The following is a 57,671-nucleotide window of genomic DNA, read 5'->3' on the forward strand; positions in this document are numbered from 1 at the left end:
TAATCATGTCATCGTAAGGTGTATACATGCTAGAAGGCGTTTTCTTTTTGAAAATCATCCTGTAGCCAATCAAACCGATAATGCCAACTACAATAATAGTAAATAGATACGAAACCATACAAGCACCTCCATAAAATTGAACTTATCTATGCAGTATTTAAGATAAGTATGTAATTACCATATTATAACATATGATAAAGGGCCAATTTTACTCTATACCTTTTATTGCATGAACAGATAAGGAGCAGTGGAATTACGGATTACAAAGAAGGACTCGTTTTTAATTTATAACAGTTCGGACATAATATACTTGGAGGTGAAGGAAATGAGTAAAAAGACAGGAAGAGGTCGCATCGCACCAAGTGTTAACCCGCAGGGACATGGAAAAGATGTGGAATTCTCCACTGAGCCAAAAAGCGAGCTTGAAAACAAGGCAAAAAAGTCCAATACAAAATAAGCGCATTGGGAAAAAATATGGTCATACTTCGTAATGAATGCCCTTCTTTTAATCGAGAGGGGCTTTTATATTCTATAAAAAGGCTCAATCTGCAGAGAATTTTAAAAATATCCAAAACTAAGCCCACGATTTTGTCGATGAATCATACGTTTTTGGAGCAGAGAAATGTGAAAGAATAGCAGAATGGAGCTACCGTTAAAAAAATACCAAATACATTTGTCGCTATGCTAATATGAAAGACTGAGCTTAATAAAATGGAGAGGAGTTACATATGAAAATAAATCAATTAATAGCGAACAATATAAACCATTTAGATGCAGCACTGTTAGATGATCAATCATTAGGAATTGCTGGATTATCCGGTTCTGGGAAGACGACTTTTTGCCAAACCATTGGGGAAGAATCCAAGAAGCGTCTCGTTTCCTTATTGCCCAAGTCTGAATATCAGTATTTATTTCCTAATATTATGGAAACCAACTTCAGCGCCATCAAGATGGAAGAAATGCCGTTGGTCCTTTTTCTCGGCAAATCATCGATTTCCGCCAATCCCCGTTCAACCATTGGCACACATACTGGTGTGTTTAAAGAGATTCGTGTTTGTCTTGCTGAAAAATTCAATCTTTCTCCAGAAGTTTTTTCCTTTAATAATGCCTTAGGCTGGTGCCCCACTTGTAAAGGACGCGGTACGACGAAAAATGTCGAATGTCCAAAGTGTGAGGGGAAGCGCTACAATCAAGAAGTCGAGCAATATACGATTGATTTATTAGATCGCCCGCATACTATTTCCGATATAAACAACTTAAGCATCGAAACGATCCTTTCACTTGCAGAGACATTACATATTAGTGAAGCTAAACAGCATATTCTCCAAAATATAATCAATATGAATATTGGATATTTAGGCTTAAATCGTATTATGGGGACAGTATCAGGGGGAGAATTAACACGGCTTTATTTGGCCGAATTCATGGCAACAAGTGAAAATACCGTGATCATCATCGATGAAATATCCGTCGGTCTTGATCATCAAACCCTTTTGAAAATTTTGGAACAGATTAAGCAATTAGGTTATAAAAATCAAATTTGGCTCATTGATCACTCAGACACGGTGTTAGATAGCACAGATGAACAATTGTTCTTTGGACCTGGCAGCGGGAAATATGGCGGGAAAATCGTTGAGGAATCACCGCGGCCTAAACCAATCAACTGGGAACGAAATGAAGCAGCGCCAACGGAATACTATCAATTTCAGGATCTTTACTGCCGTAATATTCAAATGAAGGAAATCCGGATTCCCAAGAATAGGCTCGTTACCTTTACGGGTGAGTCAGGCTGCGGTAAATCTACACTTGTCAATGAATGTATCTCCAAGGATTTTCAGAAGCGATATCCAAAGGATAAGCTTGTAATGGTCGGGCAGGACCGAAACAAATCGATTACAAGTCGATCAACCGTTGCGACGTTTCTTGATATTAAAAAGAAACTCACCAAATACAGTGCTGAAATTGATGATATTTTTCAGCGTTCAATCGAAGATATCATCGAGGAATTGCCATCAGAAGACATCGCACATAAACGCTTGAGTTTATTGATCAAACTTGGGCTTGGTTATTTGACGTTGGAAAGAAAAACACAAACACTATCGACGGGTGAATTTCAATGTGTCCACTTAGTTTCCGAGCTTTTTGCGAAGACAAGAAACCCGCACACGCTGTTCATTTTTGACGAGCCATCAAAAGGGTTATCGCAAAATATTTTAAACCAATTCATCGATAGTGTCAGGGTCATCCTGGAGGATGAATCGGTCTCCATCATCATGATTGAACATAATGGCTATATGCTGGATAGCTCGGATTATATCGTGGATTTTGGTAAAAGACAGCTTGAACCTGTCCAACATCTTGATGTTGTCAGTCATGATGATCATTATCGTCACAAAGACAGTGGAAATCGAGTGGAGCCATTGCAAATCACTTCCACACTTCGGTCAAAAAATGGCATCAATTACTTACAAGAAAATCATCTGGACTATTTTAAAAACGCAGAGAACGTCTATAAGGGCGGCATTTTAAAAAGCTTATCACCAATCGCTCGCGTGATTTATGGGGAGTACGAGTCCGACACGATTGCACCTGTGATCGCCATCGATCTTGAACGGCATTTGTATAGTCAATATACGTTTCTTTATGAATTGGGCGGAATGATTAATCATCTAGTGGCTGCACATCCGACCAATAAGGATACAAGAAGCTTCGATTTCTATTCTGCAGAAAATCATTGTCCAAGCTGTTCGGGACGCCGGGTCATTGAAAAATTCGATTTCGATGTCGTCATACAAGACAAAAACGTGCCATTCTGGGATGGTTTATTACATCCTGACGTGATGGAAGTATTAAAATATTATCAGCATCCAAAACTGCAATTCCTGTTTGATGAGATCAAGAATGAACTCGGCCACGACATTAGTAAAAGCTATAATGAGATGACAGATGCCGAAAAGCATACCTTCTTATATGGGTACTGGGAAAAGTCCTTTTATGATAAAGCAGGCAAGGCATCAAGAACATGGGAAGGATTCAATTTCATCATTGGCCGTTATATCTTCGTATCGAAATCAATCATTAAAGAGCAGATGAAAGAAACAAAAGAAATGATCGACTGTCCAGTCTGTCAAGGAACGGTTCTCAAACATCATAAAAAGCTGATGTTTGGTGATACGGACATTCGCGAGATCATCCAACAGCCAATTGATCAAGTCATCAAAATTGCAGGGAAGCTGCCAGAACTGGAAAAACTAAAAGCAATTGTGGGCGGCGATATCGCACTCACTGATGATGTCTCATTCCTTCCACGTGAAACAAAAGCGGCATTGAAAATGCTAGAGCTCGAACTAGCAAGCTTTGTCGGCTATGAAGTGGTTCTTCAAAATACCCAACCATTCTGGGACAGCATTAAAGGCAATATCGAAGCAATCAGCAGCAAAAACCAGGTCACCATCTGTGACTTTGCCAATATTAACGAAACAAGAGAAACCATTATTGATAAATATTTCACCAATGGCAAATACAAAAAATTAACCTATGTCTATGAAGCATTTGGCTACAAAAAAATCGTTACCCAAATCAATAAAATTAAAGCAAGTCATAAATGTCCATTCTGTAATGGGAAGAAAGTCATTTCAGAAGATAACATCCATGACGGTGTGTATAAATTAACGATACCCTGTGTGAGCTGTCATGCCAGTGGCATCGATGATGAAGGGCGCAAAGCAATCGTCGAGGGCATCGACGTGCAAACCTGGCTGACAGGGAAAGTAAGCGATGCCGTGGCTGAAAGTGAACGTACCGAGGCCGTTGCCGATATCCCCATTTTCGCCCGAATTCGTGAATTGAACAAACGAGATATGATGGCGGTTTATCAATGCCTTGAACAGAAAAAATGAATTTGAATTAAGAGCACTCTATTATAAAAAAGTCCGCCGAAATGGCGGACTTCCTTTTGTATACAAAAGGGGTTCTCCTAGAAATGGTCGAGTCCTCTAGCCTTCCAGTAGCCACTTAGGTCATATTATCTTTGTTTTTGGAAGGGGAAAAAACGCCAAGGTTTTTTTAACGTAGGAAAATTGAACGAAGATTCATAGATTAGTTACATAAAAATATTTTTGGTATAAGAACATTTTACTAGAATGGTTTGTTATACTATTAATGGATAATTTCGGAATGATAATAGCGCTTTTAGGGTTGCTTGGACTAGCCAAAGGCCAATTGAGTTTAAGGTGAGAAGTCTAAGAGAACAATCTATATGGATGCAGAGAAATTCTTGAAAGACAATTACGACCGGTTAAATTTAAATAAAAAAATATTTTAATTACCACAGAGGATAGAAGAAGAGGGAAGTGCAAAAATGTTCTGGAAAGTTTATTTTTGGGCAGTGATAGCTATATCAGTAGCTTCAATGTTTGTAGAAACGGTTAATGGTCCAGTGTTAGAAACTACGGATACGGTTATTAGCATTATCTCCACAATTGGATTATACGGTTATGTATATAAGAAGCAGTTATTATCAAAGTCATTCTGGAAATTCATATTTATAATTACTGTAATTGAAATGCCAGTATATATAATGTTGGAGGTACTTAATGATCCAGAACTTGGAGTAGGAGAAATAATTTTTGTTACAGCTTTCACACTTGCCATAATGTATCCTTTCCTTTTAGGTTTATATAGATATGGCTTCCGTAAGCAAAATTTAGTTTAGTGAATATTAACATAAACTAAAAACACCCCAATAAGCTAACATGAGGGTGACAACCGCAAGAGTGGTTGGTCAATCTAATAACTCTTAATCAGAAGAATAAGAAGAGGAACCATTGCCATCTTGGAGGGATGAGTGGTTCTTTTTCCGTTTCTAGGCGAACGCAGACAGGATAAGACTGGTGCTACAGCAACAACAATCTCTTTACCCATATCTCTAATTAAATTCAACAATATTATCGAGTTTGTCTACAAATTAAAAGTCCGCCGTAAATGGCGGACTTTTTTATATGAGGCGTGATTCTTCATTTATTTTGCAGAATAACCTTCTTGATAAACGGGAAGTGTTACTGAAATCGTCGTCCCTTTATTCAAAAGGCTATTTATATGAAGTGTTCCATTCATCGTTTGGATGGTCTTAACAGCTACCATTGATCCTAACCCTGTTCCTTTTTCTTTGGAGCTGTAATAAGGTTCGCCAAAACGATTTATTTGTTCCTTGTTCATTCCGACTCCATTGTCACTTATTTCGATAATGATGTCGAAATTATTTACATAGGAAACAATACTAAGTTCCCCGCCGTTTGGCATTGCCTCTATACCATTTTTAATTAGGTTTAGGAAGCATTGCTTGAAATGCTGAATATTCCCCCGGGTAATGCCTGGAGTCAACTGTTCAGAAATAGTAATTAAATTCATGCTAGCCAATGGTTTTATCATTTCAATTACATATCCTATTTCACGGTTAATTGAAATATTATCCACTTTTTCGATTGCAGGTTTTGCAAATGCTAAGTATTCACAAATAATGGATTCTGCACTATTAAGCTCTCTAACAACATGCTGTATATATTCTTCTTTTACTTCTTGAGTTAGATCAGGAGCCTTTAACAGTTGAACAAATCCTTTCACAACTGTTAAAGGATTTCTAACTTCATGTGAAATACTTGCAGCAAGCTGACTGACTACCTCCATTTTTTCAAGCCTTATCATTTGTGTTCGGATTAAAATCGCATCTTTTAAAACTTCCATGATATACACAGCCAAACCGATAATGAAAGGAGGGAGGATAATAAAGTAAAATACATACGCCTCCGTTATTTGAAAAAAGTCAGACATAACGAGTGAAATAAGGCTGGTTAGAATTCCTAGAAACAAAATTAATAGAATGGAGCTATTTAGCTTATTTTTTCTATTAAAAGTATTGAATTTTGAAGAAAATAGAGCCGTTATTATAAATATAACCAAATAAACAATTAACGTAAGGGAATTGAAACCATAAAAAGCAAACCTAAGAGTTAATATTATGACTAACAGGGCAGCCCCTACAGGCCAACCACCATAAAGTGTCCCAATTATAAAAGGAATTTGCCGGAGATCATGGACACAGTATTCATCTATATAAATAGGAAACTTCATACATAATATAATAGGAATGCTCATGCATGCAGTGATAAGGGTCTTGGGGTACTGACTTAACTTTTTGACATGATCTAATAAAGTATAATAAATCAAAATACTTACTAAAATATAAAAGAGATTATCTAATATGTTTTGATTAATAAAATTCATTGGATTCTCCCGAAAATTAACAGTTTGGTCTATTATACAAGAATAACACTAAAAAGGAGCATTTTAATAAAGTAATTTATTTACAGAAGGACATTTAAATTCAAAAAAGTTGTTTAAAGCGCCTCTAGGTATTTACCGATTTTTCAGTTGTAATTTTGGTTTTACATAATAAAGGTAGAGGTGACTTTCATTGAAAAAATGGACAAGAGACATAGAAATTAACGCTCCAATTGAACAGGTTTGGAAGTTTCTTGATGGTTCTTTAGAAAATATGCAAAAAATCATGCCTCAGTAGTTGAACACAAGCCAGTTAAAATAATGGAAGAAGTGGTTGGAAGCGTATATCGCCAAAAATATAGAGAAGGAAAACGATGTCGATCAAGTCATCGCTGAACGTGGTACGGTGGATGTTCTAGTAAATAACGCAGGACTGCAATTCATCTCACCAGTGGAAGACTTCCCTGTAGAAAAAAGGGGCCTTGTAAATGGCGTAATTCTAAAAGGAGCATTCTTATTGACCAAGCATGCACTGCCAGCCACGCAAACATAAAGGACGCATCATAATATTTCGTCTGAACACGGCAGAATCCTGGATACATACAAATCCTCCTATTGTACCGCAAAATTTGGCTTTACGAAAGTAATCGCAAAATTAATAATTCAACCAAGGGATGGTTAAAAATAAATAAAAGCATACGTTGATGATTTATACCATCGTATGCTTTAAATTTCATTCACTTTTAGTTAATCAAGGCATTCTAATTTTAATTATTAATATTCGTTAAAAAATTGCTGAATTTCTTTTGGATCATCTGTTTTTGTTAATGCAAGCATCGTCAAAATGCGTGCCTTTTGAGGATTAAGTGAGTCCGCTGTAACAAAATTATTTTCATTGTCAATCTTTTCTCTCGTAACAATACCATTTCCTACACGGCTAGAGCGAGTAATAATCACGCCTTTTTTGACAGCGTCTTTAGCACCCTCAAAAGCAGTATCAGAAGTTAAACCGTTTCCTTCACCTGCAATTATGATCCCTTTRGCTCCTGCTTTCACAGATGCATCGTAAAAATATCTACTATCATTTTGATAGCTATAAATAATGTCCACTTGAGGAAGTTTATCTAGTTTTGATACATCAAACACCGATTTGGTTGTATGTTTACGAGTGGGTTCATTGTAGAAAAATATTTTATCACCTGAGATTGCTCCTAAATAGCCTTGTTCCTCAGATTGGAATGTATCTGTCATGGTTGTATTGGTTTTTGTTATATAACGTGCAGAGCCTATCCGGTCATTTAATGAGATTAAAACACCTTTGTTCTTAGCATCCTTACTAGCAGCAATTTTTACAGCATTATATAAGTTTAAAGGTCCATCTGCACTAATAGCTGTAGCCGGTCTCATCGATCCAACAACCACGACAGGTTTGTTGCTTTTTACGACCAGATTCAGAAAGTAAGCAGTTTCTTCTAAGGTATCTGTTCCGTGCGTTACGACAATTCCATCAACGTCTTTAGATTTTAATAACTCATTAATTCGTTTTGCCAACTTTAATAAAGTTTTATTATCCATATTGTTACTGCCAATATTGGCGATTTGTTCACCACTCACATTTGCTACTTGTTTTAGTTCAGGAACAGCTTTAATTAGTGTTTCCACACCAAGTGCACCTGCTTTATAACCAGTTGTGTCAGTATTGGACGTAGCAGAACCTGCAATCGTTCCGCCAGTAGCCAAAATTTTCACATTGTTTAACTTGGGATTTGTTGAAGTTGCTTCTACTTTCTCTTCTTTTGACTTACTATTTGCTGAGCTATGGATAGTGGCGATAGATCCAGAGAATAATAGTGTAACTGATAGAAACGTGATTCCTAGATATTTTTTTATGTTCATGTCTAGCTAGCTCCTTCATTATTAAAATATGTACAATATGTGAAAATACTATCATATTTAGATATTCCTTACAATACATTATATGTCAGATTATCTTACATGATTTTTATTCTGTTGAAAAAAATTTACTAACCTGCACAACAGAAGAACTTGCATTGATGGTCAGTATCGCTGGATATCATTACAGCGTCTCAAAGTGTTTTAGACGTATGTTAAAGTTGATTTCGTTTAGTAAAAAGCCCCTTCAATTCTTGAATAAATATAGAAACTCTTCTAAAATATATTTAGTCCATAATTTTACAGTGAATAAAAACATTACATAGAAATGAATAAGAAAAGAAGTTGAAAGGACTTTCCATTATGTCGATGATTTACGAATCTCAAACACTAGTTCAGGCCATAGAAACGCGTGCCGGACAATATAAGGACCTAAAAGAACAGCTCACGGAATTGAAAAAAGGATTTGAGAGTATCGTTCATTTGGATGATGAGCTGCAGGGTCAAGGAGCAGAGGCCATTAAAGGGTTTTACAAAGCACAGATCGATGTCGTGGATTCTTGGCTGCGTCTGATCAATCGGCATATTGCCTTTTTAAGCGGAATTCAAGGAGATACAATCGAAGCGAACCTTAGTGAAACCGTGGTTACGGTCCCTTTTTTAGAGGAAGAGCTGACAAATGCGACTCGAAATTCAAAGGAAATGGTCACAGCTCAGAAAAATGATTTGAAAAAAATATTCTCCGGAATTGATGATATCATTCAGTTAGAGCCCTTTTCCGATGATGCGTTCTTTGAAAATATCGAGAAAGCTGAAACAAAACGAACCGAAACGATAGACAAAGTAAACGAAATCGATCATAAGTGGACGGCTGAATATGCCAAATCCGAAGCGGACCAAGCGGCAGTGGCGGCACTTATGGAGCAATTGAAAGCATCCAGTACAAGAGGAGGAGTAGTATCCCCGCTCTATTTTAATGCGACAGCTTATAAAAATAGTGAAGCCTATAAAAACCTAGAAGTAAGGAAGAAAGAGAACGCAGAATATCTGAAGGTTAAACAAGAGGAAGCGGAGAATCGCCGGATCAAAGACTTGAAGGCACAACTCGACCATGTAACAGATCCGGATGAATTCCTCAAAATCGCCAAGCAGATCGGATACGAAAACTTAGCGCCCACCCAGCAGCAATATGTTATGCAGCTAGAAGCGGCTAAGCAAACCGCAGACATTACAAAAGGAATCGGCGTAGGCCTTTATGATGTAGGTAAAGACTTTGTGACAGAAGTTTGGGACTTTGTCACAGATCCCGGGGAAACGGTCGAAGGCGTGGTAAATTCGATTATGCACCCGATAAAAACCTATAAATATATTTCCAAGTCCATCTCCGACTCATATGAACGGGATATGGTAAATGGCGATGCCTACTCGCGAGCTCACTGGGTATCCTATGCCCTCGGAACAGTCGTCACATCAGTAGTCGGATCAAAAGGCGCAGGAGCCGTAGCGAAGACAGGGGCAGTTACTACAAAAGCCGCTGCAGTAAAAGGCGTTACGAAGGCAAAAGAACTAGTCTCCATTCCTAACCTATTGCCATACAATCCAAAAAACCAACTGTCGTTGGCAGGGGCAGTACCTTATAATGTGGTTAATGGTGTTGGGTTGAAGGATCAGTTAATTTCTATGGCGAGAGTGGAGTCTGAGATTAGTGGAAACGGTGGAAACAAGTTTACTTTAGATACTATGAGACATGTTTATCATGGTGAGATTAATCGACGTGGAAAGGCTGTTGGTTATCATCACGAGAGTATGATGGGTGGTAAAATAGTTCCAGGTACAGAAACAAGGCCTGATAGAAATGGAGTATATAGAGCTAAGGTGGTAATAGATGGAGTAGAAAAGAGAGCAAAATCAAGTTTTTTCCCAAAAGAATGGGACCGGGTACAAGTATTAAAAGCTATTGATGAGGCTTTTAAAAACAAAACGCAAATTGGTGAAAATAAATATTCCGGTTTAACATCTTCTGGATTACAAATAGATATGTATCTTAAAACAGACGGATCAGTTGCCACTGCTTATCCAATTTATGAAGGAGGTTGAGAATGAAATATTTATACGAGTTTTTTAGAGACCCTTTTGGGACATTGAGAATAAAATTATCGGATGAAATAAAATTATTCGCTGATTTTATTGAAGACATCCCTACAGAGGAAGAAGCAGATGAATATATTGAGATAGTTGATAATGTATTAAATGGTTTAAACGAAAAGTTTGAAATTCAACTTAATGCCACAAGTGTGCTAATAAAAAAAGATATGACAGTACTTGAACATTTTTTTAGATATGAAGAGCCTTATGAAAACGAAATGGAGACTGAAGAATTTAAAGAACTTATGTTAATATGGAAAAGTAAAATTCCAGAAAGGTTCAAGAAAAATGAGAATTGAATCTATGTTTTTAATTTAATTATTTGTCGAAATTAAGAAAAAAATAATTAATCACTAACTGACCACATAAAAGATCTTAAGACGAAAAAACTTAAAAGTAATACTATAAAGGTAATGTGAAGCCTATTCGTGTTTTAGTGAATAAGATCGAAGAATATTTCCACATAAGTTTACCCATGGGAAAGCGAACATTATATGTCAATGTGTTAATCTTTCAAACCCTTGGCACCTTTGGTGTCAGGGGTTATTTAGGGCCTTCTTACATAAAATTAAATGAAGTCATCAATGCCCGATAAATTAGCTGGGAAATTTTATGAATTATTCCCTTAGTGTATTCTTCATACTTGCCCGGGCGATACGAAACTCAAGATTAGTAGGTGATTTTGGTGAAATATTCAGCTTTAATGGAATTTATTAAGCAGTATGGCGAAGATGATGATTTTACAGGTGGAGTAAGTGAAGACAAAGTAAAAGAAACTGAACAAAAACTACAGGTCGCATTACCGGAAAGTTACAAGTGGTTTTTAAGAAACTATGGTTTTGGTGGACTCTTTGGAGTGAGAATAATTGGATATGGTTATACGGGTCCAGCAGTAGTAGATGCTACTAAAGGTCATCAAAAGTATTATGATTTAATAGATGGACTTGTGGTTATAGAAGATATTGATGAATTTGCCTATTGCCTCGATACTAATAAAATGAAAAATGGAGAATGTCCAGTTATTATGTGGGATAACAAAGAGGGATTTGGTTTTACCGCAGCTGATAATTTCCTAGACTATTTGATCGAAAGTCTTGAAGAGGCAAAAGAAGATTGGGATGAAGATGAAGAAGATTGGTGAAAGCTGGATTTATATGAATTGATAATGCTATAAGGATTTTGTTGGAACGGCTGATAGCTCTTTTGAAATTCAAAGGAATTTTTATGAGGTTGAGTATGAAATATTCATACGATTTTTTTAGAGACCATGTTGGGACATTGAGAATAAAATTATCGGATGAAATAAAATTATTCGCTGATTTTATTGAAGACATCCCTACAGAGGAAGAAGCAGATGAGTATATTACGATAGTTGAAAATGTTTTAAATGGTTTACACGAAAAGTTTGAAATTCAACTTAATGCAACAAGTGTGCTAATAAAAAAAGATTTGACAGTCCTTGAACACTTTTATACATATGAAGAACCTTATGAAAACGAAATGGAGACTGAAGAATTTAAAGAACTCATGTTAATATGGAAAAATAAAATCCCAGAAAGATTCAAGAAAAACGAGAATTGAATTTTTGCTTTTAATATGATTATTCCCTTAGTGTATTCTTCAAACTTGACCGTGCAATACGAAATTCAAGATTAGTAGGTGATTTTGGTGAAATATTCAGCTTTACAGGAATTTATTAAGCAATATGGCAAAGATAATGATTTTACAGGTGGAGTAAGTGAAGACAAAGTAAAAGAAACTGAACAAAAATTAGAAGTCTCATTACCGGAAAGTTATAAGTGGTTTTTAAGAAATTATGGTTATGGCGGACTTTTTGGTGTGGAGATTATTGGATATGGTTTTACGGGTCCAGCAGTAGTAGATGCTACCAAAGGTCATCAAAAGTACTATGATTTAATAGATGGACTCGTGGTTATAGAAGATATTGATGAATTTGCCTATTGCCTTGATACTAATAAAATGAAAGATGGGGAATGCCCAGTTATTATGTGGGATAATCAGGAAGGCTATGGTCGAACGCTTGCCGGAAATTTTTTAGACTATTTAATCGAACGCCTTGAATGGGCAAAAGAAGATTGGGATGAAGATGAAGAAGATTGGTAAAAGGTGAGGGTATTTATCATGCTTTGGCGAGAAAAGACTAGAAAGAATATATTTAGGTAATTAATAATCAAATGTTGACCTTGATGTACACCTGTTTGAGTTGTTTTATGTCCATAAAGTATACATTTATGGACATAAAAAAGCCCTTAAATGAAGAAAAAAGGGCTTTTTCGTAGTTTTTTTCCTATAGTAAATAAAGGCGTGGGGTAGACATCCCATTTTCAACTCAGAATCACCCATTGATAAATCTTGAAAATAAAGAAAGAAACAGTAGCTATGATTCGGAGGGAAGCTTCCAATTGTCGATCAAAACGTTTTAAGAATTCATAAAAACATTGGGAATTTGTGAATGTCTTTAAGTTATTTCTAAGGATAAAGGTGAAGACAATTTGATACTTTTATTATACTCAGTAAATTAACTTTACATTATGGGATTGCAGTTTCTCTATCCACTCGTTTGAGGGTTTTTGATCTGTTACTAATACGTTTATGTTATTAATATCAAATAGTTTTACAAACGCTACCTTATCAAACTTAGTGTGATCTACAAGCAAGATGTTTGTTCTTGAATTTTTTAGCATTACCTTTTTTAATTCTGCCTCAGGCTCATTAGATTCCGTAACTCCTTTTTCAAGCGATATCCCCTTGCAGCTAAATATATTTACGTCTGCGTTATATCTATTAACAGTTGCTTGAGCTACGGGTCCAATCAATGAAAGAGATTTTCTTCGCAAATCTCCGCCGGTTGAAATGATTTGATGATGGGAGTCGCCAAACTCATTTAATATCTTTACTGAATTTGTAATTAACGTTAAGTTCTGCTTTTCATATAATGTTTTGACCAATTCGAAAGTTGTAGAACTAGGATCGACCATAAGTTTGTCACCATCTTTTATCAGATGGTGGATTTTTGAAACAATCGATTGTTTTAATTCTATATTTAGTGAAGTTCTTGTGCTAAATGGCAAATCTTCATTGTTGTAACGGTTTATTATAGCTCCTCCATAAGTTCTTGTTACAATCCCTTCTTTATCTAATTTCTCGAGATCTCTTCGAATTGTTTCTTCAGTGACTTCAAACTTTTGACTAAGTTCTGATACATGGACTTTCTTTTCGATTTGAATTATATCAACTATCTTTTGTAATCTTTCTTTCGGTAACATAAAGATCCCCTTTTTTTTATTATTTTGGTTCGTACACTTTCAGCGATACAGACCTTTTTATAACCTGTCTTGTTTCTGAAAGAGTTGAGAACTCTCCTAATGCATACAGTTGTACCATTATATTTCCCATAACACTAGACTCTAAAGGACCTGCCACTACCTTCTTATTAGTTACATTTGCAGTCAGTTGGCATAATAATTCGTCTTGGATACCGCCACCAACCATATGTATCTTTCTAATTTTATTACCCGTAATCTTTTCAAGGTTAAGCAACTGTTCCCTGAATTCCCTTGTTAAGCCATTATAGATGGCCAATGCCCACTCACCTAGATTATTAGGTTCCCCCTGTTTTGTGGAAATGCAATAAGATCTGATAGCTTCAATAATGTTATCCGGTGATAAGAATAAGGGATGATTTGGATTAATGTAGAACTTTTCGTTGGTTAACTTGGCAGCTTTAATGATATCAGGAAAATCAATTTTTTTATTATAAATTTGATTATAATTTTTTCTTAATTGCTGCAATAAAAACATACCATTAATGTTTTTAAGGAATCTTATTGTGTTAGAAATACCACCTTCATTAGTAAACGACTGGATTAGAGATTTTTCATTAATAATGGGGTCTTGTCTTTCAAGTCCTAATAAAGACCATGTCCCACAAATCAAATATGCACTATCTTCGTGTTCTAATGGTATTCCAGCTACAGCGCTGGCAGTATCATGGCTGCCTACTGAAATAATTGGAACAGATTTAATGCCTAATTGTTTTGTATGCTTATCAAGTAAATATCCGTGAATTTCTCCAGGAGAAATGATTTCCTGAAATATCTTTTTAGGAAATTCCAATTGATTGATTAAGTCAAAATCCCATTGTTTGCTGTATACATTCAATAGTTGACTAGTGGAAGCAATTGTATATTCCGTTTTCATGTTTCCTGATAAAAAATGATTAAACAAATCTGGCATGAATAGTAAATATTCAGCTTTCTTATACAACTCCGGATTGGTTTTAAAATCAGTAAATAATTGATAAACCGTATTAAATGACAAGAATTGTATACCTGTTTTAGAATAGAAATCTTCAAAAGGAATAGGAACTTCATCTGAGATTCCTTTTGTTCTAGTATCTCGATATTGAAAGGGCCAGTGTAAAGGCTTTTCTTCTTTGTCTAAAAGACAATAATCAACTCCCCATGTATCAATTCCAATACTATCAAATTCCCCAATAATTGATGAAGCAGCTGCCAACCCTTTTAATATGTGATTATAAAAACTTTTGAGATTCCAATGTACATGATTTTTTATTCGTATTGGTTCATTATTAAACCGGTATATCTCTTCTAATGCGACTTTTTCCCCATCATAAATACCTGCAATTAATCTTCCGCTCGATGCTCCAAAATCAAAAGCTAGACATTTTTTAGATTTATTCATAAAAATCTCACCATCCCACTATTTAATTTATTCTACTCTAAATTTATTATTAAAAACAACATGAAACAACATAAAAAAATAATATTAACTTTGTTTTGTGTTGACAACAAAAAAACGTAAGCATAAAATTAACCTAAGAAATAAATATGATAAGGGGATTTAAAATGAGTAGAGCTCAACAAGAACAAAAACTTAAAGAACAAATATGTGACATTGGTAAGAGGATGTATATGAAAGACATGGGTGCAGCGAATGATGGGAACATTTCGGTTAAAATTTCAGAAGATTCTTTACTTTGTACTCCAACAGGAGTATCAAAGGGATTTATGACCCCGGATATGATTTGCAAGATTAATAGTAAAGGAGAAGTAATAGAGGAAAATGCTCAAAACACGAGCCCATCCTCAGAAATTAAAATGCATTTACGTGTATATCAAGAACGTCCAGATGTAAAAGCGGTTGTTCACGCTCATCCTTTACATGCTACGGCTTATGCTATTTGCGGTAAGCCACTTAACAAGCAAATCATGCCAGAATCAACTATCTTCTTGGGAGAAGTACCTATAGCGGAATATGGAACACCTTCCACAGAAGAGCTGCCTAACTCTATTGTTCCTTACCTTCAAGATCATGATGCTATTTTATTAGCCAATCATGGGGCATTGACGTGCGGGATTGATTTAATGAACGCCTACTTTAAGATGGAATCGATGGAATTCTATGCGAAACTTCTTTTTTTAACCTCTGCAATCGGGGGGCCAAAAGAGTTGACGGATGAACAAGTGAGCACATTAGTTCAATTACGAGAAGAAAAATTCAAAGTTCCTGGTCGTTTCCCTAGCTTAAAATCATTCCAAAAATGATTGACTATTAATAATGGGGAGGGTCAATTTTATTAGCTAAGAAAAGACATGGTACAAGTCGGAACATATGCTTTATTCATTTTTAAATATTTCTATTAATTCGCTAGCTCAATTAAATCACTATTCTTTAAGTTAGGGGATGTATCTAAATGCAGACGATTACAAAGAAGTACAAAATGTTAATTGGTGGAGAGTTTGTTGAATCCAGCTCGAAGGAAACAACACAAGTTGTGAATCCCGCAACAGAAGAAGTAATATCAGAAGTTCCAAAAGGAACCGTTGAAGATGTCCGTCAAGCGATCGATTCAGCGGAACAAGCACAAAAGGAATGGGCGAAGCTTCCAGCAATCGAAAGAGGGCAGTATTTACGAGCTATTGCTAAGGAGATTCGTGAAAGTGTGGATGTCTTATCACGTACAATTTCAGAGGAAATGGGGAAAACCCTCGCTCTTGCTGAAACGGAAGTACACTTTACAGCAGACTACATTGATTATATGGCTGAGTGGGCAAGACGTTATGAAGGAGAAATCGTCCAAAGTGATCGTCCAAATGAACATATTTTCGTTCATAAAGTACCAATTGGAGTTATTGCCGGCATTCTGCCTTGGAATTTCCCTTTCTTCTTAATTGCTCGTAAAGCCGCCCCTGCTTTGATTACGGGTAACACCATCGTCTTGAAGCCAAGTGATGTATCCCCTAATAATGCTATAGAATTTGCAAAAATCATTGAAAAAGTGGGATTGCCTAAAGGGGTTATTAACATAGTTACTGGCAGTGGAAGAACGCTTGGTCAAGAGTTATCAGGGAATCCAAAGGTAGGGATGGTCAGCTTGACAGGCAGTTATGATGCTGGTGTTGCTGTTATGCGTACAGCAGCGGAAAACATCACGAAGGTGTCCTTGGAATTAGGTGGAAAAGCACCGGCTATTGTTATGGATGATGCAGATATAGATTTGGCGGTACGTTCAATAGTCGCTTCTCGTGTGATTAATACCGGGCAAGTATGTAATTGTACAGAGCGTGTTTACGTCCATGAGAAAGTAGCTGACGAATTTATTGAAAAAGTAGTAAAAGTAATGGAACAAACGAAATACGGGAATCCTTTGGTTGATGATAATCTTGATATGGGACCTCTTGTTAGCATGGAAGCCCTGGAATCAGTAGAGAAAATGGTTCAAGAAGCAGTTTCCAGTGGGGCTAAAGTGCTGACAGGGGGGAAGCGTTCAACTAGAGAAAAAGGTTATTTTTATGAACCAACTATACTCGTAAATGTAAATAATGAGATGGATATTATGCATCAGGAAATCTTTGGTCCAGTACTGCCTATTGCAATCTTTAAGGATTTAGATGAAGCACTAGAATTAGCAAATGATTGCGAATACGGATTGACGTCCTCCATTTTCACACAAAATTTAGATGTGACAATGCGTGCAAGTAATGAATTGCAGTTTGGAGAAACGTATGTCAATCGTGAAAACTTTGAGGCAATACAAGGTTTTCACGCGGGTTGGAAAAAGTCAGGTATCGGCGGTGCTGACGGAAAGCATGGGTTAGATGAGTATTTGCAAACCCATGTTGTGTATCTTCAATATAATCGTTAAAACCCTAATTTAAGAGTTTTATATAGATAAGACTTTTTAGATAATATTTTTAAAAATGAGGATAAAGAGAAGGGAGAATTATTATGTCCAATGTATCTGAGAAAATGAAAGCGGTTATATGTTATGGACCTGGTGAATATAAACTTGAAACTGTAGATACACCTTCCCCTGAAGCAGAAGAGATTCTTATTAAGGTAGAAGCCTGTGGCATTTGTGCTGGTGATGTAAAAGCATGGGATGGCGCACCGATGTTTTGGGGGGGAGAGGATGGTCAACCTAGTTATGTGAAAACCCCTGTCATTCCAGGTCATGAATTTGTTGGTACTGTTGTCGAGGTAGGTGAAGGTGTGACAGAGTTTTCTATTGGTGATCGTCTCATTTCAGAACAGATTGTACCTTGTAATACATGTCGCTTTTGTAAGCATGGACAATACTGGATGTGTGAAAAGCACGATATTTATGGATTTCAGACCAATGTAAACGGCGGCATGTCTGAATATATGAAGTTCCCGGTAAATGCTATAAATCATAAAGTTCCCCATGACCTGCCGATTGAAAAAGCTATATTAATTGAACCATATGCTTGTTCCATGCATGCAGTCAATCGAGCGAATATTCAATTAGGAGACTTTGTTGTTATCTCGGGTGCAGGAACCCTTGGATTAGGGATGGTAGCAGCAGCGAAATTAAGAGGACCTGGTACTCTAGTTGCTATAGATATGCGTGATGATCGTTTGGAACTTGCGAAACGATTTGGGGCTGATATCGTTCTCAATCCATCAAAGGTAGATGTGGTGGCAGAAATCAAAAGTATGACAGAGGGTTACGGATGCGATGTATATATTGAAGCAAGTGGTGCACCAGCAAGTGTTATCCAAGGTTTACATGCAATCCGTAAGCTTGGGCGCTTTGTCGAATTTAGTGTATTTTCCAGTCCTGTAACTGTCGATTGGAGTATTATAGGCGATCGAAAAGAACTTGATATTTTGGGTGCCCACTTAGGACCTTACTGCTATCCAAATGTAATAAACGGTATAGCTTCTGGATCAATTCCTACTGAGGGGGTAGTTACACATAAGCTTCCTCTAGAGGAGTTTGAGAAGGGATTCGAAATGGTGAAAAAGGGGATTGATTCTTTGAAGGTTATTTTAATTCCATAGAATAATAAAGGGGTTCTTCTATTCTATGTAATCCAATTTTAATCACACATTTTGTCAAGTTATTATGAAATCAGGCCTGAAATTTGAATGTCAATGTTTTTCAAGATTACGAACTGGAACTCCATATTTTCTGAGTCTTTATTTAGTATGTAAAACACTCTCAATGATAAAAAAGTACCTTAGGAGGGAAAAACTATGGCTGGAAGTTTATCTGCTTCTCAATCAAAGCAAATCTTTGGTCTACCAATAGCTTTAATATGGGGATATATTGCTATTGCTTTCTTTATGACAGGTGATGGAATTGAGCAAGCATTTTTATCTAAGTATATAGTAGATTTAGGTTTTTCTACACAACAAGCTTCATTGGTATTTTCAGTATATGGTTTCACTGTTGCCATAGCATCTTGGCTTTCAGGAGTGTTGGCAGAATTAGTAGGACCGCGTCGTACAATGATTTTTGGATTTATACTTTGGATTGTTTTCCATATAGGTTTTCTAACTCTAGGTCTTGAACAGGAAAATTTCGCCATGATGATCACTATGTACGGTATACGAGGAATTGCATATCCAATGTTTATTTACGGGTTTGTGGTTTGGATTGCATACGCAGCCCCAAAACAAAAATTGGCTTCTGCGATGGGATGGTTTTGGTGCATGTATTCTGTTGGAATGGGGGTTTTTGGAACTTATCTACCGAGTTTTTCAATCCCTGCTATAGGCGTTATGGGTACTTTATGGATGGCAATTGTCTTTATTGCAATAGGCGGCTTTATGGCAATGTTTTTAATAAAAGATAACTTCGATAGTTATAAAAAAGAAACGAATGCTGAAAATAACAAATTGCGTGAAGTGTTGAGAGCAATTACAATTGCATATGAAAACCCGCAAATTGCCATTGCTTCAGTTGTGCGAATCATTAATCAAATTTCACTATTCGGATTTGTAGTGATTCTACCGATTGTATTTATTGATCAAATTGGATTTACAATGTCAGAATGGTTACGTATATGGGGAGCAGTATATGCTACCACTATTTTCACAAACCTTATGTGGGGACTTCTGGGAGATAGAATTGGCTGGGTTAGACAGGTAAGATGGTTTGGTTGCATAGGTATGGCTATAGCAACATTACTATTTTATTATTTGCCAATGTCTATTGGGCCAAATATGTGGGTAGGATTATTTGTAGCTATTTTCTTTGGATTTGCAATTGCTGCTTTCGTTCCAATGTCTGCTATTTTTCCAACGCTTGAACCAAACCATAAAGGTGCAGCTGTATCTATGCACAATTTATCTGCAGGTTTGAGTAATTTTGTTGGACCTGCCCTAGCAACAGCGATTGTGCCAATTGCAGGTGTGCAAGGCACTATTTGGGCATTTACTATTTTGTATATTTTCGGTTTTATATTAACCTATTTTATGAAAGTAAATCAACCTATGAACAAATTTATAGATGACAATCAGTCAATGGAAATTGCAAAATGAAATAAGCATTTTTCCCTAATAATGAAAGCGTTAACAAAAAGGCGGTTTAGAGGAGTGTGAAAATGACTATTTTAAATAAATTTAGTCTTAAGGATAAGGTATCCATTGTCACTGGTGGGGCTATGGGGTTAGGTAAAGCAATGGCTGAGGCTTTGGCACAGGCTGGTTCCCATATTGTCATTGCTGATCTAAATCTTGAGGAATCTAAAAAAACAGCAGAAGAATTCAAACGTAACGAAGGAATAGAAGCCATTGCAATAAGGATGGATGTAACAAAGGAAGATCAAGTAAACGATATGGTAACGAAGGTGATGGACCACTTCGGGAAAATTGATGTGTTGTTTAATAATGCAGGAATCACGGTACATGAAAAAGCTGAAAATATGTCATTCGAGGATTGGAACAAAGTAATAAATATTAACTTGAATGGAGTTTTTTTAGTATCCAAAGCTGTTGGCAAAGTAATGATTGAACAAAAGAAAGGCTCTATTGTGAATATATCTTCTATGTCTGGAATAATTGCCAATACGCCGCAATGCCAATCTTCCTATAATACTTCAAAAGCCGGCGTTATCATGCTTACGAAAAGTTTAGCTATGGAATGGGCTCAACATAATATTAAAGTGAATACAATTGCACCAGGATACATGAAAACAGAACTAACAAAACCATATTTTGAAAGAGGCGGTGAAATGGTTGAAGCTTGGATGAATCTTACTCCAATGAGGAGACCTGGAACCCCGGAAGAATTAGGGGGAATTGCTTTATATTTAGCTTCAGAAGCTTCTTCTTTTGTTACAGGTAGCGTATTTACAGTTGATGGTGGATACACAGCATTGTAATAAGAAAATAAAGAAAAAAGTTAATGTTTCAATCATAATCTATTAGGTACTATTGGGGACAGGTTTTTCTATTTAGGAGAAACTGTCTTTTTTTTATTATATGTATAATTTCATGCCGTTTAAATCAATCAAGAATATGCAGGTAAGGCTATATCCGTAATGTACACTTATACGGACGGATCCTTATAAGATCAAAAGGAGACCAAGGCAGATTCATCCAACGGGAAATGCCTTCAGGTTTATGTGGAAATTAATTGGGAAGATAAAATGTATTGGGAAACGTTGGTAGTTTTCCTGGAATGTGCATAAAAGGATGTGGTTATAAATGAATAATGATAAACCTCTTAAATCAGAAACTCCAATATTATGAACAGACCATACTATTTTAGATTTCTGGCAATGGGGATTTTCAAAAATATTAACAAACAACCTAAGGGGAATTTTTGCTGAGTTTTTAATCGGAACTGCTATTGGCTGTTTAAATCAATTACGAGTTGAATGGGACGCATATGATTTAGTTTATAAAGGCATGAAAATTGAGGTGAAATCTTCTGCATATATCCAAGCATGGCATAAGGAAAAATATTCAAACATCAGTTTTAGTATTGGGGCAAAAAAAGAATATGATTATACAACAAATAAATATAACCCGACCGTAAAACGGAATGCTGATATATATGTCTTTTGTTTACTAAAGGAGAAAAACTTAGAATTAATTGAACCATTAAATACGACACAATGGGAATTTTACGTTGTATTAACTAAAGACTTAGATATACATTTCCCCCATCAAAAAACAATATCTTTAAATTCACTTAAAAAAATAGCTCACCCAAGTACATATGAAGAATTAAAAAAGGTAATAGATGGTCTAACGTAAGAGTTTTTTTACATCTCTTGGTGTTTTGGAATAATAACAATTAAGGATATTTAAGATAAATAATATATCAGCAAAAATGGTCTTTTAAGAAATATGTATTATAAAAAAGATAAAGACTTACTTAAACTACTTGAAGAAGTAAGAATAGAATATATTTTCCTATCTGATAAAATAGTTGAAGAGAAACCATCATCGCTTTTAGAAACAAACTAGAATAATGTATTATTGTTCCACGAGTTATTGAAATGTATAATTTACATTAAAAAATTCTCTTATTTATATAACCACAGTCAGGAGCAAATCATGAGCATCGAGAAAAAACTAATTGTTAATTCAGACAAGGGTAATTTATTAAATGAATTAATTTCTTCTATAAATGAGTGTGAAAAGTTTTATTTCAGTGTGGCCTTTATTAATTATAGTGGTCTTCAGCTGTTGTTGGATACTTTCAAGAATGCGGAAAAAAGGGGAGTAAAGGGGAAGATTATTACTTCTACTTATCTGAATTTTACTGAAGCGAAGGCTTTAAAGAAAATAAATGAGTTTAGTAATATCCATTTGAAGATTTTTGAAACTGATAAGGCGATTGGTTTTCATACTAAAGCGTATATTTTTGAATTTAAGGATAGTTATAAGGTGATTATTGGCTCTTCTAATATTACTCAAAGTGCCCTTAAGAGTAATATTGAGTGGAATGTTGAGATTATTGCTAAAGAGGATGCTCAGTTTCTAAAAGATGTTCTAAAGGAATATGATGGCTTATGGAATAGTAGTGTTGTAGCGGATGACAATTTCATTAGTAAGTATGAAGAGTTTTTGAGTAAATTAAAGGGCTATACGAATGCGCAGCAATTTATTTATGAAAGCTCTGAATATATCATTCCTAATAACATGCAAAAACGTGCGGTTGAAAACCTTGAAAGGATTAGATCGTTTGGGGAAAAGAAGGCCTTAGTTATAGCAGCAACAGGTACGGGTAAAACGTATATGTCTGCTTTTGACGTAAAGGGATTCAAGCCTAAAAGATTACTGTTCATTGTACATCGAGAAGAAATATTAAAAAAGGCAAAAGAGACCTTTGAAAAGCTCCTTCCTAATGAAAAACTGACATTTGGATTACTGACTGGGAATCAAAAGCAAAAAAATGCTGATTATATTTTTTCTACCATACAAACTTTGTCTAAATGCTACGAGGAATTTAAACGAGACGAATTTGATTATATTATTTTTGACGAGGCTCACCATGCAACAAGCCCAAGCTATCAAGCAGTGCTAGAATATTTCGACCCACAGTTCACATTAGGGATGACAGCTACTCCAGAGAGAAGCGATCAACAAAATGTCTTTGACCTATTTGATAATAATGTTGCTTTGGAAGTTCGTTTACATGAGGCTTTAGAGGATGAACTGGTTATTCCCTTTCATTATTTTGGTATTACCGACATTGAGGGAATTGATTTAAGTGATGTAGATATTGACGATGTAGCAGAGATAACGAAGAGATTAAAGGTTAATGAGAGAGTCGACTTTATTATTAAGAATATGAATTTCTATGGCCATGACGGTGAAAAAAGAAAAGGTCTAGGTTTTTGCGTAACCGTTGAACATGCACAATATATGGCACAAGAATTTAATAGTAGGGGTATTCAAAGTATCTGTTTATCTGGAAATGACTCAGTCGAGCTGAGATCACATTATATAAATAAGTTAGAAGATGACCATGATGATTTAGAATTTATTTTCACCGTTGATATTTTTAATGAAGGTGTGGATATTCCTTCTGTAAATACCGTTTTAATGCTTAGACCTACTAATTCTCCGATTGTTTTTATTCAACAGCTGGGAAGAGGACTTCGTAAGCATAAAGACAAGACTTTCCTAACTGTACTTGATTTCATTGGGAATCATAGTAAAACATTCTTAATTGCCATCGCATTAAATGGTAGTCGATATTATGATAAAGAAAGCTTGAAGGTTGCTATTGCAACTGGCTTTGCAAATATTCCAGGGTGTACGCATATTCAAATGGATAAAATTTCTGAAGAACGGATATTAGCGCAGATTGATAAGGAAAACTTTAATTCTTTGAAGTATTTGAAGGAAGAGTATTTTGAATTTAAGAAAATGAATCAAGGTAAAATTCCTTTATTATTAATGGATTATATGAAATTTGATGGAGCTCCGGATCCGATTAAGTTTATTAATCGCGATAAAACATATTTGCAATTTGTAGCTAAGGTTGAAAAAGACGACTTCCTAAAAGGGTTATTACTAGACGAGGCTTTTGAAGGAGTATTAAAAGAATTATCGAGTAAGCTACCTTTAAAGCGAGTGTATGAGTTTGCTATAGCTAAATATCTATTGGACCATGATGAGATTTCTTTAGAAACCGCAAAACGTGAGATATTGAAGTTGGTTAAAGAGGTAGATGAAGATAGCGTATTACATGCCTTTCAGTGTCTAAATCAGGATTTTTATGATCCTGGTCAGAAAAAGAGGAACTTTAAGTTATTTGCTCTTGAAAATGATCATTTAACTAAGACACCTTCTTATCAAAAGGTTCTACAGAATGATGAATATAGAACGTATATAGAAGATCTTATTATTTATGGAATCTTTAGATATGAAAAGGAATTTAAAGAAGACTACTATGGTGTGCCACATTTGAAGCTGTATGAGCAATATCAAATGGGTGATGCCGCATTACTATCAAATTATCGCAAAAGCCATAGTGCCTTTAGGGGTTCTGGTCTACTTTCGAATGGAAATGACTATTTCTTATTTATTGATTTGCACAAGGAAGAAGATATTAAAGAGAGCATTAATTACCACGATGAATTTATAAACGAACGCATTTTTCAATGGCAGACTCCAAATAGTACAGCCCCAAGTTCTGAGAGAGGAAAGAATATTGTATTCAACCAGGATAGAGGGATACATTTACATTTATTTATTAGAAAGTATAAAGAAATAGATGGAAAGACAGAACCTTATATTTATATCGGCAAGGGTAACACGGTGGAATATGAAGGGGAAAAGCCAATTACTGTTACAATGGAATTAGAGAATGAAGTTCCGGCTAGTTTATATACTGAATTCACTAAAAGAGTATAGTCTTCTCATTTGAGAAGACTATTTTTTTCGTTTATTAATTGTTCCACAGCTGGAATGTCAGCAGGAGCCCATTTTAAAGAGCTTAAATTCTCTCGCTTTAACCATATCAGTTTAGAATGCTCATTGGCAGTTGGGGTGCCTTCAATGATTCTACATTTTATAGACAATAAGTTAATGATGAAGGTTTCATATTCATGCGTATTATCATTAAAGATTGAAGTCTCTGTTTCAACCTGGCATTGTAATTCCTCATCAATCTCTCTTTTTAAAGCAGTAAAAATATCTTCGCCTTTCTCTACTTTTCCACCTGGAAATTCCCACATATTCGGAATGCTCATATCTGGAGAGCGTAACGCACATAGTATTTCATCATTTTCATTTTCAATAATGGCTGCAACTACTTTAACTTGCTTTTTCATGTTTTCCTCCTATAGGTTTGCTATGATTAAATAATATCATGATTAAGTGGGGTTTGTGATAAATACAAAATTTGGGTAAGTGATATAATTGTAAGATAAACTTTGAAGGAGGCCAATTTATGCCAGTTTACAATAAATTAGTTCGTGATCGTATTCCAGAAGTGATTGAAGCTACAGGTAAGAAGTTTACAACAAGAGTGTTAGATGAGAAGGAATACATAGAAGAATTGAAAAAGAAGAGCTTTGAAGAGTTACAGGAATATGTAGAGACAGAAAGTAAAGAGGATGCGATTGAAGAGTTGGCCGATGTGTTAGAAATCCTTCATTCTTTGGCTGAGTATCATGGGGCTTCTATCGAGGAAGTGGAGAAGGTAAGGAAGATCAAAGCAGATAAGCGCGGAGGATTTAAGGAGAAGATTTATCTGATTGAGGTTGAAGATGAGTAAGGTCCAATTAATTACCGGTCAATTAGGGACACACCTATTGAAGCAGATTGATTCTGCTTCTTCTATTTGTATTTTGACCTCTTTTGTGATGAAATCTGGTGTTCAATATTTGAGAGAAGCATTAAAAGCGGCTGCTGACCGTGGAGTGGAAATTAAAGTGTGTACTGGCGATTATTTGTTTGTGACCCAGCCAGAAGCATTAAGGATATTATTAGGGATAGATTCAAGGATTGAGGTCAGATTATGGAAGAGTAACGGGGTATCCTTTCATCCTAAAGCTTATCTATTTCAAAAGGAGAACCAAGATAGCCTGTTTGTTGGCTCGTCTAATCTTTCACGTTCGGCTTTAAGTAATGGAGTGGAATGGAGTCTTTCTGTTAGTGATGATGAAGAAGTATTTTCTCAAGGTCTGCATCTATTTTTAGAAACGTTTTATAGTGACCATACGATTTCTTTAAATCAAGAAACGTTGAAGAATTATGAAGAAAGCTATGAGAAGTTTCATATAACTAATCCAAATCTTCCTCAAAAGTGGACAGAGACAGAGGAAATGGATTTAATGCTTCCAAGTGAAGTTGATGAGTCAATTCCGACAGCAGAAATCATTCATGAATCATCTGCACCGTATGGGAAAATTTATCCTCGCTTTGCACAAATTGAGGCATTAGAGGAATTAAATAAAACAATGGAAGAAGATTATGATAAGGCGTTAGTCGTAATGGCCACTGGATTAGGAAAGACATATTTAGCCGGGTTCTTTGCGCGCAATTTTAAACGGGTGCTGTTTATAGCCCATCTTGAAGAAATCCTATATCAGGCTAAGAAGTCATTCCAAACGGTTATGCCGGAAGAGAGCTTTTCTATTTATAATGGCAAGGTGAAGGAGAGGCATGGACATACCATTTTTGCTTCGATTTACACGTTAAGCATGCAGCGGCATCTTCAAGTTTTTGATCCTGAAGAATTTGACTTGATTATCGTCGATGAGTTCCATCATGCAGCTGCTGAATCTTATCAAAGAGTACTAGATTACTTCAAACCGAAATTTTTGCTTGGAATCACGGCCACACCTGATCGAAATGATAACAAGGATGTATACGCTATCTGTGGTGGAAATGTAGCATTCCGGATGGATTTCCTTGAGGCTATACAGAGGAACTGGTTAGCGCCGTTTAAATATTTTGGTGTGTATGATGATACAGATTATAGTCAGATTACTTGGCTAGGAAATCGGTATGATAAAAAGGAGTTACTACAGCTTCAATTACGGGATGAGATGGCCCAAAAAGTATTGAATGCGTGGAAGGACAAAAGAAAAACACGTACAATTGGTTTCTGTTCATCCATTAGGCAAGCAGATTTTCTTTCGGACTTTTTTAATCAAAAGGGCTATAGGGCAATTAGTCTGCATTCAAAACAAAGAGATATGTATAGAGATGATGCAATAAGGCAGCTTGCAGATGGAGCCCTCGATATTATCTTTACGGTCAATCTATTCAATGAGGGAGTCGATATCCCGGCTGTTGATACGCTTTTATTTGTTAGGCCAACAGAATCTTTAACGGTCTTTATCCAGCAGATTGGCAGAGGGCTAAGACTACATGACTCCAAGGATCATTGCGTTATTATTGATTTAATCGGTAATTATCGAAATGCAGATGTTAAATTAAGTTTGTTTGATACGGATTTGAGCAAGCAAAAGACGAAAACTATTGAGCCGATTGTTCCTGAGTTATGCGATATAAAATTAGATATCCAGGTTATAAACCTCTTAAAGGAAATGGCGAAGAAGAAGCAGCCTAGACGAGATAAATTAGTAAATGATTATCTCATATTAAAGCAGGAATTAGGAAGAAGGCCTTCCTATTTGGAATTGCATTTAAAAGGTGCCTCTGATTCCCCGCAGTATCGTCAGGAATTCTCTTCATATTATGGATTCTTGGAGCATGCTAACGAGCTTTCAGAACTTGAATCCGAAATCTTTCATCGATATGAACAATGGCTTGTAGAAGTAGAGAAAACGGGTATGTCGAAGAGTTATAAGATGGTCGTTCTGCTAGCCATGCTAGAGCGTGGAGATGATAGTTGGTTCAAGCCAATCACTTCTGAGGAAGCAGCACCATTCTTTCATAGCTACTTAACAGAAACAGAGTATCGAAAACAAATTGACTTTGCTGACAAATCCTCTAAAAAGCTATGGCATTACGATAAAGATGGAGTTAGCAAGTTGATTGCAACTATGCCTATGTCTAAGTGGAGTGGCAGCTCTAAAGGATTGATTTCTTACGAAGACGATATTTTCAGTCTGTACTTTGATGTCAGACCAGAAGACCAGAGGGTTTTGTTTAATATGACCAAGGATATTTGTGAATATCGACTTCATTATCATTTTGAGCGGAAGGCTAAATAAAAAGAAACCATCCTCAAAAAGAGACATTCCCAAAAGGAATGTCTCTAACTCCTTATTGTTGGTTTTAAAAATCAGAAGTTTGTGCAGTAGTCGTCTGCTTAGCTTCAAGTGGTAATGCAGCTTAATGACCGTCTCCAATCTTAATCTTATAAGGGAGGACTTACTAACTTTTTTACAAAATTTTATTTAGATTAGTTTACAAAACTTTGAACAATTTGGGAAATCATAAAAACCAACAAACTTGAAATGATAGCTCCGACCAAAATATTATAGCCTGAAATGGAATCATTATAGAATCCAATTGTTCCAATCAATAAAAAAATCAGAATAAAAACATATGATATAGAGAGAGATACTAGAATTTTACGAAAAATACGTTGATCTGCAACAACGTAACTACTGTTCCACTTATCATTTTTTTTCTCGACTAAGAAAATAATTACTTGATAACCCATAACAAGAGAAGCTATCCCCCACAAAACCCAGAAATTACTTCCTGTTTCATCTACAAAAATTGAATAACATGAATATCCAAAGCCTAAGAATAAGCACATATAACCAACTAAAATCATCCACTTTGTCAAACGCATAAAGATCCCTCCTGAATTTAATCTGTTTTTTCTTCTAAAAAGAATAATTTATCGATTGGTTCATTTAATACAGCAGAGAGCATCAAAACAATTCCTATTGAAGGTTCGTATTTTTGTTTTTCCAAAGCAACAATGGTTTGTCTGTGTACACCTATTCGTTCCGAAAGTTCTTCTTGAGTAAAATCATGTAATGGTTTCTGCTAGTTTATCATGAATAGGTATTTTGTTGTGATTTTGATGGGTGAAAAATAGGTAATATGATATAATTATCCTTGTTATATAAAATTTGCCTATTATGGATAAGGAGAGTAAAAATGAAAAAATTATTTTATACCTATGACATAATTGATGCTAAAAAAGCTCTTGATAAAGCAAAAGTTATGGAGTGAAAAAATTTTATTAGGGATTGATATTATGTTTTATTTACTTATTATTATCATGATAGGAATTTGCTTCCTACAATATAAAATTGTTAAAAAATCTACTATACTTGTAAGTTTGCTTTTACCTATCCTATTTAGTATTGCTTACTTCTTTCTTAACTTTGATATTTTTCATATATACGTGCTAGTTTTTTGTATTATACTTTGGTTAATATTTTTTTGGAAAGTGCTCAATTATAAAAAAAGGTAGGAATAAAATAGGGTCGTGCCTAACCTATATAATCAAAAAAAAGAGACATCCCCCAAAGGAATGTCTCTTTCCCCTACAAACTAATAGCACTCATCATCCCCTCATGCGTAGCTTCCTCAATCGTACGCGGTCCAAGGCAATCCCCAATCTGTTTTACAATAGCCGCATGGCCTTTCATTTCTTCGAATAGTTCTGTATTGGGAATGCGGCCAAGGGAGAGGACGATGGAGTCCCAATTGGTTAGTTCTTGTTTTTGTTGGGTGAATAGGTTCCGGATGATGACGTGATCTTCTTTGATTGCCCCGATGTCGTAATGGGGAAGGAGTGTGACGTTTAGGTTGTATAGTTTTTTTAGGTATTCATTCCTGAGATATTGGTGAACGGTTTCACCGATGTGCAGTCGTGATGATATGAGTGTGACTCCATGTCCTTTTTCGGCTAGGTAGATGGCTGCTTCCATGCCGGGCCAGTCTCCGCCAAAGTCGAATACCAATACGTTGTCCCCAACTTTTTTAGTTGAGCTGAAGAGGTCATCACTCATGATGATCCGTGGGTCATCGATTCCTTCGATGGCTGGTGTATAGGGCCGTGAGCCTGTTGCACAGATGATGGCGTCCGGTTTCCATTCGGATACTTCTTGAACAGTGGCGCTCCTTCCTAATTTTAAATGTATCTTGCTTCTCATTAATTTCCGAGAATAGTTATCGAGCATCGATTCTGCGAGTTCATGACGCATCGGTGCTTTGCGCATGGTGCGAAGCAGGCCGCCGATTGATTTGCTTTGATCGATCAGTGTAACGGAATGACCTAGTGAATCCGCGGTTATGGCTGCCTGTAATCCGCCAGGTCCTGCGCCGATGACGAGGACATTTTGTTTGTTTCTCGTTTTCTTTAATTCTGGTAAGATCCATGCTTCTTTACCTGTTGTCGGGTTTTGGACACAGCCAATCGGCAGCCCTTTATGATAGTGACCGATACAGGCTTGTAAACAGCCGATGCATGCATCGATTGCCTGCAGGTCGCCATCTTTTGCCTTGTTGGGCATGTCTGGATCGACGATTAAGGCCCTGGTCATTCCGACGACATCGGCTTTTCCGGTTGATACGATCTGTTCCGCTTCAACGGGGTCGACGATTCGATTCCCGACAAAGACCGGTACGGCTCCTGCCATCCTGATTTTGAATCCATGTGGTGAAAGGTATGCGTGCTTTATCGGTGATGGCGGCACGATATGGGTTGATCCCTCAAAGGTACTTGAATCCCCGGCTGTGACATTGATGAAATCCAGTCGGACTTTCTCCGCGAGATATTCGACGATTTGCACGGAATCCTTTATCGTTGTCCCGTCCATCGTCAGTTCATCTGAACTCATGCGAATGCCGACGGTAAAGTCTTCCCCGACTCTTTCCCATACTTTCTCCAATATTTCCACGATGAATCGCATCCGGTTTTCAAATGACCCGCCATAGAGATCTGTGCGCTTATTTGTATGCACTGACCAAAACTGGGCAGGAAGATATCCGTGTGAACAGCAAATTTCGACTCCATCAAGTCCGCCTTCCTTTGCCAGCTGTGCTGAATGGGCGAAGCCTTCGATCACTCCTTCAATATCTTCTAAGCTCATTGGTTTTGGCATGACGCCGAAGCGCAGGCTGGGAACGGCGGATGGCGCCCATGCGGCATTTCGGTAGTCGCTCGATACGACTTCCCTTCCGCCATGAAATAGCTGCGAGAAAACCTTCGTTCCATATTTATGGAGCGTTTCGGAAAGCCCTTTGTAGGCAGAGACAATCCTTTGGTCATATCCGGCGATCGTTTTCGACGTAAGCATGCCGGATGGATGTACGGATGCCGCTTCAAGGATGATCAATCCGACGCCCCCTTTTGCGCGGGCCTCATGATAGGCGACCATATCCGAAGTGGGGATTCCGTCCGTGACATGATTTGTTTGATGTGCTGTACTTAAGATCCGGTTTTTTAATTCAGTAGAACCGATCGTTAATTGGGTAAACAAATTCTTGAATTGAGCCATATCCATGACCACTCCCTAATGTTAGATAGAATGAGAGTATAGAGGCATTGATCGCCCCCTACCTATCCTTATACAGGGTCAATATGCAATAACCATGCCGTTCCGGGAATGGTGATGAAAATAGTTTTTTTACTTTTAAAAAGAGGGTATGGCCCATGAATCGAGTATCTTATATATAGAAAACTGAACCATTTTTGAAAAGTGGTGATTCATTATAGGTTCAGTCCAAATTTGGCTGGTATAGAGACATTCCTTGCTTATGAGAGGGTCACATATTTCTTTGCGTATCAAAAAGTGTAACAAAATCGGTTCGAAATCAAAAAATGGGGTGATTGTGTGAGTACGGATTTAAAAAAAGAATCACTAATTGTATTTTCCGATATTTCTATTTTGGATGTGAAATCATTACTGAAAATCAATTCCTCTCCTTTTATTGTCATGAAAAACCACTTGGAAATCCTCGGTATATTGGATGAAGGTTTCTTTTTGAAGCAGTTGGATATTGTGGGTCAAAATCAGGAAATCACGGCTTACCTTAATACATCGTTTGTCGTTGTGGAGGATTTAGATAAGCTGAGTGAAGAGGATATGAGCACCTATGATTTTGTGATTCAACATAGTGATAACCAATATAGCTGCTATCCGATTTCTGAAGTCAGGGAAATTCTGCTTAAAAAGAAGCTTAAGAGTTTAATCAGTCTAAATGTATCACTGCATGAAGAGCTGGAGGTGACAAGAAGGAAGGTAAAGGAGCTAACGCAGATCTTACATTCCAGTTATGATGAAATTTTCGTGACGGATGAGAACGGAAACACGTTGTTCGTGAGTGAAGCCTGTAAGAAGCTTACAGGGCTGCCGCCGGAGGCCTTTATTAATAAGAACATTAAAGAGTTGGTCGAAAAGGGGCTGATCGTCAATTCGGTTACATTAAAAACGATGAAAACGAAAGCGATCCATTCAGCTGAACAAACCTATCCGCATGGAGTGACTGTATTCTGCACAGCGAAGCCGATTTTTGATGAGGAGGGGAACTTATATCGAATTGTTTCGAATTCCAGGGATATCACGGAATTGGTTGAGATGAAAAGTAAATTGAACAGAGTGAACCTTAGGAACCAGCGGACCCAGCATGAAAATTCGAGAACCGTTTCGTTCAATAATTTCATTACAAATTCGGATAAGATGATAAAGGTTTTGGAATTAGCTGAAAAAGTCGCCCCAATGGATTCATCGATCTTCATCCATGGTGAAACCGGAGTCGGGAAAGGGGTTTTAGCAAGAATCATTCATGATCTTAGCAATAGAAAGGATAAGAAATTTATTCAAGTTAATTGCGGCGCGATTCCATCGGCATTAATTGAGTCCGAGCTGTTTGGTTACGAAAGCGGTGCATTCACGGGGGCAAATAAGCACGGGAAACAAGGTCTTGTTGAGAGTGCTGATGGTGGTACGCTGTTTCTTGATGAAATCGGGGAAATGCCGCTCGATATTCAAGTGAAAATCCTGCATCTGGTCCAGGACAGAGCATTCATGAAGGTAGGGGGAACCAAGGAGAGAAAGGTGAATATTCGGATTATCTCCGCCACTAATAAAGACTTGAAGCAAATGATTAAGAATAATCAATTTCGCGAGGATCTCTATTATCGGCTGCATGTCGTTCCATTGGAAATCCCGCAGCTGCGTGAGCGAAAGGAGGATATTCTATTATTAACCGATTATTTTCTGAAGAAGTTCAATGAAAAATACGGTCAATCAATCACGATCGATGATCATTCCAAGTTAATTCTGCAGCTGCAGGATTACCCGGGCAATGTTCGCGAGTTGGAAAATGTAATTGAACAAATCGTCGTCACGGCTAGAAAACCGATCGTAACGATAGAGGATCTGCCATCCGATTTAACCTACAAAGATACGGCACTAGTCAATTTAACAGGAATCATTCCCTTGAAAAAAGCGTTAGAGGAAACGGAAAAGCAATTATTATCACAAGCCCTTTCTACATATAAATCAACCAGAAAAATGGCCAAAGCCCTGGAGGTTAGTCAAACGACGATCATGCGCAAGCTAGGCAAATACCAATTTGTATATGATGAGGATAAATAACGATGACCTTTATAAATATCTGAAAATTAAGAAAAGTTGGTATGGATATTGCATATTACCCTATTGATTATTTCAATTTTGATAAGGGGGTCAAGAAATGGGCGAGCTGATATTTTCTTTAAGCTATGGGGGTTCCTTAATTGTCATGGGATGGATCACGAAGGTGTTCCTAGTAAAAATGAAAAGAAATCAAGAAGAAATAAAAGCAAAAGATCCGATAGAAAAGGTGGGGATGTAAGTGGCCTTTCTGCTTGGTATTATCGTATCCTTTTGCGTTTATGTCTCGATCGGAATCTTTTTATTCAGGAAAGTGAAAAGCTCAGAGGAGTATTATGTATCTGGACGAAGTGGAAATACATTGATGATAACCGGTACACTTGTTGCATCCTTCTTAAGCACCGTATCCTTCATGGGGGAAGCAGGATTTTCCTATGAAGGGTACCCGATCCTGCTGCTTATTCTCGTTATTTTTAATGCAAGCGGCTATATATTCGGGGTATTCCTGTTTGGCAGGTATTTAAGAAGAAGCAAATCATTGACGGTTCCTGAGTTTTTCGGTAACCGCTTTCATTCCAAGAAAGTAAGATTGGCAGCTGCCATCACGACAATTCTCGGAATTGCTGCATACTTAGTTGCCGTTACCCAAGGGGCAGCCGTATTATTGGCCGAGGTTTCCGGTGTTTCCTATCCAATGGCGTTGGTGATCATGTGGCTAGTCTATTCATCCTTTACCATTCTTTCAGGGGCGAAGGGAGTCATGGTGAATGATACCGTGATGTTCTTTGTATTCTCGATCGCAACGTATCTTAGCTTTCCTTATATCATCAAATCGGCAGGCGGATTCCCTGATGCCATTACTAAAGCGGCAAACCTGGCTGAACGGCCTGATTTATTAAGCTGGCATGGCATTACCGGACCTGGGGCAACCATGGGAACTCCTTGGGAAGCATTGGCCTGGGCAGTCATCATGGGCTTGGTCTGGGGCATCGTCATTGCAGTGAGTCCATGGCAAAGCAGCCGATACTTAATGGCAAAAAATGAACACGTAGCCATCCGTGCCGGCGTATGGGCAACCATATCCATTTTGACCGTCTATTTGTTCCTCCATATCAGCATCTCGACAATCACCACCATTAAAGCGGATATCGCCCCGACGGAAAAGGTATTCATTTGGGCGGCGATGAATATTGTCCCGACATGGCTTGGGGTCATCATCGTTAGCGGCATCATGGCTGCGGCATTATCCTCCTGTTCGAGCTTCCTTCAGATAATAGGAAGCAGCATTACACGGGATATCATGGAACAATCACGGAAAAAGGAATACACAGATCACCATCTATTGCGGGCCAGCCGCATTTCCATGGTTGTGATCAGCTTGATCATCTTATTGATTGGATTGTTCCAGCCGCCTGCCGTCATGTGGATCGGCTACTTTGCGGCCACATTATTCGCAGCATCCTGGGGACCGATCGCCATATCAAGCATATTTTCAAAGAAGGTAACGAAAGAAGGAGCCTTTTGGAGCATCGTATTCGGCTTCTTTGGCGTGATTCTCGGAGAAAGCCTCGGCATGTTCGGAATAAGCCTTCCCGTTTACTTCAATCCTGTCATCATAGGTTTAATCTTAAGCATAGGTGCACTCATCATTGGCTCCAAGTATGGAACGATCACCATCGAAGAAAGGGAGTTTCAAGCAAATATCCTGCAAACCCCCATTGAAATAGACGAGCAAAAAGAAATGAACATCACCCGCAGATACCCAACCTATTTGATGATCAGCGGCGTCATGATCATCATGGTAACACTAGTGTTTTATTATTGGCCGATAAATATGAATTGATAGACATTTACTTATGTACTGGCATGGTTAACTTATCAATACCTAATTTTTTTGCCAATTTAAATCCGAGTTACTCTATCTTCAAGAATTTGAAAGCATGGTGCATTTCAAACAAGAAGAATATATCCATTACTGCAAGCATTAACGAATCAATGTGAAATAAAGAGGCATGAGCCCGGTAGTTTACCGGGTTCATGCCCTCAAGGCTGCCTAATTAAATAAGGTGTCTAACTTTTTGGGTTCATTTTTATGGTGAGCTCTTTTTTGTTGCTTTTAGCCTTTATAAACTATCCAAATAATTTTTAAGTGTTTCTAATCCAATTTTCAACTCATCTAATGAGTTTGTTGACGAAAGTGAAACACGCAAATACTTATTGGGTATTGTCGGTCCGCTAAGAAAACGATCGGAATGAAAAATTCGAATGCCCTTTTTTCTTAAATCCGTTTCCAACTGTAACGGATCTATATGTTCTTGGATAGAAAGCCAACGATAAAAACTAAAAGGATGTCCCATAGGATTTCCGATAGGGAAATATTCCGAATAAATATCATTTGCAGCCTGTGCAAGCTGTTTCTTTTGGGAAACAATTTCATGAGCCTTTCCTGACAAAATGAGCTCCGTGATTATCTCTGCATCTAGAGAGGACGTCTTTACATTGATCTTAAAAATAGCTTGTAAAATACTCTCGCGAAAAGCATCCCCATAGACCATAAAGGCGACTCTTAATCCTGAGCAAATGCATTTAGATGTTCCACATATATAAACGGTTTGATCTGGAAGTAAATTAAACATGGGTTGATGATAATCAGAGATAATGCCTGCTGTTAGGAAGGCATGAATATCATCCTCAATCAAAATTAAACGGTACTTTCGTATGATTGCAGCCAATTCATGCTTTCTGAAATCTGAAATCATAACAGTGGTAGGATTGCTGCAAGAAGGCATTAGAAAAATACCGTGAATCTTAGTTTGAGAACATTGCTTTGCAAGTTCATCTGGCAGCATTCCAAATTGATCTCCGGGAATGGGTACTAATTGTATGTGAAGCAGTTTTGCTAACTCGATGAAATTTGAATATGTATGTAAATCGATTGCAATACGATTACCAGGCTTAAACAACGCAGTCAATGTAATAGCCAATGCGTTTTGGGCTCCAGAAACAATGGCTACATGCTCTGTGTCTGCGTTAATGCCGAATGATTCCATCCAATTTAGCCCTGCTTTTTTTTGATGAGGGATACCTGTCGGATCATTGTAATTCAGTAGTTGGTCCAAATAACTTTTATCTGAAACCGTCTTTATATTCTCTGCAACAATATTATTGGTTTGCTCAAAAGAGGCTACAAAACCAAGATCGATATTGTTTGTGCTTTTATCTGTAGAAATGGTAATGGAACGGGCTGCGTTAGGAGCAACGAAGGTCCCCCTTCCAGTAACCGCATAAATCAAACCCTTAAACTCGCATAATTTGTAGGCGCGGGTAATAGTTGTAAAGTTTAGGTCAAGAAAGTCTGCCAATTCTCGTTGTGGGGGTAACTTTGTTCCAGGTGCTAAAAAGCCTTCTATAATATCTTGTTCAAGTAAAGACGCAATTGAATAGTAAAAAGGGCGTTTCAATGCTTTCTTATCAGGTTTCCAGGACATTGGATAATTATCAAATGAATTTACTGGCATAAGTCACCTCTCTCAACATTTTCATACAATAATAGCATTATTGTATGGATTTTGTGAATGTTGAAAGAACGTCTCTAAAAAAGAACCCATAAGAAAGTAAAAAAATCTATTAGAACCCGCAGTGAAGAACATTGTATTCCATACAATGTTCTTGTTTAGTGTATGGATTTAATGTGTTAAATTTGAAAAAATACTAACTTCTTAGGATGTGAATCATATGAACAAAAAAAATCAAATATGGATGGCATTTCGTTCGGCCTTTCCTTTTACAATTCCCATTTTTGCAGGATTTGTTTTTTTGGGAATTGCTTATGGAATTTATATGAACTCTTTGGGTTTTAGTGCAATTTACCCAATTATAATGAGTCTTACAATATTTGCGGGATCCATGGAGTTTGTTGCAGCTAATTTATTGCTCATTGCGTTCAATCCGATTAATGCCCTTTTTGTAACTCTAATGGTGAATGCACGCCATTTATTTTATGGTATTTCCATGCTTGATAAGTATAGGGGAACAGGGAAGAGAAAATATTATCTGATTTATGGAATGTGCGATGAATCTTTTTCCATTAATGGTACCGTTAATGTTCCAAAAGATGTGGACAAGGTCTGGTTTATGACTTTTGTAACTCTTCTCAATCATTTCTATTGGGTTTTAGGAGCAACAATAGGCGGAGTTTTTGGATCTCTTGTGCATTTTAACACCGAAGGGCTTGAGTTTGTTATGACTGCTCTCTTTGTCGTAATCTTCATTGAACAATGGATGAAAGAGAAAAAACACCAAATTGCGCTCGTGGGGCTTGGACTTTCGACAGTAAGCCTTATTATTTTTGGGGGAAACACCTTCATCATCCCTGCTATGGCCGCTATTTTGGGGATGCTGACCATTCTTAGAAAACCGATAGAAAAGGGGGAGGTCACAATATGATGATGAGTTTAACGCAACAGATCCTCACGATTGCTATGGTGGTCTTAGGGACAATGCTAACAAGGTTTCTTCCATTCGCTATTTTCCCATCGGGTAAACCCACACCAGCATATGTTCAGTATCTTGGCAAAGTGTTACCTTTGGCGACATTAGGACTGTTAGTAATATATTGCTTCAAAGATGTAAGCCTAATATCCGGTAGTCACGGTATCCCTGAATTTATTGGAGTAGTTACGGTAGCTCTGCTTCACTTTTGGAAGAAACAGATGCTTCTCTCTATTGCGGGTGGAACGATTATCTACATGATTATGGTTCAATCGATTTTTTAATAGTATTGATAATAGTTACATTCTTTCTCACCTCATTCTTTATATATAGACAAAGTCCTGCCGTGGTCATCTGATTTACCGTCTATAAGCAGAGTACCAATGAAAAATGAAACAACTATTATTTCAAGCAATGGCAGTTGGCAAAGAAGAACTTTTAAAAATACTGAATCGGCTTTATCATCTACTCAAAAAGAATGGTCGTAAATCCCATCGGTATAAGAAGATGACTGTCTTTGATATTCTTGGGGTTGTGTATGAAACGACGGTGAAGGACAGACAGGCTGCCTAGCAAAAAAAAATTGTGTTTTAATTAGGCTTCTTTGTCATGCCTAATTTTCCATTACTGGCTAGTTTTGAAACAATGATCATTTGGTATCTAGTAATTTACGTTGTAGCTTGATGGGCATGTGGTTCCGCCTGGCAGGATCCCTAATAGAGGAATATGTTAATAGTTGTAGAAATTACAAAGGGGGGTTGATTTTAAAAAGGAGGATAAAAAGTTGAAAGTAATGGTAGCCTTTTTTAATCGTGTCATGCAGAGATATTTACCCGATCCATTTATATTTGTTATTATTTTAACTTTTGTTGTGTTTGGATTGGGACTTATTTTCACCGATAGCGGGCCTTATCAGATGGCTCAGCATTGGGGAAATGGATTTTGGGGATTGCTTCTTTTTGCTATGCAGATGGTTCTTGTTTTAGTAACTGGACATGTATTAGCTAGTAGCAGAATTTTTAAAAGGGGATTAGGTGCTCTTGCATCTATGGCTAAATCTCCAGGTCAGGCAATTATTATTGTAAGTGTCGTTTCTCTCGTAGCAAGCTGGATAAACTGGGGATTCGGACTTGTTATTGGGGCTTTGTTCGCTAAAGAATTAGCGAAAAAAGTAGAAAATGTTGATTATCGCCTTTTAATTGCGAGTGCTTATTCTGGATTTCTCATCTGGCATGGTGGAATATCTGGATCAACTCCATTGACTATTGCTACTCCAGGCCACTTTTCCGAAGATTTAATTGGTATTATCCCAACAAGTGAAACGATATTTTCTAGTTTTAATCTTTTTATTGTTATAGCTTTAATCATAATCGTTCCATTAGTTAATCGATTCATGATGCCTTCAAAGGAACAAACAGTGACTGTAGATCTTGCTCTCCTAGAGGATGATGTCCAGGCAGCTACTATTGAAAAAGAGGATTTGACTCCTGCTGAGAGACTTGAGAATAGCCGGATTATCTCTCTATCAATTGGGATATTAGGGATTGTTTTTCTTTTCTATTATTTTGTACTTAACGGTTTTAAACTAAATCTTGATATTGTTAATTTCTTATTCTTATTTTTAGGAATTCTCTTTCATGGTACTCCGAAACACTTTTTAGAGGCTGTTGTTAATGCAGTAAAAGGAGCGAGTGGGATCATCATCCAATTCCCTTTTTATGCGGGGATTATGGGTATGATGACAGCATCAGGTTTAGCTACTGTTATATCTAATGGTTTCGTTTCAATATCTAATGAATTTACATTCCCGTTATTTGCGTTTTTAAGTGCAGGATTGGTCAATATTTTCATACCTTCTGGTGGAGGTCAATGGGCGGTTCAAGCTCCTGTCATGCTGGATGCAGCGATAGCACTTGATGTATCCATTCCAAAAACGGCTATGGCGGTTGCCTGGGGAGATGCATGGACTAATCTAATCCAACCATTCTGGGCACTCCCTGCTCTTGCTATTGCTGGTCTAAAGGCAAAAGATATTATGGGTTACTGTGTATTGACTCTTTTTGTAAGTGGTATTGTTATTTCACTAGGACTCTTGTTTTTCTAAAAAGGATTTTTAGATTAGACAGTATTTAGGATGATAATGAATGAAAAATAAAGGAGCTATTCAACTAGTTAAATTTGAATAGCTCTTTTACTTTTTGTAGTGTTGTCAGGAAAATGTGGATTTACAACGTTAAGACACGAATAAAACTTTTTAATTCCTCTATTAAATATAATGTGAACTTTTTCTATACAGGGGTGCACCCACATGCCCATCAAGCTAAGCGCACAAGAGATAATATAAAAGTGTGTTCTCTTTAATTTGCTATGGTAACACTAAAAATGCGCATGACAAAAAAACCATCAAATAGGTTTTTTTAAAAAATATTAGGCAGCTTTAAGTTTTTGTGACGTACAATCATACACAATACCTAAGATATCAAAGACCGTTTTCTTGTTATAACGATGACATTTCCGTCCGTTTTTCTCCAAAAGGTGAAACAGACGTAGAAAAATTTTTGATAATTCTTTGGCGTCCTTTTGTAATCCTTGATAAAACAATAAATAATAGTCTTTTATTATATAGATGGATTTATATTCACTTAACTCCTTCTTTTTCTTATCTAAAAGTAACTGACGCATTCTAAACATCGTAGATGAACAGAGTAAAATGCTAATAAGTTGCCCATACAAGTGACACTCTAAGCGTTCCCTCTTAATCTCTTTGCACTTGTCAATTTGAAAGAAAGATTTCCATGTCTTAAATAGAATTTCAATCTGCCAACGTAACGAATACAGTTCATGAATATGTTCCGTTGGAACGTCTTCTAAAGAAAGATTTGTAATATATACGTTCATTCCACTTAATCGTTGCTTCGGTCTCTATAGATAATGCCCTTCTTCTTTTCTTTTTTTGCTTGTTCTTTCAATCTTTTCTCTGTTTGTACCTCAGTTAGTCGATGAATAATCACTCGGGCGGGTAGTTTTTGATACAGCCCAATGTATGCTTCTGAAATTTCAAGTGTTTGACCAGGTCGTAATTGATTCATAAGCTCTTCCGTGTCTAACTGAATAAAGAGAGTACCTTTCTTCACAGTCCCATTTCGAAAAAACTCTGGTTCATCATTCTTACGATATATACGAGAATTCAACTTCAAACGTGAGACATAGTAAGCACCTTCATCATTCATTTTCTGTAAGTCGTGTAAGTCGAAATACCCTAAATCCCTTATGTATAAGTCTTTCGGTTGAATGGTTAGTAGACTCGTGGAACCGAAGGTTTTATCATTTTCTCTCCCTTCTCCTACATAAACGTGGAGGAACTTCCCACTCAATAAGTCATATTCAAGTTGGATTTTAACACCTGCGGTATGGCTACTTACGCCAGAACCTTGATAATGTGAAGCAAACTTATCTGGAAGTTGAAATGTTGTAGAATCTAGGATCCGAATACGTTTAAAAGTCGTGGAGTATGGATGAAGTATTTCTTGTGTTGAATGAATTCTTTGAGTTAGAAGATTAGCTAGAACTTGTTGAAGAAACTGTACGGCTGAACCATTAAATCGTTGATTAAGCCCTTCAGGGCTCATGAGGACACCTGTAGATGCTTCGAGACGGCTACACAATTGTGTGAGTGGTGTACTCGCGACCTGTTGACTAAGCCATACACATAAAGCAATTAATTCTTGTGCTTGATATTTACTTGTACGTTGAACAAACCCAACTTTTTTAGCTAATTGTTGTAGAGAAGAYGGAGATAAGTAGTTTTGAAGTTCTTGAGAAAAGAGATTCATTTCGTCTGAAACAGAAAAACTCATAGAAAACGCCATYCTTCCTGTATATTTCTACAAAAAGAATAGCGCTTTTTTCGTTATGATGATACAAATTCACCTTAGCTTGATGGCGATGTGGCTGTACCCCATTTAGCAAAGGAACTTAAATCTGTATCTTAATAAAAAACACTATAATTATAGGAGAAGCTCATTAAAAAGAAGCCTTGTTATATTGAACTATACCCCGGATAACGGACACACATAAAAAAGTGTCCCTTATCCGGGTTTTTTTATGTTTCAATAGATGTAATGAGTATGGACGGAGGGTTTCTATGAGTAAGAATATATATACTGAATTTCAGATTAAAGAACTTGAAAAGAATCCAAATATCATTAGTGCTTCCGAGCGATCTATTTCCTATAGTCCGGAATTTAAAACAAAAGCTGTTAAGGAATATAAAAAGGGGAAAGCCCCCTCTCAAATTTTCATTGACCAGGGAATTAATCTCGAAATAATTGGAAAGAAACAACCCAAACGTTGTCTACAGCGCTGGCGTAGTACCTTTGAAAGGTTTGGTGAGGAAGGCTTCCTTACGGAACGCCGTGGAAAAGGAAGTACAGGACGCCCCACTTCCAAGCCACAGTCTGTAGAAGATCAACTTAGGAAGGCCGAGGCGAGAATCAAATTGCTTGAAGCAGAAAATGACTTCCTAAAAAAGCTGGAAGAGCTAGAAAGGCAGGCTCTGAAAAAGAAATGATTCTAACTGCTGCTGAGAAGTTCTATCTGATTGAAAGGACGATCAGAATACACCAATTAAAGAAGGCTGTTTCTTATCTATGCAAATTGGCTGGTGTAAGTCGAAGTGGCTACTATGATTGGTTAAAGGCAGCTCCTTACCGTGAGCTTCGTGAAGAACAGGATGAATTGGACATAGAATTGATCAGAAATATTTTCATCAGTAAAAAGGAAAAAGTAGGCGCCCTCCAAATCAAAATGATTATGGAGAATGACTACTCGGCCGTCATGAATCATAAGAAAATCAGACGGTTGATGACAAAATATAATCTCCTAGCGAAAATCAGAAGGGCCAACCCGTATCGGAAGATGGCCAAGGCAACCAAGGAGCACCTTACTTGTCCAAACCTCCTTAATCGTGAATTCAATCAGGAGGTGCCAGGGAAGGTCCTGCTTACTGACATTACCTATCTTTATTATGGGAAAGGCCAAAAAGCGTATTTATCCTGCGTAAAAGATGCCGCCACAAAAGAAATCGTTACGTACCATTTATCTACTTCATTAGAAATGGATATCGTTTACGAGACTTTAAATAAGCTAAAGCAGGCTGTGTGTCACGAGTTCCATCCGAGTGCAATCCTTCATTCTGACCAGGGGTTCCATTACACCCATCCGCTATTTCAACGCAAAGTGAAGGAACTTGGGATAACCCAATCCATGTCCCGCAAGGGAAACTGTTGGGATAATGCGCCAATGGAAAGTTTCTTTGGCCACTTTAAGGATTTGGCAGAATATAAAACATGTACTAATTTAACGGATGTGAAGGAAGAAATTGATCGAGTTATTGAAGAATATAATGAACATCGTTATCAATGGGGGCTAAGGAAAATGGCCCCGGTACAATACCGGGACCATTTATTAGCTGCTTAGGCACTTTTTTATACTGTCCGTAAAATGGGGCACAGTTCATATAAAGATTAAGGCTTCTTTTTATTTTACATTTATATATGTCTTTTTATAATGAATCAAAATTATAATGAGAGAACCTATTAATTCCTGTACACAAATGTCCGGAAGTTTCTTGTCGAAACTAATTACTAATTATTTAATACTTGGATAGATGCAGTAAATCCATCCTTTTCAGAAAAGGATAAATTAACTTGTAAATGATCAGCAACGAACTGATGATAGTCCTGTAAGTATACTGCAACAGCATCAATGATGTCTTGTTCATACAATCGTGTGGCACGTCCTAATGCTAAAGTAGAAGCAGCGAGCCCAAGAGAAGGGTGAAATTCCAAATCTACTTCTACCTGTTGAGGTTCGATGCTTTCTTTTACCGCAATATAAATACAAATACTATCCACAAGATCTTGTTCATTAAATAGTACTTCCATCTTAAATTTCTCCTTAATATCTTCTTCTTGTAAAGATGTTTTTAATTACCCAGATGATGACTAAAATCAAAAGTATATCCACAAGAATTCCCAAAAAGGAAAATCCATTTGAAGCATTACTTCCATATGCACCATTATAATTTCCTCCAAATGGATGAAGCATATGGCCTAAAAGTGCCCCCGTTCCAAACGCTGCAGCATGAGTCAGTATACTTTTTGTTCGTGAAGGTGGGGTCTGGTTATAAGTCGTGTGAGAGTTAGAACGTAATGGCGTTCTTGTAACGTTGCTTGATGGGGACTTATATCCAGAATGATAAGTTCCACTTGAATATGTGCCCCTACTTGAATGAGAACTGAACGAAGAACTGTGACTGAAAGAACTATGACCACTAAATCCTTTTGCCTGAGCAACATTTGGTAAAGCTATTGCAAATATTAATACAAAAATTAAGGTCAATTTTTTCATTACAATTACTCCTGTCTTTATTAATCTAATATAGCCAATTTTTAATAAAGTTTCTTTCCTAGAAGGCTTATTTTGATGTTACTATACCACTTAATTTATAGATTTCTACTAATTTCATCTATTTTTAATGTAATTTTAAGGTGAATTTTAGGGTGAATATAAATGATTAAGAAAAGTAAAAAGATTTTCAATTAAACGTTATAATGATACTTGTTTAAGTACTAAACTAAACAGTAAGAAAGAAGTGCCATTACGAGAAAGTTACCCCTCCTTTTCAAAGCCTGGTCAATGAAAACAGACATAAAATATTAGGAGATAAAAAGGTCATGGAAAAAATTGAAGCTCGCCAGGGGCAGACTATAAAGATGAAAACGAAATAAGAGTAGAATAAAAACATCCTATCTAAACGGATGTTTTTTTTTGTGGTAATGCGGTTGCATTCCTAGGTAAATGTGTTTTTTGCAGGATTTCCCACCTGCTATATCGAACCTAGAAAGTCAACGGGAAAGGGGCTGTTAATATGAATTCAAAAGAACAAAAGAGGTTTGCAACTACTAGAGAACAAATGGAGAATGCTAAAGAACGAACTGATTTATCATCTGAGTTAGAAAAAGACTTAGAGAATTTAGGATTACAACGACGAATGAAGCAATTAGAGTTGGAAAACAAGTTCCTAAAAAAACAGAACGATGAACTAGTTTAATTCACAGCACCCGTTCAGGGGTGCTGTTTCAACATTTTAACACTTTTACGTCAGAACCCCCTATCTATGATCAATACTTTCTCTCAGGACAAACAAATAAAAAAGATGATTTACTCTCTTTTTATTTAATTCATCTCCCTCCATCTATGTATGTTTTATGATGAGATTCCATTAATCGCTCTTCACATTAAATCAACAGAAGATGACTGTCTTTGATATTCTTGGGGTTGTGTATCAAACGACGGTGAAGGATAGACAAGCTGCCTAGCAAAAAATATCGCTTTTTTCAAGGTTTCTTTGACATGCCTAATTTCCCAGTACTGGGTAGTTTTGAATCAATATTATTTGGCTCTATTAATTTATGTTGTTAGCTTAATGGCGATGTGGTGCTACCCCAGGTAAAAGCTTTCAATGACGGCCAGAAGAAAGAATATGAGGAATATAATAAAAGAAATGAACCTCGTTAGAATATAGATTAATAAACCCCCGGTGACTAGCCGGGGGTTAAGGTTTTATCTGGTGAGGTAATTCTTGTATAATAAGGGTATGACAAACTATACAGAGTTGGTCATACTCCTTTTTCATTTGGGCATAGAAAAAGAGCTTGCGAGCTTCTTCCTCACTTTCCGAAAAGTCGAGAGAGGAAGCCTTTTTTTTCTGCTTTAATTGCTTCTATTTCCTCTTTAGCAGCAGCCTCTTCTTTTTTAGTGGTTTCCACTTCTTCTTTAGCCATTAATAAAAGCTGATTTTCATTTTGTTCCAGTTTTTTTACCACGGCAGCGGATACTTCATCACAAAGTTACGCCGATACATTCTGGTCGGAGTTTTTTTCACGAGTCTTTTTACCTTGATATTTTGTTAATTATGGTAAAATTGAGAAGGTTTAATATATAAATATAAAGGTTGTGATTGCCAATGGATATGCGCCTTTCCCAAAACCATTGCTTTTTGTGCAGCGAGGAGCTGACAAAAAACACAGACGAACACATCTTTCCAAAATGGCTACAGCACAAATTTAACCTTTGGAATGAAACCATCACATTATTAAATGGGACGAAGATTCCCTATCGGATGCTAAAAATCCCCTGCTGCAATACGTGCAACAATGAACATTTATCTCAACTGGAAAACGAATTAACGAAAGCCGTAGATGGCGGTTATGATTCATTTATACAGTTGGATCAAGACAAAATCTTTTACTGGGCTGCCAAAATCCTATACGGTCTGTTCTTCAAGGAATTGTCCCTCAATATCGATCGAAGGGACCCGATGGCTGGAACGATTATGAGTCCTGAAACGATGGGAAAATTCCAAACATTACATATGTTACTACAGGGTATTAGGTTCCCAACTCAATACGTCCCCGTAAAACCTTATTCAATTTTCATCTTTAAAATGTATGAATATGGGGATGAGGATTGGGATGAATCAAACTTCAATTACTTTGATAGCTATTTTTCTACCGTTTTTGGAATGAAAATGAACGATATTGGCTTTATTCTATGTATCGAGGATTCAGGCGTTCAATCTGAATTTGGCAAAAATTATTTTGATAAGTACAAAGATAAAACTCTTCATCCCATCCAGTTAAAGGAGATTTATGCCAAAATCAATTACAAGCAACTTTTAGCAATTTACCCTCCCCGGTATATGACTATTGAAACGGATAATGAACGAGTTGTTCAAGTCATTCAGCCTTCTGGAGGTGTATTTGAAGATTGGTCACAGGAACTATATGCACGTGGTTTAGCGCATATCTGGAGTGCGTATCCCACTCTTCGGTTCGAAGATATTTATTTTCCACCTGATCATGTCATGAGTTACTTAAATAATGAAGATGGCTCATTTAAGCAACTGCCTAAGCATATTATTAAAAAAATTTAAATAAAAACAGAGTTTTTGTAATCAAACTCTGTTTTTATTCAGCTATTTTTATATACTCTGGATTAAGTTCTATTGTGAAACTTTTCTCTAAATGTTACTGTTCTTTTCCCCAGGCTCTGCTCCCAGATGCTGTCCAGACAAGCATCCTAGCGAAAAATTTTGAAAAGGGAGTGGTGTTTATGAAACATCTATTTTTCACGCCAGAAGGTCTTAAAATCATCTTCAGCACACTTGTTGTATTACTAGACTGTATCATCTTCGGAAACACCATCGCTGGGGTGTCTGGGAAAGAGAATAGATTTACATAATCAATTACGGGGTACAGCCACATGCCCATCAAGTTAATATTTTTCAAGTCCCCCAAGATGAAAAACTAAGAGGTTTCTAGGAAAAGCAACTTAAAATTTTCATTTTGGGGGTATTCATTCTTCTTAGCTTGATGGCTATGGGGTGCACCCACATGCCCATCAAGCCAAGAAAATAGGTCACTCCCAAAACGATAAATTGAGCTTATTAGTTACAAGAAATTCCAAAATTTCGTTCTGGGGGTACTTCAAAACCTTAGCTTGCTGGCGGTAGGGTCACCCTATCAAAAAAAGAAAATTGTACGTTTAGACACATTTTTCAACCGCTTCCTATATGTTAAGGGATTGGTTATTTTTTTTACAGTTTTTTATAATGAAATTCTAAATATCTAATTATAATTGGTGAAAGAGACGACGATCAATAGTTTGGGTACGGAAATGATTCGAATTTACATTCTTTCTTAATGCATATTATGGATAAATAAGGTAAAATATGGGTTGGTGGGTATGTCTCATGTTGCGTTAATCTAGCAATAACTAAGGATACATAATATGCTTTCATACCTTTAAATAATTTTGTTATAGAAGGGGTGTAGATAAATGGCTCAAATTGTTGATATTGATAGATACCTTTGTACTGGGGCTTTAATCTATATGAGTGAGGGCCTTTTCCCTAAGCCTTGTCAGGAGGTAAGGAACAGTAAGCAACCACCTATACAATATTAATAGAGGAGAGGAATGCCTTATGAAAATACGTAGGCAAATTACATTTGCAAGTCTGGCCCTTTTAATAGCTGGAAGTTCCCTGTTATATACAACGCCAACCTCAATTGTAAAAGCAGAGCCCACTCAAAATGTATCTAGTTCATTACAAACAAGCAACCAACGAGATCGTAATTCCGTCAAGGAAGCAATGCGGGATACATTGCAATTTGGATACCCGGGGATACTTGCTAAAACTTCTGAGCGTGGAAAAACGTGGGGTTATGCCGCTGGGATAGCGGATCTGAGAACCAAAAAACCAATGAAAACAGATTTTCGCTTTCGCATTGGCAGTGTGACGAAGACGTTCACCGCAACAGTTGTACTTCAATTAGCTGGAGAGAACCGCCTGAATCTAGACGACTCCATCGAAAAATGGTTGCCTGGTGCCATTCAAGGAAATGGATATGATGGTAACAAGATTACCATCCGGCAGATATTGAACCATACAAGTGGTATCGCTGAATACTCAAGGTCAAAAGACGCTGATTTTACGGATACAAAAAAATCATATACGGCTGAAGAGTTAGTGAAGATGGGGGTTTCTCTGCCTCCAGACTTTGACCCAGGAGAGGGCTGGTCCTATTCAAACACAGGATACGTATTACTGGGTATTCTTATTGAAAAAGTAACCGGAAACAGCTACGCGGAAGAGATTGAAAATCGGATTATTGAACCACTTGAATTGTCGAATACATTCCTACCTGGCAATTCAAGCGTTATTCCAGGCACCAACCATGCCCGTGGATATGTCCAACTAGACGGAACAAGTGAGCTAAAAGACGTTACTTATTATAACCCAAGTGCAGGTAGCTCTGCTGGAGATATGATTTCTACTGCTGACGACTTAAACAAATTCTTCTCTTACTTGCTCGGTGGCAAATTACTGAAAGAACAACAACTAAAACAAATGCTTACTACAGTCCCTACAGGAAAAGAAGGAATCGATGGATATGGTCTTGGAATCTATGAAACTAAGCTTCCRAACGGTGTCTCGATATGGGGACACACAGGTGGCATTCTAGGGTTTACTACTCTTGTTGGGGGTACACTTGGAGGCAAGCATACGTTGGCTGTCAATTGGAACAGTTTGGGTAGCGCTGACAGTCCTAATCCTTTTAAAAATATTTTACTTGCTGAATTTAGCAAGTAGGTCAAAAGTAAGAACGGATAAATTTTATCATATTCTAATAGCTAAACAAATAAATGATGAAATCGATCACTTATCTAAGGAGGCAATTTCCTCATGAAAAATAAGCTAACTGGTGTGTTAGCCGCTGTATTAGCGCTAACTATGATCCTACCAACAGGGGCGAAAGCATTTTCTGACAGTAAGACTACAGTTATAACTATTGAAGAAGTAGCTAGCCAAGAACTGAAGAAGATTGCAGCAGAGAAGGCTGCGCTACTCACGAAGTCCCATGGGGCGACTAGCGTGCAGTATGCGCTAATTGATAATGRCAAACTTATTTTGTCAGGGCAGGCTGGCAAGAACGATATGGAAGGGGAACAGCGGTTAACCAAAGATACTCTATACGGGATTGGTTCAGTCAGTAAAATGTATGCAACAGCGGCCGTAATGAAATTAGTCGACGAAGGAAAAGTCGATTTGGATGCTCCTGTCGTCAACTATGTTCCTGATTTTAAGATGAAAGATGAGCGGTACAAACGCATTACGCCGCGTATGTTGTTGAATCACTCCTCTGGCTTGCAAGGTTCCACGTTAAGTAATGCATTTTTATTTAACGATAATGATACCTATGCCCATGATACCTTGTTGCAGCAATTGTCGAACCAGAGCCTGAAAGCGGACCCAGGCTCGTTCTCGGTATACTGCAACGATGGCTTTACACTGGCCGAAATTTTAGTGGAAAGAGTCAGCGGTATGAGCTTTACAGAATTTCTACATCAACGGCTTACAGAACCTTTAAAGATGAATCATACAAAAACGCCGCAGGACAAATGGAGAGACGAGAAGCGGGCTGGACTTTATTTTCCGGCGTACCAAGGGCAGCTTCCAATTGAAGCAGTGAATGTGATTGGTACGGGAGGGATCTCTTCCACGGCAGAAGATATGGTAAGATTCTCACAACTATTTATGGGACAGGGAAAAGGGATCCTCTCTGATAAAGTAGTCAAGGCAATGGAGCAAGAGGAATATAAAAAAGGGATGTGGCCGGGGGATGGAGATAATATTTTTAACTATGGTCTTGGCTGGGATAGTGTGAAACTATACCCATTCAGTGAATATGGGATAAAAGCTTTGGCTAAGGGCGGCGACACGTCACTGCAACATGCTATACTGGTCGTGCTTCCGGAACAGAAAATGGCAGCAGTTGTGTTGTCATCCGGTGGACGGAGTTCTACAAATCAACTGATGGCGACTGAATTGCTGCTCGCCGTGCTTAAAGAGAACGGTACTATTAAGGACATCAAGCCGAACAAATCCTTTGGCAAGCCGGTCAAGGTCAAGATGCCTCAAAATGTGACAAAGAAAGCGGGCTTTTATGGCAATAGCGAAACTCATTTCAAAATTGAAATTACGAAGAATGGAGAACTGTTCTTACCATCTAATCGAGAAGAAAAATATGTATATACTGCGGATGGAAGCTTTATTAATGAGAAGGGTACTTCCAAGCTCAACTTCGTGACCGAAAAGAATGGAAGAACTTATTTGAGGGAGAGCACATATCAATCGCAGCCAAGCTTAGGGCAAAGTGTGATGACTCACTATTTAGCTGAAAAACTAGAAGAAAACGTGCTATCGAAGAAAACCGCTGCTGCATGGGCAAAGCGGGAAGGCGTCAAGTTCTATCTTGTGAACGAGAAATTTAGTTCTATTGAATATCTCGTACAACCGAAACTTATTACCACACAGATTACTCGCAAGGAAGGCCTGGAAGGCTATTGGGATGGCAGAAAAATTACAGGTCCGGACACCGCGGCGCATCAGCTCCAGATCCCCGTGATGAATGGTCGTGATACGACGGAAACCCATTTCTATACAGAAGGTGGCAATGAATTTATGGAGATGGCCGGGTTGTTATACGTAAGTGGAACTAACGTAAAACCACTTGATGTAGGGCAATCATCTAAAGTTACGCTGCAAGCAAATGGGCATGCGAAATGGTTTACGATCCCGCAATCGGCAGCCGAGAAAACGATGACCGTGACGTTGCCATCGAAGGGTTCGTTCGCGGTGTATGATGAGAAGGGAGTATGCGTCGATTTTACCATTGTGAGCGGCAATAACAAAGTAAAACTGCCGAAGAACGGAACGGTTGTATTTGCTGGAGCGCCGAACTCGGAATTTGCAATCACGTTGAACTAGCTACAATTCAAGATGGACTTCAACAAAACCAGTACGACACAGAAAAGGTGTTTTGCTGGTTTTGTTTGTATTTAGCATTATCTTTACAAAGAGGGTTTCCACGAATAATATCACGCTCAAACTCTGCAAGAACAGCTAGCATACCAGTTCTGGGCGATCATCTTTTGCTCCACTCATTTTCTCGGTGAGCACTTATTGTAACCTTTATCGTTTCGGGGGTGACCTGTTTTCTTAGCTTGATGGGCATGTGTCTTTACCCCTAATACAAAAGTGATGATGCTTCAGTAATATAAACCTTCATTATTTGTAATTTATAGTCAGGTACTAGCCTATAGATATGCAATTTTAATAAAAAACAAGTTAGTTAACATAAACCTCTTTATCGTCATTAAAAAATACAGGTAGCCTGGGTTTTAAAGCTGAATGTGCAAAATAGCACATAAAATAAGCGCAAATTATTGACTAAAGTGACATGTCAGGCTATATTCTATGTGATTTTTAAAAAGTGTTTCTAACTCGCTGCAGGCTGTTATCTGTTTTTAATAAAACTTATTTGTTAAGTAACCAAGCCGAAAAGAAACCGAAATGAACTTTTGATAAAATAAGTTTTTATGGAGATGGATTTTTTGTTAGTTAAAGAGGGGGAGCAAAGTTGGAGGATCATGTGAAAAAAGCGTTAGTTGAATGGAATGAAGAAATTAGTGATGTGCTAAGTGGGATAGAAAAAGAGTATGAAGAAGTTAAGCGCGACCTTCAGGTATATTCCTATAAATTCAATATTACCAAACAAGTTGTACAATCCACTATAAATGATGAAATAATTCGAAACATCCGTGAGCAGTATCATAAACCTTTTGAACAAAAATTGAACGAATTGAAAGAATCCATAAAAGAGCTGGAAGAAAAGAGAAAGGTTTTCCAAATGTTTGTTGATAAAATTGAAAAGGTTAGTGATAAAGAAGAAGGAAAACCTCAAATATCAGTAATATGAGGCATTTATGCAGGGCCTCTTTTGATGAATAGTGGAGGCAGGATAACGGAAAAGGCTCTACTATTCTTTTCATACTCTTTTACTATGGCAGGGAATATAACTGCTTTTTTTTGAGGCCATTTGCAAAAAGCGCGCTAACCGTATCTTTATCCTGACCCCGTTTACCCTATCTTCAACCCGGGTACTTACCTATAAAAAGGAAATGGGGGGATAAGATGTGGAATGCGTTTTTTTGGGGAGGAGTTTCAGGTTCTGCTGTCTTGCTTGGCGCACTTGCAGCCATCTTCATTCCGATAAAGAAAAACATCATTGGCTATATTATGGCATTCGGAACGGGCGTATTGATTGGTGCGGCAGCATATGAGCTGCTTGCAGATTCGGTGCGTGATGGAGGAATCTGGCCGACTGCAATCGGATTCATAGCAGGAGCCGCCGTGTTTACTGGCTTGGATTTTCTTGTTTCCAAAAAAGGTGCGGTTAAAAGGAAACGGTCCAATAATGGCTCTTCGAAAGAAGCGGGCCTGGCCATTTTTATTGGGACGGTGATGGATGCCATACCGGAGTCGATCATGATTGGTGCAAGCTTAATAAGCGGTGGCTCGGTAAGCTGGCTATTGGTCATTGCCATCTTCATCAGTAATATTCCGGAGGGGCTCTCAAGTACAACAGGTCTGCTCAAAAGTGACTATTCCAAGAAGAAAATCATGCTGCTGTGGTTATCCGTACTGCTCATTTCGGCACTATCCTCGATGTCCGGCTATCTATTCCTCGATCATGCCCCGGAATATATCCTGGCAGCGATGGCAGCCTTTGCAGGCGGCGGAATCATCGCCATGATCGCTTCAACGATGATGCCTGAAGCATATGAAGACGGAGGGCCGATCACGGGCATATTCACCGCGGCAGGTCTGCTTATCTCTTTGGTTCTGGATTCGATGTAATGACGAAAAGCTGAGATTGTCCCCTTGGAAGGAAAGGGGGAAAATCTATCATAGAAAGAATTCCGCAAAATAAGGAAATCTAGCTTTAAAGAAGAATTGTTGGTGTTAAAATACCATTTCAAATCATACACTCTTCATATAGATTTTAGATATTGAGGAGATGTTAGAAATGAACTTCGAGATGCAAATAGCGAATATGTTAGCTAAAAATATAATGGGGTTTATTGAATTCGTCCGTGAAAATCATGAAAATAAAAACAATTGCCTTTGTTTAAATAGAGATAAATTGTATCAATTAAAACTTCTTGTTGAGGAGTTTAAGTTTCAAGTATTGGCAGATGAACTTAAACGAATCAATCGGTTTACATGGGATGAAAACTACACGCATTTATTAGTTGATAGATTCAGGAAAGGGATGGGGATCATTGAAGAGTACGTTGAAAACAACTACAGTGACTTATTCATTTTTACCGCCAGACTTTACACATTGAATAGCCTCAGCTTATTATTTTGCAAGGAGGAAGAATCGAGCACAGTCTTCCGCGAATAAAAGAAGAGCACATATTATCTTATATAATATGTGCTCTTTTTTATTGGCTGTTTTCACATACTTTGTTGCTATTTACCAGGTAGTGAGTTGTGGTTGATTTCCCCTCCAGATGCTCGCTTTCCTTGGTGCAGGCGGTGAGCCTCCTCGGCGTAAACGCCTGTGGGGTCTCACCTGTCCCGCTGATCCCGCAGGAGTCTCGCACTTCCGCTCCAATCAACCTTAAATAGTTTCGTTTTAAAAACAACAATCTTCACGAAAAGAGCCTTTTTATTTCACTATAGGGATAGCTGACCAATGCTTCGAGTCCGGCCTTATTTGCTTGGCATCGTAGAGATATATTCTTTGACTACTTCATAAACATATTCTTGATTGGCCGCTGCTGTATTCGGGTTATATTTACCGCCATTCACTTTATTATTGGATAGCACTCGTATACCTAAGAAGGGAACATCGTAAGCTTTGGCGATTTGGGCAGCCGCAGCTCCTTCCATTTCTTCAACAGATGTACCATATTTCGTATGGAACCACTTAATCCGATCCACTTCATTATTCCAAACGTCTGCAGAACCGATAGTACCATCGACAACCTTACCTTTTGTGTAGGTATCTTTAACTGCATGAGCAGCTGCGAGTAAATCCTTATCTCCCTCGTAGAAGTGTGGTTTTTCAGCGTTAGGATCTTCTCCTGCACTTCCTTCAGAAGCCATTAGGTCCATCGGTTTCCAAATGGTTGGATCAATTCCTTGGTTTTCAGTTTTATCTGCTGTTTTTAATGAACCTAGGTTTACCGTTCTTTTTCCTAAAACAATATCAAAAACGTTTAAGCTTGGATCATGTCCGCCTGATGTCCCTTGATTGATGATAGCAATAGGGTTATATCTTTCAATGGCCAATGCTGTAGCGGCAGCTGTGTTTTCCATCCCTTTACCTGTTTTCGCCACGATTACAGGGTAATTGTCTAAAGTTCCAATGTAAAATACAAAATCTCCTGATTTTTCTTCTTTAACATTTTTTAACCTTTTCGCGAAATTTTCAGCTTCGATTGGCATTGGACCTTGAATTATGATAGGCCTTTGAGTCTTTTTTTCGACCGTTTCATTTTTGGAAGCAGAACTGCATGCTGCAATCACCGACACGAAAAGTAATGTAATGATTCCTAATATAGTGTACTTTTTGAACATGTTTTTTCTCATATAATTTCTCCTTAAAACATATTATTCGATTGTTTGATACACTCGCAGTTGCGGTCAAAGAATAAGGTCCAGAACGGCAGAATGATTACTGCCTTCTAGACCTACGATAGTCAAAGTATAGATGATTAAGCAAAATGATTATAATGCTAAATCATTAGCTGCTCAAGCGGGCAGCCGAATACTTTAACTCGTAGTCTAGTTCTTTCACTGGGAACCAGGTAGAAACGCTCAGACCATATTTCCGAGCATATACGAGTAATGATATGTATGATTATTACTTTGCTAATATAACAAATAAATAATAGATAATCAATGAAAAAGTGAACATTAAAATATAAATATAATTTAATGTTCGTATTTGGGGTAGTGATCTCTTTGTAAATGTTGATTTTTTTCATATTTAAAGGTTTATTGTGAAGTCTTAAATCATTTCTTAGACAATCATTTAAATCCGGTTTGAAAGTTTTGCAAATCGATAGTGATCCCCAGATGAATTTAACTAAAAAAATGGGATTTTGTGTTGAATTAATAAAGATACTGAATTTTGGGATTTTTAGTTAAGGCTGTTTTCACATACTTTGTTGCTATTTACCAGGTAGTGAGTTGTGGTTGATTTCCCCTCCAGATGCTCGCTTTCCTTGGTGCGTGCGGTGAGCCTCCTCGGCCTATACGCCTGTGGGGTCTCACCTGTCCCGCTGCTCCCGCAGGAGTCTCGCACTTCCGCTCCAATCAACCTTAAATAGTTTCGTTTTAAAAACAACAATCCTTACGAAAAGAGCCTTAGTTAATAAAATAACTACAGATGAGGAGGTTATTTATGAAGGCGTATTTCCCTTTTTATTCTTTTATAATATCAATTGCTTTAGTGGTGATTGGGGTTTTCATGCTAATTGATAATACAGCTGTTTTTCGATCGATTATGATAGTTGGAACAATTTCAGCACTGCTTTTAGCGTATTTCAGTGAAAAAGGTAAATGGAGGAGTCTGTCTTTTGGTTTTACTATTTTAGTTAGCATTGTGTATTACATTGGCGTTGAATTTATCGGGTTTTTGTTTCGAAGCGGTGGTTTCGGAAATTGAATTCCATCGTAAAAAAGAAGCGTAAAGTATACAAAGACTAATAGGTGCAGAGAGCTGCACCTATTTATTCGTCCATAACAGGATAGAAAAAGCGATTAATAATGCGATCGTTTTTAGCACTGCCTTCCACTTTGATGATACATCTAACCATGTCAAAACAATGCCTACCATTATTCCGATAGAAAGAAGTGCAACGCCAATCGTTTCCATCCATGTCATTTCAAAAATTGGTCCAAGCAAAAAGAATACCCAACCGAGTGTCACTAAACCAATCGTAGAGATAAAACGCTTACTCGTAAAAGTAATCTTCACATCATTTCGTTCTTCTTCTGACATCTTTTTATACTCCCGCCACATCATGAAGGCCGGAATCCCTATCATTAAAACTAATCGTACGATTGCATCTATATTCATTAAATCCTCCAGAAATTACAAGCTACCATCCATATACGATTGTTCCTGGTAAAAGTTTCAACATCTAGATTGGGAGCAAGCTGGAAGGACATTCCTTATAATGACTAATTATGCCGTTATACCCCTATAGATCCAATTGTTTAAGGGGTATTATCATGTCAAAAAGGAGAAAAAATTCTGAAGATGAAATGGCTTAAAGAAGTTCGCGAAATGCGGCAGTGTGCAAGGCTTTGTCAGGATTTATCATGATCGACAAGGGTTATGACTACATTTCCCTTTTTATGTCCTTTTTCTACATATCTATGTGCCTCGGGAATTTGCTCCAGCGGGTATCGTTTATCAATGACCGATTTTATTTTTTCTGTTTCGATAAGCTCCTTGAGGAGTAATAAATCTTCCGTACGTATCTTTGCTATCCCTTGTCCTTCAACAGACACGTATCGTCCGTTCGGGGTCAGAGCTTTCTTGCAAGTGGCTTTCGAACTTTTCCCGACTGCATCAAAGATGATGTCATATCGCTCTTTCCTTTCCGAAAAATCCTCTTCCGTATAATCAATTACCTTATCGGCTCCCAACGATTTCACCAATTCAAAATTGGCGGCACTGCATACTCCGGTAACTTCTGTCCCAAAGTATTTGGCAAGCTGTACCGCCGAAGTCCCTACAGAACCGGATGCACCGTAGATGAGGACTTTTTGTCCTTCCTGGATATTGCCTTTTCTGAAAAAATGCAGGGCTGTCGTTCCTCCAAAAGATATGGCGGCGGCTTCCTCATAGGTCACATTGACAGGCTTAATTGCCATTGCCCCGTCTTCAGGTAAGCATGTGTATTCGGCATGGGCACCAAAATTCATTCCAGTCATGGCAAAAACCTGGTCGCCTTTTTTGAATTTTTTCACATTCATCCCCGTTTCCTCTATCTCCCCGGCCAGCTCCACTCCCAGTATTGATTTTCGCGGTTTTCTAAGACCCAGGAAGATTCGCATCGGCAGCCATA

General features: G+C 37.5%; 52 protein-coding genes, 3 pseudogenes and 1 riboswitch (2 of these 56 cut by a window edge). Of the genes and pseudogenes, 36 read left to right on the plus strand and 19 right to left on the minus strand.

What is annotated here, in order from left to right; translation table 11 throughout:
- Positions 1–118: the 5' portion of a DUF3951 domain-containing protein gene (locus AC1DVK_RS08675; protein ID WP_477626284.1), read on the minus strand. The gene continues 98 nt to the left of window position 1, outside the view; the window shows 118 of its 216 coding nt (coding positions 1–118); its start codon is at positions 116–118; its stop codon lies beyond the left edge, outside the window.
- 207 nt (positions 119–325) lie between these two features.
- On the opposite strand from AC1DVK_RS08675, the gene sspL reads away from it, so the two are divergent.
- From sspL to AC1DVK_RS08690, 3 genes are all read left to right on the plus strand, one after another.
- Complete coding sequence (gene sspL / locus AC1DVK_RS08680) at positions 326–457, plus strand: small, acid-soluble spore protein L (RefSeq protein ID WP_061464729.1); 132 nt, start codon at positions 326–328, stop codon at positions 455–457.
- Positions 458–728: 271 nt separating this feature from the next.
- Positions 729–3,899, plus strand: coding sequence for an ATP-binding cassette domain-containing protein (locus AC1DVK_RS08685; protein WP_477626285.1), 3,171 nt, complete (start codon positions 729–731; stop codon positions 3,897–3,899).
- A gap of 461 nt (positions 3,900–4,360) precedes the next feature.
- A complete protein-coding gene (locus AC1DVK_RS08690; RefSeq protein ID WP_477626286.1) occupies positions 4,361–4,714 on the plus strand; it encodes a hypothetical protein in 354 nt (117 codons plus the stop codon).
- A gap of 305 nt (positions 4,715–5,019) precedes the next feature.
- On the opposite strand, the gene AC1DVK_RS08695 is transcribed toward AC1DVK_RS08690, so the two are convergent.
- Complete coding sequence (locus AC1DVK_RS08695; RefSeq protein WP_477626287.1) at positions 5,020–6,282, minus strand: ATP-binding protein; 1,263 nt, start codon at positions 6,280–6,282, stop codon at positions 5,020–5,022.
- Between the two features lie 331 nt (positions 6,283–6,613).
- On the opposite strand from AC1DVK_RS08695, the gene AC1DVK_RS08700 reads away from it, so the two are divergent.
- Positions 6,614–6,832, plus strand: a complete 219-nt coding sequence (locus tag AC1DVK_RS08700; protein WP_477626288.1) for an SDR family NAD(P)-dependent oxidoreductase — start codon at positions 6,614–6,616, stop codon at positions 6,830–6,832.
- A 221-nt stretch (positions 6,833–7,053) separates the two neighbouring features.
- Here the strand turns inward: AC1DVK_RS08700 and AC1DVK_RS08705 are convergent, their stop codons facing one another.
- Positions 7,054–8,175, minus strand: a complete 1,122-nt coding sequence (locus tag AC1DVK_RS08705) for a type II asparaginase (RefSeq protein ID WP_477626289.1) — start codon at positions 8,173–8,175, stop codon at positions 7,054–7,056.
- A gap of 360 nt (positions 8,176–8,535) precedes the next feature.
- On the opposite strand from AC1DVK_RS08705, the gene AC1DVK_RS08710 reads away from it, so the two are divergent.
- The 5 genes from AC1DVK_RS08710 to AC1DVK_RS08730 all read left to right on the plus strand — a co-directional run bounded on the left by AC1DVK_RS08710 (position 8,536) and on the right by AC1DVK_RS08730 (position 12,441).
- Positions 8,536–10,269, plus strand: a complete 1,734-nt coding sequence (locus AC1DVK_RS08710; RefSeq protein WP_477626290.1) for a T7SS effector LXG polymorphic toxin — start codon at positions 8,536–8,538, stop codon at positions 10,267–10,269.
- A 2-nt stretch (positions 10,270–10,271) separates the two neighbouring features.
- Complete coding sequence (locus tag AC1DVK_RS08715; RefSeq protein ID WP_477626291.1) at positions 10,272–10,616, plus strand: tRNA-Val4; 345 nt, start codon at positions 10,272–10,274, stop codon at positions 10,614–10,616.
- Between the two features lie 386 nt (positions 10,617–11,002).
- The gene (locus AC1DVK_RS08720; protein ID WP_477626292.1) at positions 11,003–11,458 is read left to right on the plus strand and encodes an SMI1/KNR4 family protein; all 456 of its coding nucleotides are present in this window, start codon (positions 11,003–11,005) and stop codon (positions 11,456–11,458) included.
- A 95-nt stretch (positions 11,459–11,553) separates the two neighbouring features.
- Positions 11,554–11,898 carry a tRNA-Val4 gene (locus tag AC1DVK_RS08725; protein WP_477626293.1) on the plus strand — a complete coding sequence of 115 codons (345 nt, stop codon included), beginning with the start codon at positions 11,554–11,556 and terminating at the stop codon, positions 11,896–11,898.
- An 87-nt stretch (positions 11,899–11,985) separates the two neighbouring features.
- Positions 11,986–12,441: an SMI1/KNR4 family protein gene (locus AC1DVK_RS08730; RefSeq protein ID WP_477626294.1), complete on the plus strand. Its 456-nt coding sequence runs from the start codon at positions 11,986–11,988 to the stop codon at positions 12,439–12,441.
- Positions 12,442–12,848: 407 nt separating this feature from the next.
- Here AC1DVK_RS08730 and AC1DVK_RS08735 read toward each other — a convergent pair whose 3' ends face one another.
- Together AC1DVK_RS08735 and AC1DVK_RS08740 are read right to left on the minus strand one after the other, a co-directional pair.
- Complete coding sequence (locus tag AC1DVK_RS08735; RefSeq protein WP_477626295.1) at positions 12,849–13,604, minus strand: DeoR/GlpR family DNA-binding transcription regulator; 756 nt, start codon at positions 13,602–13,604, stop codon at positions 12,849–12,851.
- A 19-nt stretch (positions 13,605–13,623) separates the two neighbouring features.
- Positions 13,624–15,042, minus strand: a complete 1,419-nt coding sequence (locus tag AC1DVK_RS08740; protein ID WP_477626296.1) for a rhamnulokinase — start codon at positions 15,040–15,042, stop codon at positions 13,624–13,626.
- 164 nt (positions 15,043–15,206) lie between these two features.
- Here AC1DVK_RS08740 and AC1DVK_RS08745 point away from each other — a divergent pair, with 164 nt between their 5' ends.
- From AC1DVK_RS08745 to AC1DVK_RS08775, 7 genes are all read left to right on the plus strand, one after another.
- Positions 15,207–15,905, plus strand: coding sequence for a class II aldolase/adducin family protein (locus AC1DVK_RS08745; protein ID WP_477626297.1), 699 nt, complete (start codon positions 15,207–15,209; stop codon positions 15,903–15,905).
- A 149-nt stretch (positions 15,906–16,054) separates the two neighbouring features.
- Positions 16,055–17,506, plus strand: a complete 1,452-nt coding sequence (gene aldA / locus AC1DVK_RS08750; protein ID WP_477626298.1) for an aldehyde dehydrogenase — start codon at positions 16,055–16,057, stop codon at positions 17,504–17,506.
- A gap of 83 nt (positions 17,507–17,589) precedes the next feature.
- Positions 17,590–18,666: an MDR/zinc-dependent alcohol dehydrogenase-like family protein gene (locus AC1DVK_RS08755; RefSeq protein ID WP_477626299.1), complete on the plus strand. Its 1,077-nt coding sequence runs from the start codon at positions 17,590–17,592 to the stop codon at positions 18,664–18,666.
- A 195-nt stretch (positions 18,667–18,861) separates the two neighbouring features.
- Positions 18,862–20,151 (plus strand): MFS transporter, encoded by a 1,290-nt coding sequence (locus tag AC1DVK_RS08760; protein WP_477626300.1) that lies wholly within the window; start codon positions 18,862–18,864, stop codon positions 20,149–20,151.
- A 62-nt stretch (positions 20,152–20,213) separates the two neighbouring features.
- The gene (locus AC1DVK_RS08765) at positions 20,214–20,993 is read left to right on the plus strand and encodes an SDR family NAD(P)-dependent oxidoreductase (protein ID WP_202312385.1); all 780 of its coding nucleotides are present in this window, start codon (positions 20,214–20,216) and stop codon (positions 20,991–20,993) included.
- Between the two features lie 529 nt (positions 20,994–21,522).
- Positions 21,523–21,873, plus strand: coding sequence for a hypothetical protein (locus AC1DVK_RS08770; protein WP_477626301.1), 351 nt, complete (start codon positions 21,523–21,525; stop codon positions 21,871–21,873).
- A gap of 303 nt (positions 21,874–22,176) precedes the next feature.
- Complete coding sequence (locus AC1DVK_RS08775; protein WP_477626302.1) at positions 22,177–24,987, plus strand: DEAD/DEAH box helicase; 2,811 nt, start codon at positions 22,177–22,179, stop codon at positions 24,985–24,987.
- A gap of 5 nt (positions 24,988–24,992) precedes the next feature.
- On the opposite strand, the gene AC1DVK_RS08780 is transcribed toward AC1DVK_RS08775, so the two are convergent.
- Positions 24,993–25,406 (minus strand): (deoxy)nucleoside triphosphate pyrophosphohydrolase, encoded by a 414-nt coding sequence (locus tag AC1DVK_RS08780; protein WP_477626303.1) that lies wholly within the window; start codon positions 25,404–25,406, stop codon positions 24,993–24,995.
- A gap of 119 nt (positions 25,407–25,525) precedes the next feature.
- On the opposite strand from AC1DVK_RS08780, the gene AC1DVK_RS08785 reads away from it, so the two are divergent.
- Complete coding sequence (locus AC1DVK_RS08785) at positions 25,526–25,852, plus strand: nucleoside triphosphate pyrophosphohydrolase (protein ID WP_252296411.1); 327 nt, start codon at positions 25,526–25,528, stop codon at positions 25,850–25,852.
- Positions 25,845–28,262, plus strand: coding sequence for a DEAD/DEAH box helicase family protein (locus tag AC1DVK_RS08790; RefSeq protein WP_477626304.1), 2,418 nt, complete (start codon positions 25,845–25,847; stop codon positions 28,260–28,262). Before AC1DVK_RS08785 ends, AC1DVK_RS08790 begins: the two co-directional genes overlap by 8 nt.
- 191 nt (positions 28,263–28,453) lie before the next feature.
- On the opposite strand, the gene AC1DVK_RS08795 is transcribed toward AC1DVK_RS08790, so the two are convergent.
- The 3 genes and pseudogenes from AC1DVK_RS08795 to AC1DVK_RS08805 all read right to left on the minus strand — a co-directional run bounded on the left by AC1DVK_RS08795 (position 28,454) and on the right by AC1DVK_RS08805 (position 31,517).
- Positions 28,454–28,852 carry a hypothetical protein gene (locus AC1DVK_RS08795; RefSeq protein WP_477626305.1) on the minus strand — a complete coding sequence of 133 codons (399 nt, stop codon included), beginning with the start codon at positions 28,850–28,852 and terminating at the stop codon, positions 28,454–28,456.
- 17 nt (positions 28,853–28,869) lie between these two features.
- Positions 28,870–29,028, minus strand: a pseudogene (locus AC1DVK_RS08800) (helix-turn-helix transcriptional regulator); the annotation flags it as partial.
- A 530-nt stretch (positions 29,029–29,558) separates the two neighbouring features.
- Complete coding sequence (locus AC1DVK_RS08805) at positions 29,559–31,517, minus strand: oxidoreductase (protein WP_477626306.1); 1,959 nt, start codon at positions 31,515–31,517, stop codon at positions 29,559–29,561.
- 336 nt (positions 31,518–31,853) lie between these two features.
- Between AC1DVK_RS08805 and AC1DVK_RS08810 the strand changes: the two genes are divergently transcribed.
- From AC1DVK_RS08810 to AC1DVK_RS08820, 3 genes are all read left to right on the plus strand, one after another.
- Entirely contained in the window at positions 31,854–33,620 is a 1,767-nt protein-coding gene (locus AC1DVK_RS08810; RefSeq protein WP_410863782.1) for a sigma-54 interaction domain-containing protein, read from the plus strand.
- 97 nt (positions 33,621–33,717) lie between these two features.
- Positions 33,718–33,858 carry a hypothetical protein gene (locus AC1DVK_RS08815; protein ID WP_155726506.1) on the plus strand — a complete coding sequence of 47 codons (141 nt, stop codon included), beginning with the start codon at positions 33,718–33,720 and terminating at the stop codon, positions 33,856–33,858.
- The gene (locus AC1DVK_RS08820; protein WP_410863783.1) at positions 33,859–35,460 is read left to right on the plus strand and encodes a sodium:solute symporter family protein; all 1,602 of its coding nucleotides are present in this window, start codon (positions 33,859–33,861) and stop codon (positions 35,458–35,460) included. It abuts the gene before it with no gap.
- A gap of 280 nt (positions 35,461–35,740) precedes the next feature.
- On the opposite strand, the gene AC1DVK_RS08825 is transcribed toward AC1DVK_RS08820, so the two are convergent.
- On the minus strand, positions 35,741–37,135 hold the full coding sequence (locus tag AC1DVK_RS08825; protein ID WP_410863785.1) for an aminotransferase-like domain-containing protein: 1,395 nt from the start codon (positions 37,133–37,135) through the stop codon (positions 35,741–35,743).
- A gap of 217 nt (positions 37,136–37,352) precedes the next feature.
- Here AC1DVK_RS08825 and azlC point away from each other — a divergent pair, with 217 nt between their 5' ends.
- The 4 genes and pseudogenes from azlC to AC1DVK_RS08845 all read left to right on the plus strand — a co-directional run bounded on the left by azlC (position 37,353) and on the right by AC1DVK_RS08845 (position 40,212).
- On the plus strand, positions 37,353–38,063 hold the full coding sequence (azlC, locus tag AC1DVK_RS08830; RefSeq protein ID WP_061464676.1) for an azaleucine resistance protein AzlC: 711 nt from the start codon (positions 37,353–37,355) through the stop codon (positions 38,061–38,063).
- The gene (locus AC1DVK_RS08835; RefSeq protein ID WP_477626307.1) at positions 38,060–38,392 is read left to right on the plus strand and encodes a branched-chain amino acid transporter permease; all 333 of its coding nucleotides are present in this window, start codon (positions 38,060–38,062) and stop codon (positions 38,390–38,392) included. The genes azlC and AC1DVK_RS08835 overlap by 4 nt, the downstream gene beginning before the upstream one ends.
- Positions 38,393–38,507: 115 nt before the next feature.
- Positions 38,508–38,681, plus strand: a pseudogene (locus AC1DVK_RS08840) (IS4 family transposase); the annotation flags it as partial.
- A gap of 220 nt (positions 38,682–38,901) precedes the next feature.
- Positions 38,902–40,212, plus strand: a complete 1,311-nt coding sequence (locus AC1DVK_RS08845) for a short-chain fatty acid transporter (protein WP_410863788.1) — start codon at positions 38,902–38,904, stop codon at positions 40,210–40,212.
- Between the two features lie 323 nt (positions 40,213–40,535).
- Here AC1DVK_RS08845 and AC1DVK_RS08850 read toward each other — a convergent pair.
- Positions 40,536–41,965 (minus strand): annotated as a pseudogene (locus AC1DVK_RS08850) (IS4 family transposase).
- Positions 41,966–42,252: 287 nt separating this feature from the next.
- Here AC1DVK_RS08850 and AC1DVK_RS08855 point away from each other — a divergent pair.
- A protein-coding gene (locus tag AC1DVK_RS08855) for an IS3 family transposase (protein ID WP_477626308.1) occupies positions 42,253–43,586 on the plus strand; the annotation gives its coding sequence in 2 pieces (ribosomal slippage) (positions 42,253–42,625 and positions 42,625–43,586; 1,335 coding nt in all).
- A 167-nt stretch (positions 43,587–43,753) separates the two neighbouring features.
- Here the strand turns inward: AC1DVK_RS08855 and AC1DVK_RS08860 are convergent.
- Both AC1DVK_RS08860 and AC1DVK_RS08865 read right to left on the minus strand, forming a co-directional pair.
- On the minus strand, positions 43,754–44,053 hold the full coding sequence (locus AC1DVK_RS08860) for a DUF2653 family protein (protein ID WP_061463521.1): 300 nt from the start codon (positions 44,051–44,053) through the stop codon (positions 43,754–43,756).
- A gap of 13 nt (positions 44,054–44,066) precedes the next feature.
- Positions 44,067–44,519 carry a hypothetical protein gene (locus AC1DVK_RS08865; protein ID WP_061463520.1) on the minus strand — a complete coding sequence of 151 codons (453 nt, stop codon included), beginning with the start codon at positions 44,517–44,519 and terminating at the stop codon, positions 44,067–44,069.
- Between the two features lie 281 nt (positions 44,520–44,800).
- On the opposite strand from AC1DVK_RS08865, the gene AC1DVK_RS08870 reads away from it, so the two are divergent.
- Complete coding sequence (locus tag AC1DVK_RS08870) at positions 44,801–44,899, plus strand: FbpB family small basic protein (protein ID WP_125163469.1); 99 nt, start codon at positions 44,801–44,803, stop codon at positions 44,897–44,899.
- 140 nt (positions 44,900–45,039) lie between these two features.
- A complete protein-coding gene (locus tag AC1DVK_RS08875) occupies positions 45,040–45,222 on the plus strand; it encodes a hypothetical protein (protein WP_061463519.1) in 183 nt (60 codons plus the stop codon).
- Positions 45,223–45,841: 619 nt separating this feature from the next.
- Here the strand turns inward: AC1DVK_RS08875 and AC1DVK_RS08880 are convergent.
- Positions 45,842–45,997 (minus strand): hypothetical protein, encoded by a 156-nt coding sequence (locus AC1DVK_RS08880; RefSeq protein ID WP_477626309.1) that lies wholly within the window; start codon positions 45,995–45,997, stop codon positions 45,842–45,844.
- Positions 45,998–46,137: 140 nt separating this feature from the next.
- Here AC1DVK_RS08880 and AC1DVK_RS08885 point away from each other — a divergent pair, with 140 nt between their 5' ends.
- The 7 genes from AC1DVK_RS08885 to AC1DVK_RS08915 all read left to right on the plus strand — a co-directional run bounded on the left by AC1DVK_RS08885 (position 46,138) and on the right by AC1DVK_RS08915 (position 53,986).
- Positions 46,138–47,106 (plus strand): hypothetical protein, encoded by a 969-nt coding sequence (locus AC1DVK_RS08885; RefSeq protein ID WP_477626310.1) that lies wholly within the window; start codon positions 46,138–46,140, stop codon positions 47,104–47,106.
- Positions 47,107–47,285: 179 nt separating this feature from the next.
- Positions 47,286–47,414 carry a hypothetical protein gene (locus AC1DVK_RS08890; RefSeq protein WP_274606948.1) on the plus strand — a complete coding sequence of 43 codons (129 nt, stop codon included), beginning with the start codon at positions 47,286–47,288 and terminating at the stop codon, positions 47,412–47,414.
- A gap of 742 nt (positions 47,415–48,156) precedes the next feature.
- Positions 48,157–49,326 (plus strand): serine hydrolase domain-containing protein, encoded by a 1,170-nt coding sequence (locus AC1DVK_RS08895; protein WP_477626311.1) that lies wholly within the window; start codon positions 48,157–48,159, stop codon positions 49,324–49,326.
- Positions 49,327–49,419: 93 nt separating this feature from the next.
- Positions 49,420–51,504 carry a serine hydrolase domain-containing protein gene (locus AC1DVK_RS08900; RefSeq protein WP_477626312.1) on the plus strand — a complete coding sequence of 695 codons (2,085 nt, stop codon included), beginning with the start codon at positions 49,420–49,422 and terminating at the stop codon, positions 51,502–51,504.
- A 664-nt stretch (positions 51,505–52,168) separates the two neighbouring features.
- Positions 52,169–52,495, plus strand: a complete 327-nt coding sequence (locus AC1DVK_RS08905) for a hypothetical protein (RefSeq protein ID WP_435892157.1) — start codon at positions 52,169–52,171, stop codon at positions 52,493–52,495.
- Positions 52,496–52,710: 215 nt separating this feature from the next.
- Positions 52,711–53,436: a ZIP family metal transporter gene (locus tag AC1DVK_RS08910; RefSeq protein ID WP_477626313.1), complete on the plus strand. Its 726-nt coding sequence runs from the start codon at positions 52,711–52,713 to the stop codon at positions 53,434–53,436.
- A 169-nt stretch (positions 53,437–53,605) separates the two neighbouring features.
- Positions 53,606–53,986: a hypothetical protein gene (locus AC1DVK_RS08915; protein ID WP_477626314.1), complete on the plus strand. Its 381-nt coding sequence runs from the start codon at positions 53,606–53,608 to the stop codon at positions 53,984–53,986.
- A gap of 40 nt (positions 53,987–54,026) precedes the next feature.
- On the opposite strand, the gene AC1DVK_RS08920 is transcribed toward AC1DVK_RS08915, so the two are convergent.
- The 3 genes from AC1DVK_RS08920 to AC1DVK_RS08930 form a co-directional block, all read right to left on the minus strand.
- A complete protein-coding gene (locus AC1DVK_RS08920; protein ID WP_477626315.1) occupies positions 54,027–54,230 on the minus strand; it encodes a hypothetical protein in 204 nt (67 codons plus the stop codon).
- A 67-nt stretch (positions 54,231–54,297) separates the two neighbouring features.
- Positions 54,298–55,179 (minus strand): 5'-methylthioadenosine/S-adenosylhomocysteine nucleosidase, encoded by an 882-nt coding sequence (locus AC1DVK_RS08925; protein ID WP_477626316.1) that lies wholly within the window; start codon positions 55,177–55,179, stop codon positions 54,298–54,300.
- A 171-nt stretch (positions 55,180–55,350) separates the two neighbouring features.
- Positions 55,351–55,454, minus strand: a riboswitch (purine riboswitch).
- A 278-nt stretch (positions 55,455–55,732) separates the two neighbouring features.
- Positions 55,733–55,939 (minus strand): hypothetical protein, encoded by a 207-nt coding sequence (locus tag AC1DVK_RS08930; RefSeq protein WP_477626317.1) that lies wholly within the window; start codon positions 55,937–55,939, stop codon positions 55,733–55,735.
- 57 nt (positions 55,940–55,996) lie between these two features.
- Between AC1DVK_RS08930 and AC1DVK_RS08935 the strand changes: the two genes are divergently transcribed.
- A complete protein-coding gene (locus AC1DVK_RS08935) occupies positions 55,997–56,260 on the plus strand; it encodes a hypothetical protein (RefSeq protein ID WP_477626318.1) in 264 nt (87 codons plus the stop codon).
- A 60-nt stretch (positions 56,261–56,320) separates the two neighbouring features.
- Here the strand turns inward: AC1DVK_RS08935 and AC1DVK_RS08940 are convergent, their stop codons facing one another.
- Both AC1DVK_RS08940 and AC1DVK_RS08945 read right to left on the minus strand, forming a co-directional pair.
- A complete protein-coding gene (locus AC1DVK_RS08940) occupies positions 56,321–56,674 on the minus strand; it encodes a hypothetical protein (RefSeq protein WP_477626319.1) in 354 nt (117 codons plus the stop codon).
- A gap of 233 nt (positions 56,675–56,907) precedes the next feature.
- Positions 56,908–57,671, minus strand: partial view of an NAD(P)-dependent alcohol dehydrogenase gene (locus tag AC1DVK_RS08945; protein WP_477626320.1) — the 3' portion only. 163 nt of this gene lie beyond the right edge of the window; only the last 764 of its 927 coding nucleotides appear in the window; the start codon falls outside the window, past its right edge — the gene reads right to left on this strand; it ends in the stop codon at positions 56,908–56,910.

This window comes from Peribacillus sp. P4_B1 (assembly GCF_056402395.1).

Excerpts from the sequence above, each read along its gene's own strand:
- AC1DVK_RS08910 (WP_477626313.1), top strand. The coding sequence starts at position 52,711 with ATGTGGAATGCGTTTTTTTGGGGAGGAGTTTCAGGTTCTGCTGTCTTG.
- AC1DVK_RS08760 (WP_477626300.1), top strand. The coding sequence starts at position 18,862 with ATGGCTGGAAGTTTATCTGCTTCTCAATCAAAGCAAATCTTTGGTCTA.
- AC1DVK_RS08805 (WP_477626306.1), bottom strand. The coding sequence starts at position 31,517 with ATGGCTCAATTCAAGAATTTGTTTACCCAATTAACGATCGGTTCTACT.
- AC1DVK_RS08890 (WP_274606948.1), top strand. The coding sequence starts at position 47,286 with ATGAAACATCTATTTTTCACGCCAGAAGGTCTTAAAATCATCTTCAGC.
- AC1DVK_RS08845 (WP_410863788.1), top strand. The coding sequence starts at position 38,902 with ATGGTAGCCTTTTTTAATCGTGTCATGCAGAGATATTTACCCGATCCA.
- AC1DVK_RS08755 (WP_477626299.1), top strand. The coding sequence starts at position 17,590 with ATGTCCAATGTATCTGAGAAAATGAAAGCGGTTATATGTTATGGACCT.
- AC1DVK_RS08925 (WP_477626316.1), bottom strand. The coding sequence starts at position 55,179 with ATGAGAAAAAACATGTTCAAAAAGTACACTATATTAGGAATCATTACA.
- AC1DVK_RS08915 (WP_477626314.1), top strand. The coding sequence starts at position 53,606 with ATGAACTTCGAGATGCAAATAGCGAATATGTTAGCTAAAAATATAATG.
- azlC (WP_061464676.1), top strand. The coding sequence starts at position 37,353 with ATGAACAAAAAAAATCAAATATGGATGGCATTTCGTTCGGCCTTTCCT.
- AC1DVK_RS08790 (WP_477626304.1), top strand. The coding sequence starts at position 25,845 with ATGAGTAAGGTCCAATTAATTACCGGTCAATTAGGGACACACCTATTG.
- aldA (WP_477626298.1), top strand. The coding sequence starts at position 16,055 with ATGCAGACGATTACAAAGAAGTACAAAATGTTAATTGGTGGAGAGTTT.
- AC1DVK_RS08860 (WP_061463521.1), bottom strand. The coding sequence starts at position 44,053 with ATGGAAGTACTATTTAATGAACAAGATCTTGTGGATAGTATTTGTATT.
- AC1DVK_RS08785 (WP_252296411.1), top strand. The coding sequence starts at position 25,526 with ATGCCAGTTTACAATAAATTAGTTCGTGATCGTATTCCAGAAGTGATT.
- AC1DVK_RS08775 (WP_477626302.1), top strand. The coding sequence starts at position 22,177 with ATGAGCATCGAGAAAAAACTAATTGTTAATTCAGACAAGGGTAATTTA.
- AC1DVK_RS08770 (WP_477626301.1), top strand. The coding sequence starts at position 21,523 with ATGAAAATTGAGGTGAAATCTTCTGCATATATCCAAGCATGGCATAAG.
- sspL (WP_061464729.1), top strand. The coding sequence starts at position 326 with ATGAGTAAAAAGACAGGAAGAGGTCGCATCGCACCAAGTGTTAACCCG.
- AC1DVK_RS08875 (WP_061463519.1), top strand. The coding sequence starts at position 45,040 with ATGAATTCAAAAGAACAAAAGAGGTTTGCAACTACTAGAGAACAAATG.
- AC1DVK_RS08725 (WP_477626293.1), top strand. The coding sequence starts at position 11,554 with ATGAAATATTCATACGATTTTTTTAGAGACCATGTTGGGACATTGAGA.
- AC1DVK_RS08695 (WP_477626287.1), bottom strand. The coding sequence starts at position 6,282 with ATGAATTTTATTAATCAAAACATATTAGATAATCTCTTTTATATTTTA.
- AC1DVK_RS08940 (WP_477626319.1), bottom strand. The coding sequence starts at position 56,674 with ATGAATATAGATGCAATCGTACGATTAGTTTTAATGATAGGGATTCCG.
- AC1DVK_RS08935 (WP_477626318.1), top strand. The coding sequence starts at position 55,997 with ATGAAGGCGTATTTCCCTTTTTATTCTTTTATAATATCAATTGCTTTA.
- AC1DVK_RS08825 (WP_410863785.1), bottom strand. The coding sequence starts at position 37,135 with ATGCCAGTAAATTCATTTGATAATTATCCAATGTCCTGGAAACCTGAT.
- AC1DVK_RS08715 (WP_477626291.1), top strand. The coding sequence starts at position 10,272 with ATGAAATATTTATACGAGTTTTTTAGAGACCCTTTTGGGACATTGAGA.
- AC1DVK_RS08795 (WP_477626305.1), bottom strand. The coding sequence starts at position 28,852 with ATGCGTTTGACAAAGTGGATGATTTTAGTTGGTTATATGTGCTTATTC.
- AC1DVK_RS08740 (WP_477626296.1), bottom strand. The coding sequence starts at position 15,042 with ATGAATAAATCTAAAAAATGTCTAGCTTTTGATTTTGGAGCATCGAGC.
- AC1DVK_RS08745 (WP_477626297.1), top strand. The coding sequence starts at position 15,207 with ATGAGTAGAGCTCAACAAGAACAAAAACTTAAAGAACAAATATGTGAC.
- AC1DVK_RS08735 (WP_477626295.1), bottom strand. The coding sequence starts at position 13,604 with ATGTTACCGAAAGAAAGATTACAAAAGATAGTTGATATAATTCAAATC.
- AC1DVK_RS08765 (WP_202312385.1), top strand. The coding sequence starts at position 20,214 with ATGACTATTTTAAATAAATTTAGTCTTAAGGATAAGGTATCCATTGTC.
- AC1DVK_RS08815 (WP_155726506.1), top strand. The coding sequence starts at position 33,718 with ATGGGCGAGCTGATATTTTCTTTAAGCTATGGGGGTTCCTTAATTGTC.
- AC1DVK_RS08865 (WP_061463520.1), bottom strand. The coding sequence starts at position 44,519 with ATGAAAAAATTGACCTTAATTTTTGTATTAATATTTGCAATAGCTTTA.
- AC1DVK_RS08690 (WP_477626286.1), top strand. The coding sequence starts at position 4,361 with ATGTTCTGGAAAGTTTATTTTTGGGCAGTGATAGCTATATCAGTAGCT.
- AC1DVK_RS08710 (WP_477626290.1), top strand. The coding sequence starts at position 8,536 with ATGTCGATGATTTACGAATCTCAAACACTAGTTCAGGCCATAGAAACG.
- AC1DVK_RS08780 (WP_477626303.1), bottom strand. The coding sequence starts at position 25,406 with ATGAAAAAGCAAGTTAAAGTAGTTGCAGCCATTATTGAAAATGAAAAT.
- AC1DVK_RS08685 (WP_477626285.1), top strand. The coding sequence starts at position 729 with ATGAAAATAAATCAATTAATAGCGAACAATATAAACCATTTAGATGCA.
- AC1DVK_RS08835 (WP_477626307.1), top strand. The coding sequence starts at position 38,060 with ATGATGATGAGTTTAACGCAACAGATCCTCACGATTGCTATGGTGGTC.
- AC1DVK_RS08885 (WP_477626310.1), top strand. The coding sequence starts at position 46,138 with ATGGATATGCGCCTTTCCCAAAACCATTGCTTTTTGTGCAGCGAGGAG.